The 54066-nt window shown below is 60.7% G+C and carries 59 protein-coding genes, 1 tRNA gene and 1 riboswitch (1 of these 61 only partly in view); of the genes, 26 read left to right on the top strand and 34 right to left on the bottom strand.

The genetic code is table 11. From position 1 onward, the window contains the following. Positions 1–217: 217 nt before the first annotated feature. From ACIOMR_RS01990 to ACIOMR_RS02000, 3 genes are read left to right on the top strand one after another with little or no spacing between them, the layout of a single operon-like run. Entirely contained in the window at positions 218–1411 is a 1194-nt protein-coding gene (locus ACIOMR_RS01990) for a CaiB/BaiF CoA transferase family protein (RefSeq protein WP_401191921.1), read from the top strand. Further along, complete coding sequence (locus ACIOMR_RS01995; RefSeq protein ID WP_401191923.1) at positions 1408–2346, top strand: hydroxymethylglutaryl-CoA lyase; 939 nt, start codon at positions 1408–1410, stop codon at positions 2344–2346. The genes ACIOMR_RS01990 and ACIOMR_RS01995 overlap by 4 nt, the downstream gene beginning before the upstream one ends. 59 nt (positions 2347–2405) lie before the next feature. Continuing rightward, positions 2406–3737, top strand: coding sequence for an MFS transporter (locus tag ACIOMR_RS02000; protein ID WP_177050449.1), 1332 nt, complete (start codon positions 2406–2408; stop codon positions 3735–3737). On the opposite strand, the gene ACIOMR_RS02005 is transcribed toward ACIOMR_RS02000, so the two are convergent. After that, positions 3738–4226, bottom strand: coding sequence for a DMT family transporter (locus tag ACIOMR_RS02005; RefSeq protein ID WP_003212086.1), 489 nt, complete (start codon positions 4224–4226; stop codon positions 3738–3740). A 77-nt stretch (positions 4227–4303) separates the two neighbouring features. Between ACIOMR_RS02005 and ACIOMR_RS02010 the strand changes: the two genes are divergently transcribed. Then, the gene (locus ACIOMR_RS02010; RefSeq protein ID WP_374707361.1) at positions 4304–5212 is read left to right on the top strand and encodes a LysR family transcriptional regulator; all 909 of its coding nucleotides are present in this window, start codon (positions 4304–4306) and stop codon (positions 5210–5212) included. 6 nt (positions 5213–5218) lie between these two features. Here ACIOMR_RS02010 and ACIOMR_RS02015 read toward each other — a convergent pair whose 3' ends face one another. Both ACIOMR_RS02015 and ACIOMR_RS02020 read right to left on the bottom strand, forming a co-directional pair. Continuing rightward, positions 5219–5503, bottom strand: coding sequence for a type II toxin-antitoxin system RelE/ParE family toxin (locus tag ACIOMR_RS02015; RefSeq protein ID WP_008437803.1), 285 nt, complete (start codon positions 5501–5503; stop codon positions 5219–5221). Further along, positions 5493–5732: a CopG family ribbon-helix-helix protein gene (locus ACIOMR_RS02020; RefSeq protein WP_008437804.1), complete on the bottom strand. Its 240-nt coding sequence runs from the start codon at positions 5730–5732 to the stop codon at positions 5493–5495. The genes ACIOMR_RS02015 and ACIOMR_RS02020 overlap by 11 nt, the downstream gene beginning before the upstream one ends. Before the next feature lie 209 nt (positions 5733–5941). Here ACIOMR_RS02020 and ACIOMR_RS02025 point away from each other — a divergent pair, with 209 nt between their 5' ends. After that, complete coding sequence (locus ACIOMR_RS02025) at positions 5942–6469, top strand: DUF4142 domain-containing protein (protein WP_003212082.1); 528 nt, start codon at positions 5942–5944, stop codon at positions 6467–6469. Between the two features lie 55 nt (positions 6470–6524). On the opposite strand, the gene ACIOMR_RS02030 is transcribed toward ACIOMR_RS02025, so the two are convergent. The 6 genes from ACIOMR_RS02030 to ACIOMR_RS02055 form a co-directional block, all read right to left on the bottom strand. Beyond that, the gene (locus ACIOMR_RS02030) at positions 6525–6950 is read right to left on the bottom strand and encodes a low affinity iron permease family protein (RefSeq protein ID WP_003212079.1); all 426 of its coding nucleotides are present in this window, start codon (positions 6948–6950) and stop codon (positions 6525–6527) included. A gap of 110 nt (positions 6951–7060) precedes the next feature. After that, positions 7061–7543 carry a methylated-DNA--[protein]-cysteine S-methyltransferase gene (locus ACIOMR_RS02035; protein ID WP_003212078.1) on the bottom strand — a complete coding sequence of 161 codons (483 nt, stop codon included), beginning with the start codon at positions 7541–7543 and terminating at the stop codon, positions 7061–7063. Between the two features lie 89 nt (positions 7544–7632). Continuing rightward, positions 7633–7965 (bottom strand): hypothetical protein, encoded by a 333-nt coding sequence (locus ACIOMR_RS02040; protein ID WP_401191930.1) that lies wholly within the window; start codon positions 7963–7965, stop codon positions 7633–7635. Positions 7966–7987: 22 nt separating this feature from the next. Further along, positions 7988–8398, bottom strand: a complete 411-nt coding sequence (locus ACIOMR_RS02045; RefSeq protein WP_003212074.1) for a type II toxin-antitoxin system HicB family antitoxin — start codon at positions 8396–8398, stop codon at positions 7988–7990. A 23-nt stretch (positions 8399–8421) separates the two neighbouring features. Next, positions 8422–8604 carry a type II toxin-antitoxin system HicA family toxin gene (locus ACIOMR_RS02050; RefSeq protein ID WP_159962176.1) on the bottom strand — a complete coding sequence of 61 codons (183 nt, stop codon included), beginning with the start codon at positions 8602–8604 and terminating at the stop codon, positions 8422–8424. Between the two features lie 171 nt (positions 8605–8775). Continuing rightward, a complete protein-coding gene (locus ACIOMR_RS02055) occupies positions 8776–9684 on the bottom strand; it encodes a LysR family transcriptional regulator (protein ID WP_087692622.1) in 909 nt (302 codons plus the stop codon). A gap of 95 nt (positions 9685–9779) precedes the next feature. On the opposite strand from ACIOMR_RS02055, the gene ACIOMR_RS02060 reads away from it, so the two are divergent. Continuing rightward, entirely contained in the window at positions 9780–10943 is a 1164-nt protein-coding gene (locus tag ACIOMR_RS02060) for an MFS transporter (RefSeq protein ID WP_102368280.1), read from the top strand. Next, positions 10940–12130: an MFS transporter gene (locus ACIOMR_RS02065; protein WP_401191935.1), complete on the top strand. Its 1191-nt coding sequence runs from the start codon at positions 10940–10942 to the stop codon at positions 12128–12130. Before ACIOMR_RS02060 ends, ACIOMR_RS02065 begins: the two co-directional genes overlap by 4 nt. Here the strand turns inward: ACIOMR_RS02065 and ACIOMR_RS02070 are convergent. The 3 genes from ACIOMR_RS02070 to ACIOMR_RS02080 all read right to left on the bottom strand — a co-directional run bounded on the left by ACIOMR_RS02070 (position 12123) and on the right by ACIOMR_RS02080 (position 13701). Further along, positions 12123–12431, bottom strand: coding sequence for an addiction module antidote protein (locus ACIOMR_RS02070; RefSeq protein ID WP_003212064.1), 309 nt, complete (start codon positions 12429–12431; stop codon positions 12123–12125). The two genes, ACIOMR_RS02065 and ACIOMR_RS02070, sit on opposite strands and share 8 nt — an antisense overlap. Positions 12432–12433: 2 nt before the next feature. Next, entirely contained in the window at positions 12434–12727 is a 294-nt protein-coding gene (locus ACIOMR_RS02075; protein ID WP_063032679.1) for a type II toxin-antitoxin system RelE/ParE family toxin, read from the bottom strand. A gap of 161 nt (positions 12728–12888) precedes the next feature. Then, the gene (locus tag ACIOMR_RS02080; RefSeq protein ID WP_008437810.1) at positions 12889–13701 is read right to left on the bottom strand and encodes a helix-turn-helix transcriptional regulator; all 813 of its coding nucleotides are present in this window, start codon (positions 13699–13701) and stop codon (positions 12889–12891) included. 95 nt (positions 13702–13796) lie between these two features. Between ACIOMR_RS02080 and ACIOMR_RS02085 the strand changes: the two genes are divergently transcribed. The 6 genes from ACIOMR_RS02085 to ACIOMR_RS02110 all read left to right on the top strand — a co-directional run bounded on the left by ACIOMR_RS02085 (position 13797) and on the right by ACIOMR_RS02110 (position 19942). Next, entirely contained in the window at positions 13797–14693 is an 897-nt protein-coding gene (locus tag ACIOMR_RS02085; RefSeq protein ID WP_401191939.1) for an SDR family oxidoreductase, read from the top strand. 317 nt (positions 14694–15010) lie between these two features. Next, positions 15011–15250 (top strand): DUF6124 family protein, encoded by a 240-nt coding sequence (locus ACIOMR_RS02090; protein ID WP_003212057.1) that lies wholly within the window; start codon positions 15011–15013, stop codon positions 15248–15250. A gap of 169 nt (positions 15251–15419) precedes the next feature. After that, entirely contained in the window at positions 15420–16226 is an 807-nt protein-coding gene (locus ACIOMR_RS02095; RefSeq protein ID WP_401192200.1) for a polysaccharide lyase family 7 protein, read from the top strand. A 222-nt stretch (positions 16227–16448) separates the two neighbouring features. Further along, positions 16449–17222, top strand: coding sequence for a 2OG-Fe dioxygenase family protein (locus ACIOMR_RS02100; RefSeq protein WP_177123089.1), 774 nt, complete (start codon positions 16449–16451; stop codon positions 17220–17222). Beyond that, positions 17219–18142: a lysine exporter LysO family protein gene (locus ACIOMR_RS02105; RefSeq protein WP_043225584.1), complete on the top strand. Its 924-nt coding sequence runs from the start codon at positions 17219–17221 to the stop codon at positions 18140–18142. The genes ACIOMR_RS02100 and ACIOMR_RS02105 overlap by 4 nt, the downstream gene beginning before the upstream one ends. Positions 18143–18166: 24 nt before the next feature. Further along, entirely contained in the window at positions 18167–19942 is a 1776-nt protein-coding gene (locus ACIOMR_RS02110; protein WP_401191942.1) for an amidohydrolase, read from the top strand. A 115-nt stretch (positions 19943–20057) separates the two neighbouring features. On the opposite strand, the gene ACIOMR_RS02115 is transcribed toward ACIOMR_RS02110, so the two are convergent. The 10 genes from ACIOMR_RS02115 to ACIOMR_RS02160 all read right to left on the bottom strand — a co-directional run bounded on the left by ACIOMR_RS02115 (position 20058) and on the right by ACIOMR_RS02160 (position 30404). Beyond that, positions 20058–20131: transfer RNA gene (locus ACIOMR_RS02115), tRNA-Gly, on the bottom strand. Positions 20132–20268: 137 nt separating this feature from the next. Further along, on the bottom strand, positions 20269–21153 hold the full coding sequence (locus ACIOMR_RS02120) for an alpha/beta fold hydrolase (protein WP_401191945.1): 885 nt from the start codon (positions 21151–21153) through the stop codon (positions 20269–20271). 305 nt (positions 21154–21458) lie between these two features. Next, positions 21459–22151 carry a pseudouridine synthase gene (locus ACIOMR_RS02125; RefSeq protein WP_177066742.1) on the bottom strand — a complete coding sequence of 231 codons (693 nt, stop codon included), beginning with the start codon at positions 22149–22151 and terminating at the stop codon, positions 21459–21461. Next, complete coding sequence (locus ACIOMR_RS02130) at positions 22151–22363, bottom strand: cysteine-rich CWC family protein (RefSeq protein ID WP_003212042.1); 213 nt, start codon at positions 22361–22363, stop codon at positions 22151–22153. Before ACIOMR_RS02130 ends, ACIOMR_RS02125 begins: the two co-directional genes overlap by 1 nt. A 73-nt stretch (positions 22364–22436) precedes the next feature. Then, positions 22437–26078 carry an urea carboxylase gene (gene uca, locus ACIOMR_RS02135; protein ID WP_401191948.1) on the bottom strand — a complete coding sequence of 1214 codons (3642 nt, stop codon included), beginning with the start codon at positions 26076–26078 and terminating at the stop codon, positions 22437–22439. A gap of 305 nt (positions 26079–26383) precedes the next feature. Continuing rightward, a complete protein-coding gene (locus tag ACIOMR_RS02140; protein ID WP_003212037.1) occupies positions 26384–27016 on the bottom strand; it encodes an urea amidolyase associated protein UAAP2 in 633 nt (210 codons plus the stop codon). Between the two features lie 9 nt (positions 27017–27025). Continuing rightward, the gene (locus ACIOMR_RS02145) at positions 27026–27751 is read right to left on the bottom strand and encodes an urea amidolyase associated protein UAAP1 (protein ID WP_003212035.1); all 726 of its coding nucleotides are present in this window, start codon (positions 27749–27751) and stop codon (positions 27026–27028) included. Beyond that, positions 27748–28512 carry an ABC transporter ATP-binding protein gene (locus ACIOMR_RS02150; protein ID WP_003212032.1) on the bottom strand — a complete coding sequence of 255 codons (765 nt, stop codon included), beginning with the start codon at positions 28510–28512 and terminating at the stop codon, positions 27748–27750. Before ACIOMR_RS02150 ends, ACIOMR_RS02145 begins: the two co-directional genes overlap by 4 nt. Then, positions 28509–29324, bottom strand: a complete 816-nt coding sequence (locus ACIOMR_RS02155; RefSeq protein ID WP_003212030.1) for an ABC transporter permease — start codon at positions 29322–29324, stop codon at positions 28509–28511. The genes ACIOMR_RS02150 and ACIOMR_RS02155 overlap by 4 nt, the downstream gene beginning before the upstream one ends. A gap of 12 nt (positions 29325–29336) precedes the next feature. Then, a complete protein-coding gene (locus ACIOMR_RS02160) occupies positions 29337–30404 on the bottom strand; it encodes a putative urea ABC transporter substrate-binding protein (RefSeq protein WP_003212027.1) in 1068 nt (355 codons plus the stop codon). 61 nt (positions 30405–30465) lie between these two features. Further along, positions 30466–30566: riboswitch (guanidine-I (ykkC/yxkD leader) on the bottom strand. Between the two features lie 302 nt (positions 30567–30868). Here ACIOMR_RS02160 and ACIOMR_RS02165 point away from each other — a divergent pair. Next, complete coding sequence (locus ACIOMR_RS02165; protein WP_003212026.1) at positions 30869–31225, top strand: hypothetical protein; 357 nt, start codon at positions 30869–30871, stop codon at positions 31223–31225. A gap of 160 nt (positions 31226–31385) precedes the next feature. Next, the gene (locus ACIOMR_RS02170; RefSeq protein WP_401191955.1) at positions 31386–31835 is read left to right on the top strand and encodes a DUF3757 domain-containing protein; all 450 of its coding nucleotides are present in this window, start codon (positions 31386–31388) and stop codon (positions 31833–31835) included. Here the strand turns inward: ACIOMR_RS02170 and ACIOMR_RS02175 are convergent. Further along, a complete protein-coding gene (locus tag ACIOMR_RS02175; protein WP_102368292.1) occupies positions 31829–32941 on the bottom strand; it encodes an enoyl-CoA hydratase/isomerase family protein in 1113 nt (370 codons plus the stop codon). The two genes, ACIOMR_RS02170 and ACIOMR_RS02175, sit on opposite strands and share 7 nt — an antisense overlap. 135 nt (positions 32942–33076) lie before the next feature. Between ACIOMR_RS02175 and ung the strand changes: the two genes are divergently transcribed. Beyond that, on the top strand, positions 33077–33769 hold the full coding sequence (gene ung / locus ACIOMR_RS02180) for a uracil-DNA glycosylase (protein ID WP_003212020.1): 693 nt from the start codon (positions 33077–33079) through the stop codon (positions 33767–33769). A 68-nt stretch (positions 33770–33837) separates the two neighbouring features. Here the strand turns inward: ung and ACIOMR_RS02185 are convergent, their stop codons facing one another. From ACIOMR_RS02185 to ACIOMR_RS02205, 5 genes are all read right to left on the bottom strand, one after another. Beyond that, positions 33838–34875 carry an AbrB family transcriptional regulator gene (locus ACIOMR_RS02185; RefSeq protein ID WP_003212018.1) on the bottom strand — a complete coding sequence of 346 codons (1038 nt, stop codon included), beginning with the start codon at positions 34873–34875 and terminating at the stop codon, positions 33838–33840. Then, complete coding sequence (locus ACIOMR_RS02190; RefSeq protein WP_003212016.1) at positions 34868–36382, bottom strand: tripartite tricarboxylate transporter permease; 1515 nt, start codon at positions 36380–36382, stop codon at positions 34868–34870. Before ACIOMR_RS02190 ends, ACIOMR_RS02185 begins: the two co-directional genes overlap by 8 nt. Before the next feature lies 1 nt (position 36383). Then, positions 36384–36842, bottom strand: coding sequence for a tripartite tricarboxylate transporter TctB family protein (locus ACIOMR_RS02195; RefSeq protein WP_008437838.1), 459 nt, complete (start codon positions 36840–36842; stop codon positions 36384–36386). Between the two features lie 130 nt (positions 36843–36972). Beyond that, positions 36973–37959, bottom strand: coding sequence for a tripartite tricarboxylate transporter substrate binding protein (locus ACIOMR_RS02200; protein ID WP_166742143.1), 987 nt, complete (start codon positions 37957–37959; stop codon positions 36973–36975). A gap of 28 nt (positions 37960–37987) precedes the next feature. Further along, positions 37988–39268, bottom strand: a complete 1281-nt coding sequence (locus ACIOMR_RS02205; protein WP_008437839.1) for an OprD family porin — start codon at positions 39266–39268, stop codon at positions 37988–37990. Positions 39269–39504: 236 nt separating this feature from the next. Between ACIOMR_RS02205 and ACIOMR_RS02210 the strand changes: the two genes are divergently transcribed. Beyond that, entirely contained in the window at positions 39505–40176 is a 672-nt protein-coding gene (locus tag ACIOMR_RS02210; protein WP_003212008.1) for a response regulator, read from the top strand. Continuing rightward, a complete protein-coding gene (locus tag ACIOMR_RS02215) occupies positions 40169–41554 on the top strand; it encodes a sensor histidine kinase (RefSeq protein WP_003212006.1) in 1386 nt (461 codons plus the stop codon). The genes ACIOMR_RS02210 and ACIOMR_RS02215 overlap by 8 nt, the downstream gene beginning before the upstream one ends. On the opposite strand, the gene ACIOMR_RS02220 is transcribed toward ACIOMR_RS02215, so the two are convergent. Both ACIOMR_RS02220 and ACIOMR_RS02225 read right to left on the bottom strand, forming a co-directional pair. After that, complete coding sequence (locus tag ACIOMR_RS02220) at positions 41555–42376, bottom strand: HDOD domain-containing protein (protein ID WP_003212004.1); 822 nt, start codon at positions 42374–42376, stop codon at positions 41555–41557. Between the two features lie 36 nt (positions 42377–42412). Then, positions 42413–43354 carry a folate-binding protein YgfZ gene (locus ACIOMR_RS02225; RefSeq protein WP_177040324.1) on the bottom strand — a complete coding sequence of 314 codons (942 nt, stop codon included), beginning with the start codon at positions 43352–43354 and terminating at the stop codon, positions 42413–42415. A 139-nt stretch (positions 43355–43493) separates the two neighbouring features. Between ACIOMR_RS02225 and ACIOMR_RS02230 the strand changes: the two genes are divergently transcribed. Together ACIOMR_RS02230 and ACIOMR_RS02235 are read left to right on the top strand one after the other, a co-directional pair. Then, positions 43494–43748, top strand: coding sequence for a succinate dehydrogenase assembly factor 2 (locus tag ACIOMR_RS02230; RefSeq protein WP_003212000.1), 255 nt, complete (start codon positions 43494–43496; stop codon positions 43746–43748). Beyond that, the gene (locus tag ACIOMR_RS02235) at positions 43732–44184 is read left to right on the top strand and encodes a protein YgfX (RefSeq protein ID WP_102604221.1); all 453 of its coding nucleotides are present in this window, start codon (positions 43732–43734) and stop codon (positions 44182–44184) included. The genes ACIOMR_RS02230 and ACIOMR_RS02235 overlap by 17 nt, the downstream gene beginning before the upstream one ends. On the opposite strand, the gene nadB is transcribed toward ACIOMR_RS02235, so the two are convergent. Beyond that, the gene (gene nadB / locus ACIOMR_RS02240; protein WP_003211997.1) at positions 44153–45769 is read right to left on the bottom strand and encodes an L-aspartate oxidase; all 1617 of its coding nucleotides are present in this window, start codon (positions 45767–45769) and stop codon (positions 44153–44155) included. The two genes, ACIOMR_RS02235 and nadB, sit on opposite strands and share 32 nt — an antisense overlap. A 467-nt stretch (positions 45770–46236) precedes the next feature. On the opposite strand from nadB, the gene rpoE reads away from it, so the two are divergent. The 4 genes from rpoE (at position 46237) to ACIOMR_RS02260 (ending at position 50093) form a co-directional block, all read left to right on the top strand. Next, positions 46237–46818, top strand: a complete 582-nt coding sequence (gene rpoE, locus ACIOMR_RS02245; RefSeq protein ID WP_003172477.1) for an RNA polymerase sigma factor RpoE — start codon at positions 46237–46239, stop codon at positions 46816–46818. A 31-nt stretch (positions 46819–46849) separates the two neighbouring features. Continuing rightward, complete coding sequence (locus ACIOMR_RS02250) at positions 46850–47437, top strand: sigma-E factor negative regulatory protein (protein ID WP_003172479.1); 588 nt, start codon at positions 46850–46852, stop codon at positions 47435–47437. A gap of 16 nt (positions 47438–47453) precedes the next feature. Next, a complete protein-coding gene (locus tag ACIOMR_RS02255) occupies positions 47454–48410 on the top strand; it encodes a MucB/RseB C-terminal domain-containing protein (RefSeq protein ID WP_003211995.1) in 957 nt (318 codons plus the stop codon). A 243-nt stretch (positions 48411–48653) separates the two neighbouring features. Then, positions 48654–50093 carry a DegQ family serine endoprotease gene (locus tag ACIOMR_RS02260; protein WP_003211993.1) on the top strand — a complete coding sequence of 480 codons (1440 nt, stop codon included), beginning with the start codon at positions 48654–48656 and terminating at the stop codon, positions 50091–50093. 67 nt (positions 50094–50160) lie between these two features. Here ACIOMR_RS02260 and ACIOMR_RS02265 read toward each other — a convergent pair whose 3' ends face one another. Then, the gene (locus tag ACIOMR_RS02265; protein ID WP_003211991.1) at positions 50161–51594 is read right to left on the bottom strand and encodes a M48 family metalloprotease; all 1434 of its coding nucleotides are present in this window, start codon (positions 51592–51594) and stop codon (positions 50161–50163) included. A gap of 95 nt (positions 51595–51689) precedes the next feature. Here ACIOMR_RS02265 and ACIOMR_RS02270 point away from each other — a divergent pair, with 95 nt between their 5' ends. Both ACIOMR_RS02270 and ACIOMR_RS02275 read left to right on the top strand, forming a co-directional pair. Then, positions 51690–51929: a sulfurtransferase TusA family protein gene (locus ACIOMR_RS02270; RefSeq protein ID WP_003211989.1), complete on the top strand. Its 240-nt coding sequence runs from the start codon at positions 51690–51692 to the stop codon at positions 51927–51929. A 40-nt stretch (positions 51930–51969) separates the two neighbouring features. Beyond that, complete coding sequence (locus tag ACIOMR_RS02275; RefSeq protein WP_003211986.1) at positions 51970–53040, top strand: AI-2E family transporter; 1071 nt, start codon at positions 51970–51972, stop codon at positions 53038–53040. Between the two features lie 132 nt (positions 53041–53172). Here the strand turns inward: ACIOMR_RS02275 and ACIOMR_RS02280 are convergent, their stop codons facing one another. Continuing rightward, positions 53173–53646, bottom strand: coding sequence for a peroxiredoxin (locus ACIOMR_RS02280; protein ID WP_003211984.1), 474 nt, complete (start codon positions 53644–53646; stop codon positions 53173–53175). 10 nt (positions 53647–53656) lie between these two features. After that, positions 53657–54066 carry the 3' portion of a glycine cleavage system protein R gene (locus ACIOMR_RS02285; protein ID WP_003172487.1) on the bottom strand. Its footprint extends 151 nt past the window's final position, so only the last 410 of its 561 coding nucleotides appear in the window; the start codon falls outside the window, past its right edge; the stop codon is at positions 53657–53659.

A 54066-nucleotide genomic window follows, 5' to 3' on the forward strand; every position in this document is an offset into this window, starting at 1 on the left:
GTGGGGGGGGGTGGTCTTGGCCCCGGGGGGGGGCCCCCCCCCCCCCAAAACCGGGGGGCCCCCCCCCCCCCCCCGGGGCCCCCCCCCCCCCCCCCACAACCAGTCCTTACTCAAGCGTTCGCATTTGGCGAACGCTCGTTGCCAACTGACGGTTGGATTTCTACTGCCTGCGTCCTCTAGCCTTGGCCCCACATTCCAAGAACAAGAGGTACACCCCATGACGGCTCCCCTGAGCGGTATCAAGGTGATCGAGATCGGCACCCTGATTGCCGCGCCCTTCGCCGCCCGACTGATGGCCGAGTTTGGCGCCGAGGTGATCAAGATCGAAGCCATGGGGCAGGGCGATCCGCTTCGCAAATGGCGAAAGCTGCACGAAGGCACGTCGCTGTGGTGGTACCTGCAATCGCGTAACAAGAAGTCCCTGGCCCTGGACCTCAAGTCGGCAGAAGGCCTGGACCTGGTCAAGCAATTGCTGGGCGATGCCGACGTGCTGATCGAAAACCTGCGCCCCGGCGGCCTGGAAAAACTCGGCCTGGGCTGGGACGTGCTGCACGCCCTCAACCCCAAGCTGACCCTGGTGCGCATCTCCGGCTACGGCCAGACCGGCCCTTACCGCGACCGCCCGGGCTTCGGTGCCATCGGCGAGGCCATGGGCGGGATTCGCTACACCACTGGCAACCCGGATTCACCACCGGCGCGGGTCGGCGTGAGCCTCGGTGATTCCCTGGCGTCGCTGCACGGTGTGATCGGCGCGCTGATGTCGCTGCTGCGGGTCAAGACCGGCCAGGGCGACGGCCAGATTGTCGACGTGTCCCTGGCCGAAAGCGTGTTTAACCTGATGGAAAGCCTGGTGCCGGAATACGACATGCTCGGCCATGTGCGCGAACGCAGCGGCGGCGCCTTGCCCGGCATCGCACCGTCCAACACCTACCTGACCGCCGATGGCGCCTATGTGGTGATCGCCGGCAACAGCGACCCGATCTACAAGCGCCTGATGCTCGCCATCGGCCGCGCCGACCTGGCCGAAGCGCCGGAGTTTGCCCACAACGATGGCCGCGCTGCCAAGAGCGGCCTGCTGGACGCCGCCATCACCCACTGGACCAGCAGCCTGCCCATCGACCAGGTGCTCAGTGCCCTGGAAGCCGCCGAAGTACCGGCGGGGCGCATCTATTCAGTGGCCGATATCGTCGCCGATCCGCACTACCAGGCCCGCGACATGCTGCTCAGCGCCGACCTGCCCGGCGGCCTCACGGTGAAGATGCCCGGTATCGTGCCCAAACTGTCGGAAACCCCCGGCGCGGTGAATTGGCAGGGCCCGAGCCTGGGCCAGCACACTGATTCAATCCTCGGCGACCTGGGCCTGAGCGGGGCCGATATTCATCGCCTGAAAACCTCGGGAGTGGTGCAATGAAAAGCTATTCCGATGCCTTGATCGTGCAGGAAGTCTCGCCTCGGGACGGCCTGCAAATCGAGCCGACCTGGGTCGAGACGGTCGACAAGATCGCGTTGATTGACCAACTGTCCCTGGCGGGTTTTTCCCGGATCGAAGCCGGTTCGTTTGTTTCACCCAAGGCCATTCCTGCATTGCGCGATGGTGAGCAGGTGTTCCAAGGCATCACCCGCCGCCCCGGGATTATCTACGTGGCGTTGATCCCCAATCTCAAGGGCGCCCAGCGCGCCGTCGAGTCCCGGGCCGATGAGTTGAACCTGGTGATGTCCGCCAGCCAGACCCACAACCTGGCGAATATGCGCATGCGCTGCGAGACCTCGTTGGCGGCGTTCGGAGACATCGTGAGTTTTGCTGCCGATTATCCGGTGCGCCTCAACGGCAGCATCGCTACCACTTTTGGTTGCCCGTTCGAGGGCAAGATCGATGAGGACCGCGTGCTGCAATTGGTCGACGCCTACCGCGAGCTGGGCATCCAGGGCATCAGCCTGGCCGACACCACCGGCATGGCCAATCCGCGTCAGGTCGAGCGCCTGGTCAAGCGTGTGCTCGAATGTGTTCCGGCGAGCGACCTGACCCTGCATTTCCACAACACCCGCGGCCTGGGTTTGTGCAATGTGCTGGCCGCCTACGAGGCCGGTGCGCGGCGGTTTGATGCGGCATTGGGCGGCCTCGGCGGTTGCCCGTTTGCGCCCGGCGCGTCGGGCAATATCTGCACTGAAGACCTGGTCAACCTGTGTGATGAAGTCGGGATCCACACCGGCATCGACCTGCCGCACCTGCTGAAAATGTCGCGGCAACTGCCGGCCTTGCTGGGCCATGAGTTGCCGGGCCAGGTGGCCAAGGCCGGGCGCAATTGCGACCTGCATCCGCCACCGGCCTACATCGCCACCTTGTAAGCCGTAACCAGACAACAAAAACAATCGGACGCCTGCGAGCAGTCCGCTGGAGAGAATCGATGAGCCTTAATACGTTGGAGGCCGGCGTGCGCCCGGCCGCTGAACACGATGCCGAAAAAGCCCTGGTCAGCAAGGTCGCCTGGCGCCTGATGCCGCTGATCATGGTCTGCTACCTGTTCGCGTTTTTTGACCGCATCAACATCAGCTTCGCCAAGTTCCAGCTACAGGCCGACCTGAGCCTGAGTGACACTGCCTATGGTCTCGGCGCCGGGCTGTTTGTGGTGGGCTATGTGATCTTTGAAGTGCCGAGCAACATGATGCTGTACAAGGTCGGCGCCCGCCGCTGGATCGCTCGCATCATGATGTCGTGGGGGCTGGCGACGGCCGCTATGGTGTTCGTCACGGCCGAATGGCAGTTCTACGGCCTGCGTTTCATCATCGGTGCGATGGAGGCCGGGTTTGCCCCGGGCGTGCTGTATTACCTGACGTTGTGGTTCCCGCAGCACTACCGTGGGCGCATCACCTCGATGCTGTTCCTGGCGTCGGCGTTTGCCGGGCTGGTGGGCGCGCCGTTCTCCGGGCTGGTGCTGGAACACCTCGACGGTGTGCTGCAAATGCGCGGCTGGCACTGGTTGTTCTTGCTCGGTGGCTTGCCCTGTGTGGGCCTGGGGTTCCTGGTGCTCAAGCTGCTCAAGGACCGTATCGAGGATGCCCACTGGCTGACCTCGGCGGAGAAGACGTTGCTGGCCAGCCGCATTGCCGTGCATGAACCCCACAAGAGCGGCGGCTCATTGCTGGCAGCATTGCGTATCCCAGGCTTCCTGATGCTGGGTTTTATCTACTTCCTGATCCAGGTGGCGTCCTACGGGTTGAACTTCTGGGCGCCGCAACTGATCCGCAGCGCCGGCACCCAGAGCCCGGTGATGATCGGCTTGCTGACGGCGATTCCCTACGTCTGCGGCGCCATTAGCATGGTGGTGATCGGACGCTTGTCCGACGCCACCGGCGAACGTCGCAAGTTCGTCAGCGGCCTGGTGGCGCTGGGGGCGGTGGGGTTCTTCTGTGCCGGGATCTTTGCCGATCACACCACGTTCCTGATCGTCGCCCTGAGCTTGCTGGGCGCGGGGATCATCGCTTCGATCCCGACGTTCTGGACGCTGCCGCCGAAGTTGTTGGCCGGTGCCGGCGCGGGCGCTGCTGGCGGGATCGCGGTGATCAACACGTTGGGCCAGTTCGGCGGCATCGTCAGCCCGGTGATGGTCGGCCGGATCAAGGACCTCACCGGCAGCACCACGCCGGCGCTGTATGTCATCGGCGTGTGTGCGTTGCTGGCGGCGGCGCTGTTGCTGTGGGGCTTGCCTCAGAAGCTGCGCACCCTCGACAAGCGCTGATCAGCCGGCGGTCACCAGCGAGCGGGTGGGTGCGGCACTGAATTGAATCAGGGCCACACCGCCAATCAACATCAGCGCCCCGATCAACCGGGGCGCGGTCAATTGGCGTTCCACCAGCCCGAACAAGCCGAAGTGGTCCAGCATCAACGAGGCGACGATTTGCCCGGCCATCGCCAGGGCGATAAACCCCGAGGCGCCGAGCTTGGGCATCAGGATCAACGCCAGCGAAATGAAGCACACGCCGAACGCGCCGCCGCTCCACATCCACAGCGGCGCCTTGGTGATAAAACCCAGGTTGGGCAGCGGCAGGCGCAGGGCCAGGATCACCGGCAGCAGCACGATGATGCTCACCAGCAGCGAGGCCAGGGTGGCCCACAGCGGATGCCCCAGGCCGCGTCCCAGGTTGGCGTTTATCGCGCTTTGAAACGGCACCACTGCCCCGGCAAACGCGGCCAACAGCAACAAACCTACCCAATGCAACGTCGTCATGATCAATCTCCCAGAGGTTTTGCTGGACTCTAGGCTATTCGTCGCGCAAATTTAAATTCCAAGTTCTTATGCAGAACATGCAGCTGATGAATGATCTACGACGCATCGACCTTAACCTGCTGGTGATCCTTGATGCCTTGCTCAGCGAGCAACACGTGACCCGTGCCGCCGAGCGCCTGCACCTGAGCCAGCCGGCGGTGAGCCACGCGCTGGCGCGGTTGCGGGACTTGCTCGGAGACGCGTTGCTGGTGCGCCAGGGCAGCTCGCTGGTGCCCACTGCTCGTGCTCTGGAACTGGCCATGCCGCTGGCGGAAGCGCTGGCCCAGGTACAGGCGCTGCTGGAGCCCAATCGTTTTGATCCGGCGTCGGCCAAGCGCACCTTCCGGGTCGCCATGTCGGACTACAGTGCGGCGATTTTCTTGCCGGGGCTGGTGCGCACCTTGCGCCGGGAAGCGCCGGGGATTGATTTGCAGATTATCCAGGCCAGTCGCGAAGGCATGCTTGACGGTGTGCTCAATGGCGATATCGACCTGGCGGCCGGGGTGTTTCCCGACATGCCTGCCGAGCTGCGCAGCACGCCGCTGTTTGAAGAGCATTACGTGTGCCTGGTGGACCGCGACAGCCTGCCGGCAAGCGGTGTACTCGACCTGCCCACCTATCTGGCGCGGCCCCACGTATTGCTGGAAATGCGTGGCAGCGGCACCCCGGAAATCGAACGGGCGCTGACGGCGATTCGTGAGCGCCGGCACGTGTCTATCAGCTTGCCTCATTGGGGTGTTGCGCCGCAGTTGATCCAGGGCACGGACCTGATTCTTACCGTGTCGTCTCGCGGGCTGCTGAACATTGATCACGAACAGTTGTTGGCGGTGCCGCCGCCGTTTCACATTCCGTCGTTTGCGTTTGTGCTGGCGTGGCATTCGCGGCGGGGTGGGGACGCGGCGTTGCAGTGGTTGAATGGGCAGGTGCAGGTTGTGATACAGGGTTGATCGGCGTTACCAACTGTTCGGTGGTTGGCGCCGTGTGTGAAATATTCGAAGAACCTGTAACCGTCCCTCGCGAATACGATATGGCACGAGATAGGGCCAGCGTGGCATCACCCACTCACGTGTACCAGGAACGCGTCCTTCTCGACCCATCGCCGGAAACTCAGCAACATGCTCAAGCCCCGTCCGGATGGCCTGAACAAACTCATAAGCCGCTTTGGGGTTTTCCTGGGCGATGAAAGCTGCTTCATCATCAAGATTTTTGAGTGCTGCCTTCAGCCACTCAACGCGCATTGGCACGCCATTTGTTTGCCACTGCGTCTACTTCGGCGGCAGTTGCAAAGTCACCCGCATCGGCTTCTTTCAACGCCTTTTGAATTTCCTCGATTTGCCATGCTTCACGCGTCAGGTATTCGCGTAACGCATCGACGGCGAGGAACGATTTGCTGCGCCCGGTGGCCTTGGCAAGGCTGGCGAGTGTTTCGGAGATGTCTTCAGGTAGACGTAATGACATGACCGACATAAGTGCCTCGATGTAGTGATGTGTAATACAACATACTACATTGTCACCGTTGCATCGTTGTGTCCCGTTCGTCAGGACTGCTCCTCAGTAAGACCTGACGACCGTTCGTCGCACTAACAAGTTTTTTCTAAACCTTTACCGCCCTGAAAATTCAGATTCAGAGCGGGGCTCGTTTCCCTGCACCTGTTTATTACCTGGAGGAACCCATCATGAGCCGCATGGCTATCCGGTTACGCACCGCCAGTTTCGCGATGCTGCTGGGCCTCGGCGCCAGCAATGCTTTCGCCCAGTCGCCTGCCGATTTCATCGAGCAGGCTTCGGCCAAGGGCATGGCCGATATCGAGACCAGCCGCATGGCACACGCCAAGACTTCGTCCCAGGAGATCAAGGACTACACCATCGAAGTCATCAATGAACGCACCCTGGCCAATCAGCACCTGGCGGCCATCGCCAAGAAGCTCGACTTGCCGGTGGCCCCACGGGACAAGATTGTCGACAAGGCCGAATCGCTGATGCCCGAGCTCAAGGACGGCGACTCCTTTGACGCCGCCTACACCGCCCAGCAGATCAAGGCCAACGAAGACGCGATCGCCTTGTTCAAGCAGGAGGGCGCCGAGTCCGATATCCCGGAAATAAAGGCTTTGGTGGATGAGACCTTGCCCAAGTTGGAAGAGCGCCTGGAGAAAGCCCGGGCGCTGGCGTCGACGTACGGTAAGGGTCACCAGGGCGACGGTTGATTGCCTTGAGTACCCCATGAAAAACGGTGGCTGGAGTGATCCAGCCGCCGTTTTTTTATGCCTGGTTCAGGTCCGTCTTGGACCGGCCATTGTCATCCGTTGTTTCGGTAACCAGCGTCGTCACAGTGATGGTTTCACTGTCGCCGATGGTCTTGTATTCCTTGCGCAGTTTCTCCAGTTCCTTGCGGTCCAGGCCGTCCAGGCTCAATACGGCGTTTTGTGCATCTTTGGTGGCGCGCAGCAACTCGTCAATCTTGATATGCAAAATATCGTTGTCGCGGTTTTGCGTGTTCTGGATCAGGAACACCATCAGGAAGGTGATGATGGTGGTGGAGGTGTTGATGATCAACTGCCATGTGTCGTTGTAGTGGAAATAGGGCCCGCTCAGACTCCACAGGAGGATCAATCCCACCGCCGCGTAGAACGTGCGGGCGCTGCCTGCCCAGCGGGACAGGGATTGTGAGATGGCGGAGAATTTCATGACCGTTTTCCTATAAGGGTGGGTGATGAAAATACTGACCGCAGGCGCGCTCTGAAATTTCTTTTTACAATTGAGGATCTGAACAAAGTTGTACGTTTTCCTGCTGGGGGTCAGCCGTGATCCTCCAGCGCCAGCAGATACTGCTTGGCCTCAAGCCCGCCGGCGAACCCGGTCAAGCCACCCGACGCACCAATCACCCGATGGCACGGCGCAACAATCGAAATCGGATTGCGCCCGTTGGCGGCGCCGACGGCACGCACGGCCTTGGGGTTGCCTATCTGCGCAGCGATCTGGCTGTAGCTGCGGGTCTCTCCGAACGGGATGGTCAACAGCGCCTGCCAGACTTTCTTCTGGAAGTCGGTGCCGGCGAAGTCCAGTTCCAGCTCGAAACGATTGCGGGCACCGGCGAAGTACTCCTTCAACTGTCGCTCGGTCTCCAGCAGTACCGGGCTGTTGCTGGCTTCTTGCAGGGCACCCAGGCGAACGCGATTGGGCCGCTCTTTTTCCCAGAGGATGGCGGTGAGTTTTCCGTCACGGGCCACGAGGGTCAGTTGGCCGACGGGGGAAGGCATGTATTTGTATTCGTAGGACATGGTCGGGCTCCTTGAGTGGGTATGGCTCTACTGTAGATGGGCCGGCCCAGGGTGGAACTACGTTTCTTGCGGTCGAATTCGCGAACGACTTAGAAGTTCCAGTAAACCCAATCGGCGTAATACGGATACCAATAAAACCACGAGAACCAGTACAGCGCCTTGAGTACCGATGCCGTGCCAATGACAAAAAATGAAGCGATGTTGAGCAGCATGATGATCACGGCAAATAGGGTTACACGCCGACTGGCGTGCAGTTGGGCAAACCGGGCGCCATAAACGGAGGCCGTGATGGACGCCAGCACCAACACGAGTCCCAGCGCAAAGGGCAGCCTGAGGAACGAGAGCAGCAGAGGAGCGATCAGCACCCAGCCCAGTACCTTGCGCAGTACGGGGCTGGGCGTGCGGTGTGAGGGAGGGAGCATTGCGCGGTTCCTTGAAGTGCTGTTACCGGTCCTGTTGCAATACCTTGAGGGCAGCAGACGCAAGAAAGCCCGAACGGCTTTTTTCTTCCGGATGATGCAGGACGTATTCGTCAATGCGGTTCAGCAGGTAGCCGGGCAACGTGATATTGAGTTTCTGTGCCTTGCCCAGGTACTTGGTCACATCAATATCCACCACCGCCCACGTGCAGCCGGCATATTGCGGGTTGGCGGCATGGAGGGTGACTTTCTGTGCTGTAGGAATGGGCGCACCGTCTTCTGCGAGGATCTCGAAGTGGCCTTCGATCGCTTCGCGGGCCATGGCCATGGCGTCGTCCAGATCATCTCCAGCTGAGAAGCAACCGGGAATGTCCGGGACTTCCACACCCCAGGCATGATCCTCGTCACCGGTTGAAATTGCGATTGGGTACAGCATGTTTGTTGTCCTCCACGAACGTGTTAGCTGAGCAGAGCTTGTTTCAAAATGCTCTTTGCGGTCTTGTCCAGCAGGTCCTTTTTAGGATGGGGAATCGTCACGAGCCCCGGCTTTGTCGGGTGCTTGAAATGATGATGGCTGCCTCTGACTCGCACCAGATACCAGCCATCCGCAACGATGTGACCTATCAAATATCGGCTGTCCACAGCACCTCCTTGTGGTGTGTGTTGGTGGAGACTATAACCACTGAAAATAAATTATCAACACTCTACCTACCAGCGGTCGATGACCGGTGTTTCTGTAGGGCGCGTATGTAGTGTATGAGCGCATGGGGACGGTGCCCGACGGAGGTATTGCGAGGTTTTTCGAGAGAACAATCAGGCTTTCTGACGAGCCTGCAGCAACTCATCAATTACCGTGAGAAATGCCGTGACCATCAAGCTGCTTGCGCCGCTGCGCGTAAGAACGAGCAGCCGTGCATACGCTTCCGCGTCCACCAACGGCCGATACGTCACGCCCTTGTTCATCAAACTCTGCGTACATTCCGGCACCAGCGCCACACCTTGTCCCGCCGCCACCAGTGCAATGATCGAGGTAATTTGCCGTCCCGACGGCCCGGCCCTTAGTGGCAAACCTTTGTGCCGATAAAGCTGCTCAATGGACTGGTTAAGCCCCGAGCCATAATCGGCTGGGAACAGAATCAACGGGTACCCACTCAACTGCGCCAGGCTGACCTCGGCCTGGTTGGCCAACGGGCTGTCGCTGGACACCGCCGCCACCAGCCGCTCCTCACCCAACGACAACGCTTGCACCTCAGTCTGACCGTCCTGGGGCAGTAACCGGCTCAGGCCGATATCCAGGCGGCCATCAGCCACCTGTGCGCCCAGGCTGCCGGAGGCGCATTCCACCAGCGTCAGTTGCACATCGGGAAAGCGTTGGGCGAAGGCTTGAATCGCTTGGCTGAACAAGTCCGACAGGGCTATCGAGCTGACGTAACCCAGCGCCAGTTGCCCGGCGGCACCCGCCGCCAGTTTGCCCGCGATGACTTCAGCGAGGTCGACCTGCTCCAGCACCGCCCGTGCGTAGGGCAGGAACGCGCGCCCCTGGGGAGTGAGCGAAACCGTGCGACTGGTGCGGTCGAACAGGCGAAATCCCAGCTCAGTCTCCAGCGCGGAAATCTGCCGGGTCAACGGCGGCTGGGCCAGGTGCAGGCGAATGGCCGCTCGGCCGAAGTGCAATTCTTCGGCGACGGTCAGAAAGTAACGCAGCTTGCGTAGGTCGAGCATCCTGGCCCCAGGGTATTGATCGGTTCGAAATCGGTATTGGTCTCGGGTGTGCGGGTCATTCTATAAAGGCCTCAGATAATAAAACGAGAGGTTTCATGAAACCGCGCCTGCATTGTGCCCGTCTTGCCCTGTTCCTGTGTGGCTGCGCGGCGTTTCTCAACCTCTACGCCACCCAGAGCATTTTGCAGACCCTTGCCGCCAACTTTGAAGTGAGCGCCAGGGCGGCCGGTTGGAGCATTACCGTCACCACCTTGGCGGTAGCGCTGACCGCGCCCTTTGTCAGCCGCCTGACCGGGCGTTTTGAGCAACGCACGGTGATCTCGGCGGCCTCGCTGTTGCTGGCGTTGCCGGCTTTGATGACTGCCTATGCCAGCAGCTTTGCCGAACTGCTGGTGTGGCGCTTTATCGAAGGCATGCTGATCCCCGTGGTGTTCGCCACCAGCGTGGCCTACATCGGTGATCGCTGGCGCGGCGGCACCGTCACCGAAGTCACCAGCCTCTACGTGGCCGGCACCGTGCTCGGCGGGTTTGCCGGGCGCTTCGTCACCGGCGTGATGACCGAGTACGTCGGCTGGCGCGAAGCCTTTGAACTGTTGGCAGTGTTGAGCCTGATGGTGGGCGGATTTATCCAGTTCCTGCTGCCGGGCAATCCGCCCCGAGTCGCACGACCTTCAACCACCTGGGCCGACGTGCTCGGCACGCCGTTGCTGGCAGCCTACGCCGTAGGATTTTGCGTGCTGTTCTCCCAAGTGGCGACGTTTACCTACGCTGGCCTTTACCTCAGCCAGGCCCCGTTCGACCTTGGCCCGGCGGCGCTGGGCACGATCTACATGGTGTTCCTGCTGGCCCTGGTGGTCATTCCCGTTGCCGGGCGCCTGAGCAAATCCCGCCCGCAATCCGAACTGCTGACGGCGGCTGCGGTGCTTGGCGTTTGTGGCTCGGGCCTGACCTTGCTGCCATCCCTGTGGTGCATCGTGCTGGGCCTGGCCCTCAGCTCCACGGGCGTGTTCCTCGCCCAGGCCGCGGCCAGCGCCTTTACCACTGCCACCGCCCGCCACAACAAGGCCGGCGCCGTGGGCCTGTACCTCACCTGCTATTACCTGGGCGGCAGCTTCGGCGCCATCGTCCCGGCGCTGATCTGGGGGCGTTGGGGTTGGGTGGGGTGTGTGGCGCTGATCATCGGTTTCCAGCTACTGTCGTTGCTGATCGCCCTGGCGGGCTGGAAGCCCCTCCAACCTGAACTGAGCAAGACCTCATGAACGATGCCGTTGCCCTGCCGGTACCCGAGACTTCCGCCCGTCGCCGCTCGTTGATCGCCGGCTGCAGCGCCCACGCGATTCACGATGGCCTGACCGATGTGATCTACGTGCTGCTGCCGATCTGGCAAGCGCAGTTCGGCATGACCTACGCCCAGGTCGGCCTGCTGCGCGGTGCCTATTCCGGGATGATGGCGGTGTTTCAGCTGATGGCCAGTCGCGCCGCCAAACGCTGGGGACGCACGCCGATGCTGGTGGGCGGCACGGCGCTTGCCGGTGTTGCCTATCTGTTGGTGGGGCAGGCGACCGGGTTGGGCATGTTGTTGCTGGCGCTGCTGTTGGGCGGGCTGGGGGCGAGTACCCAGCATCCGCTGGCTTCTTCGATGATCACCGACACCTACGAGAACGGTGGTGGGGTCAAGGAAGCGCTGTCTCAATACAACTTCTCCGGAGACATTGGCAAAACCCTGGTTCCCGGGCTGGTCGGCCTGTTGCTGACCGTCATCAGCTGGCGCGCGAGCGTCACGCTTCTTGGAATGCTGGGATTGGCCGCGGCGGGGTTGCTGTGGTGGCTGATCCCAACGCAGGCAGCGGCGCCCACTTCCGGGAAAACCGCCAGGACACTGGTAGGAAGCGGCTCCGTCAGCGGCCTGCGTGCGCTGATCGTCACGGGCACACTCGACAGTGCCGTGCGCATGGGCTTTCTCACGTTTCTGCCCTTTCTTCTGCAAGCTAAAGGCGCCGGCACTGCGGGCATCGGTCTCGCGCTGACCATGCTGTTTATCGGCGGCGCCTTCGGCAAATTGCTCTGCGGCTACCTCGGCGCACGCATCGGCATGATGAAAACCGTGTGGCTGACGGAGAGCAGCACGGCGGTGTTGATCGTTGCGGCGGTGTACCTGCCGTTGAGCGGGTTGATGGTGATGTTGCCGGTGTTGGGGCTGGCATTGAATGGCACGTCGTCGGTGCTTTACGGCGCGGTCCCGGACCTGGCCGGCGCGGGTAAACGCGAGCAGGCGTTTGCCGTGTTCTACACCGGCACCATCGGCGGTGGCGCGTTGGCGCCGGTTCTGTTTGGCGGGCTGGGGGACTTGATGGGCGTGCCGGTGGCGGTGATGGTGCTGGCCGGGATGTTGTTGCTGACGTTGCCGTTGGCGTGGGTGGTGCAGCGGGGCTGCTCACTCAAATAATCGAATGATTGGCGACATGCCCCGGCTGTGCTTGCAGATCGATACCCAGTGCGTGAAGCACCTTGAGTACCGTTTCGAAGCGGGGCTTTGCTCCAGGGGCAAATGCCTTGTACAGACTCTCACGGCCCATGCCGGTATCGGTCGCGACCCGCGCCATCCCGCGAGCTTTGGCCACGTACCCGACGGCCCTGAGGAACTCCTCGTTATCGCCGTCGGCCAGAACTTGAGAAAGGTATTCGCTGATGGCTTCATCACTGTCGAGCAGTGCCGCCATATCAAATGTCGTCAGTGTTTGGCTCATGATCAAACTTCCTTTGCCAGTTTTTTTGCTCGCCGGATGTCGGCGTCTTGTGAGGATTTGTCGCCACCGGCCAGCAAGACGATGACGGTTCTTCCTCGCTGCGTGAAATACACTCGATAACCCAGACCGATATCTACGCGCATTTCCGAGACACCATTGCCTACCGTCTTTATATCGCCCAGATTGCCAGCAGATGCGCGATCGATGCGCCGGGCGATGGCGATTTTTGCGCGTAAATCACGTATTGCTGAATGCCAGGTAATGAAGGTCTGCGTTTGCTGGACTAGATAGTTCACGGATTTTCACTGTATCCATATGGATACTTGCTGGCAATAGGCATGAGCACGTGCGCGCGGCGCGGTTAGGCGCAGGAGAATGATGTGAGTAAGGCTAAGGATTCAAATGGTCTCTTGTTGCGAGCGATTGCAGTGTCGAAGTCTCTTGCAGTTGCTGGCGCCTAATCCATCAAGGATGCGATCCGCTGCGCATCCTCCGGCGTCGCCGGGTTGTACACCACCATATTCAGATCCTTGCGCCCATCGACCGCAAACACCGAATACTCAAATTCGATCGGCCCCAACACCGAATGGCGTATCCGCTTGATGCGATCACCATGGGCGCCCTGAACATCGTTTTCGCTCCACATCGCCTTAAATTCAGGGCTGCGTCGACACAGTTCATCCACCAGCGGCTGCACCTGCTCCGCCGCGCCTGAGCGCGCCGTATCAATCCTGAAAGCCCCCAACACAAACCGCGCCACGCTTTCCCAGTCGTATTGGGCCGCGCGGGAATTGGGATCAAGGAACATGAACCGCAGGATATTTCGCTGTTCCGGCGCCTGGGATCCGTAGTCCATCAACATCACCGTCGCCGCCTGGTTCCAGGCCACCACGTCCCAGGTCGCCGTACGCAGGATCGCGGCGCTGGGGTTCAAGGCATCCAGTACCCGTTGCAGGCGTGGCGTCACCGTTTCGTTTTGCTGATAGCGCACTTCGGGTGGGCGTCCGAAGGCCAGCAGGAACAGATGCTCGCGTTCGATATCGGTCAACATCAGCGCATGGGCAATCCGCTCCAGCACTTCCACCGACGGCGCGCCGCCACGGCCCTGTTCGAGCCAGGTGTACCAGGTAGGGCTGATGTTCGCGCGTTGGGCCACCTCTTCGCGGCGCAAACCTGGCGTACGCCGTCGTGCCGATGAGAAGCCGAATGCCGCCGGATCAAGCCGGGTACGTCGGTCTTTCAGATAGCTGCCCAACTGGTTTGCGCTCATAGCCTGTTAGCCTCTATACCCTGATAACTTCACTACTTTACCCGTATAGGGCAAGCGCACAGATTAGTCTCTGAATACACACGGAGATACGGTTCATGCGCATATTTATAACGGGTGCCAGCGGATTTATCGGGTCGGCTGTCGTCAAGGAACTGATCTCGGCGGGCCATCAGGTGCTGGGGTTGTGCCGCTCGGATGACAAGGTGGCAGCGCTGGAGGCCGCCGGGGCTCAGGTACATCGTGGGTCGCTTGAGGACCTGGGAAGCCTCAAGTCTGGTGTTGCCCAGGCGGATGGCGTGATTCACCTGGCGTTCAATCACGACTTCTCGAAATTCGTCGCGAACTGCGAGGACGACCGCCGGGTTATCCAGGCGCTGGGAGAGGCACTTGCCGGGTCGGATCGACCGCTGATCATTACCTCCGGTGTCGGAATTGCGAGCACCGTGCCGGGGCAGTTGGCGACGGAGGATGGTGCGGTGGTTACCTCAGCGCAAATTCCTCGTGCAGCGTCGGAAGAAGCGGCTAACGCTGTAGCCGCGACGGGGGTGAATGTGTCGGTGATGCGTTTGCCTCAAGTACACGACACCGTCAGGCAGGGGCTGGTTAGCCCGGTGATCGAGTTGTATCGCGAGAAGGGCGTTTGCGCTTACATCGCCGACGGGAAAAACCGTTGGCCGGCGGCACATATTCTGGATGTGGCTCGGCTCTACAGGCTGGCGATTGAAAAGGCCGAGCCGGGCACGAGGTATCACGCGGTGGCGGAGGAGGGTGTGTCGCAAAGGGAGATTGCCGAGGTGTTGGGGACTCGGCTAGGGTTGCCGGTTAAATCCATTTCGGCGCAAGAGGCTCAGGGGTTTTTTGGTTGGTTGGCAAGGTTTACCGCTCACGATATGCCTGCATCCAGTGCGATCACGCGCAAGAAGTTGGGATGGGAACCGGTGGGGCCGGGGTTGCTTGCGGATCTTGCGCAGTTGGAGGGAACTGAAGGCTGAAGCGCGGATTGGCCTGAATATTTGAACCTTGCTCCATTGCCTACACAACCATCAGAATCGTCCCGGTTGTACGCCTTGGGCAACCTCTTTAAGGTTCGTCAGCCGCTGCCCATCAGCGGTCGGGTTTAGTAGCCCGGTGAAGTTTTGGCGTACGGCTGTTCTATCGGTCAGGCATCTTATTGCCTGTGCCTAATGGTAGCTGTGCGCAGGGCGTCTTCGGTCGCGCCGGTTCTGAAACTTCCCGGTCTACTAACCTGCGTACAGCTGCCACCCTATCTCCGTAGTACTGGGTGGTGGTCCTTCTTGAGGATCAACAGATGTGTACTGACTCGTATAACTCACCCGTAAGAATCTTCAGCGTACGTCCCGAAATCGGCACCGATGCATTGCTCGCCAACGCTTACGAAACCATTGCCGGCGCTGGCGCAATGACCAACGAATTTGCCGATAACCTGCCAGATAAGCATCGCAGTCTGGCCTTGGCGATTCAGCAAATGATTGAACTGGGGCTTTTACTGGTAGAAGCCGTGCAGGACCGAGTGGATCGGGTTTCTTGATTCTGTAAAAGGCTTTCCCTTCCAGGCCGCACATACCAAGGGAAGGGCAGCCCTCCAATATTTTTTTCTCTTTCGGCAGTAAGGCGCATTACATTGATTCGACACCCGCAACAGCTATCGGATCTGCTGGCGTTGGAGTTGGGGCTTTGACGAATAATTGGTGACGGTGATGCACGCATTTAAAGTGTTTGGCGCTAGAGTTATCGCGGTGTCGGTAGTGGCCATCGGAGCGATTTTTAACGGTGGAAATGCCTTTGCCCTGGATGCCACAAAACCCCCAGGCGACAACCTGTCCAACCTGAGCCGTGCCTACGTGCTTCAGGATTTCAATGCGCAAGGTCAGGCAGAAGAAATCGCGATCGGCGAAAATCTTCAGAACGCCTATTTCTACACAAACTGTTATCGCACATCGGGATGCCATCAAGGCGTGCCTGAAGGAGCGCTGGTATTCAACACACCCTCGGGTCTTGACGCGACGCCCAACAGTCACTACCCCCGTGTTGAGCTGCGGGCAAAAAGAGAGTTCACCGCAGGTGGGGTGTTTGATAATACCCAGTCCGGCGAGCTTTATGTGGTGCAAAATCCAAGCACAAAATCGATCATTTTTGCCCAGATACATGGCGACAAGGCGGGAGGTTCGGAGCTGCTGAAGCTTCGCTGGGAAGGTGGCTCGATCATCGCCGGGACCAAAACGCGCTATGGGCAGAAGGAGCAACGGACAGTATTGCTGAAGGGGCTCGAGCTTAACGACAAGCTGAATTACAAGATTGAGGTCAAGGGCTCCGAGGGTGGCATGGTGCTGCTGGTTTCGGCTGCGGCGAATGGCAGGCAGGCCAGCCGGGAATTCGATATTTCGCCATCGGGTTGGCAGGGCATCAATCTGTATTTCAAGGCCGGGAATTACAACCAGACCGCTGAGCAGGACGGCCGGGCAGCTATTGTTGCGTACACCTCCCTGGATGTGGGTTACCAGTAGCAGTGTGCGCCGGTTCAGAGACTCCCCGGCCCAGCAACCTGCGTACAGTTTCACCCTATCTGCGTAGTACTGCGTTAGTAATGCCGAGTAAAAAGATTCGTTCCCCCTCTCCCCATTAGCGTCCGACGTCGTTGTAAGACACTTCTCGTTGTTCGCGCCTCCATTGAAGTTCTCCACGGTGATTGCCTATGTTTGATGGCATCAAACCAAGGAGGAATGACCATGCCTCGAAGTGCCTTAGCAGAAGATGGATATCTGCATTACATGCCTCGTGTGAGCCAGACTCATTGCGTCGAAGAGCTCGCAGAATTACGTCGAGAGTTTGAACAGTTGGAGCCGGATGAGTACGCCCCGCCTGGAGTAAACAGGTTTCGACGGTATGGCAACGGAGTCATTCTTCCCTGGCAAGACACGCATGAAGGCCACTGGTTGCCAATCGTCAAAGATGGGGCAGGCCACGGACGCGCAGGTTACGACCAAGGCGGTAACAATCCGGATCACGCAAATATTCGCTACTTTCACGCGTTGAGTGATGCGGTAAAAAACAATCGCGTACTACTCGACCTGATCGATGAAGATTTTTCCCTGACGTTCTGGCAGCATCCTGGCCAGCCCCTTCCTATCTATTTTGGGGTGCATTTTGTAAAACTCACGTCCGCGAGTTCGGATCAGCCAGGTATAAGCTCACCGAACTTTTTTCACCAGGATGGAGAGCCCTTCACGTTTGCGCACTTGATCTACCGTTCTTCGAACATGACGGGTGGCATCAATTTTATTGGGCATCCGGAAATTCGAAACATGCTGTTTGAGGACGCGCGGGCAAGTCAGATTTTGGCGGAGTTTACCCTTTCACAGCCTCTCGATAGTTTTGTCGTTCATGATCCGAAGGTTTCGCATTACATAAGCCCGATCAAGAAACTTGACGACGCCTCTCCCGGAGTCTGTGAGCGTTGTATTGTTTTGGTTGATTTCTCGCCAACCATTCAGAGGATATGACGGTGCAGGCGTTGAGCTCGATATTACCCATCTTGATTGCGTTGGGAATAGGCTATCTATCGAGCAAACTCTTGCTCCCGGATAAAGTTGTTGCCCGATTGGTCAGTCTGATCAGCCCTTTGGTTTGGGGGCTACTTTTTCTGATAGGCACTGAGTTCGGCGAAGTGGTTTCTTCGCTGGATGCGGTTGGGTATGTGCTCAAGACATCTTCGCTTGTCGCGGTCGCAACAACAGTGGTGCCTTGCATGCTGCTGCTGGGCTTGGCGGCTTTGAGAGGGGCTGGACGAGAACCAGGCAGGGTTGCCAGTTTCGATATGCATGGCGCTGCTGCTCCTCTGAAAGAGTGCTTTATTGCGCTGCTGATGGTGGCCTTGGGCGTGTTGTTCACATATGCAGAATCAACCGTTGCAAGCTTGTGGCTTCCACCCAGCAACGTGATGTTAATGGTACTGATCTTCTTGGTGGGACTCGACTTGTCGAGCATCAAGTTAGGTCGTGACTGGATCTCATGGGGCGTTCTATGCGTTCCGATTGCCGTGGTCATTGGCTCAATATTGGGAGCCTATGCGGTTCATTTCATCACTGGCGAAGATATCCGTTTGCTCCTGGCACTCTCGACGGGATTTGGATGGTTCACGCTATCCAGCGTCCTGGTCGGAGGGCTGTCCGGAGAAGTTCATGGCGCTACGGCATTGCTCGCAGACCTGGGGCGCGAACTGATCGCGATCGCTTTACTGTACCTGGTCGGTGGCTTCCACCCAAAGGTCGGTATTGCCGCCGCTGGGGCAACCGCTCTGGACTCGACGTTACCGATCGTGCGCCAAACCTGCCACTGCGACACGCTGCCTACCGCTCTCATGAGTGGTTTGATTCTGACGGTGTTAGCGCCCTTTTTTATAACCTTCTTTCTGACCGCATGACGTGACCTCTTACTGGAGGAAATCATGACTCCACGATTTTCAGGAGAAAAACCGAGTCTGCAACCATCAGCATTTAAAAGTCTCACGCTCGGCCCGATGCTTGCCGCGTTTGAACAGCTGCTGATGTGTATCAAAACTCAGCCCAAGGCGTTGATCCCGGTGGCTATGTTCCTGTCGCTGACGGGGCCTGTCCGGGCGGAGCCAACGATTATGGAAAATGTGCGTGGTTATACCGTGAGTGGAGGCGGTCTGATGCGTTTTGATGCGTTGGCCTTTGATGCGTCGGGCAAAGTGATTTGCGTCGGTATGGCGGCCGATCTTGCTGGCAAGCATGCATTGGCGACGCGCATCGATGGTAAGGGTGCGTCCCTCTTGCCTGGGTTGACCGATGCGCACGGCCATATCAAATGGCTTGGAGAGTCCCTTCGAAGCATTGCTTTACGGGGCTCTCCAACACTGGTTGATACGCAGGAAAGGCTTCGGGTATTCGCTGCAGCGCGCCCCGGCGCCCGTTGGCTGACTGGCTCAGGCTGGAACCACGTTACCTGGAAGTTGGGGCGTTTTCCGACGGCTGCCGAAATTGATAAGGTCGTTGTCGATCGACCAGTGTGGCTAATTCGGGTGGATGCCCATGCCGGATGGGCTAATACCAAGGCGATGCAACTGGCGGGTATTACTAAGGACACGCCTGATCCGAAAGGCGGACGTATCGAACGGGATGCAGAAGGTAACCCGACAGGTGTATTTATCGACGCCGCTATGGGGCTGGTCGCGGATATTATTCCGCTGCCTGACGAGCAGGAGCGAGAGGTCGCGTTGCATGCTGCATTGGAGCATCTCAATGCACAAGGACTGACATCTGTGCACGATGCAGGTGCTGATAGGCAGATGATCAAGACGATGCGCGGTTTTGCCGATCGCGGCCGGCTTCCGTTACGTGTCTACTCGATGATCAACGGTGCGGGGGATGATTTCGCGGTGTTGTCCCAGGACGGCCCTTTGATCGGCTATGGCGATGATCGTCTTACCATTCGTAGCGTCAAGCTTTATGCCGATGGCGCTTTGGGAAGCCGTGGTGCGGCGCTGTTTGAGCCATACACCGACGACCCAACCAACAAGGGGCTGCTTTTTGAAAGCCGGCAGGAGATGAAGCACAAGATTGAGTCGGTACTGAAAGCCGGCTTTCAAGCTAATGTGCATGGCATCGGTGATGCTGCCATCAAGCAGGTCATGGATAGCTTTGAACAGACCTACGCCACAGTCGGTGGGCGCGCCTTGCGTAACAGGATCGAGCATGCGCAGGTGGTTGATGTGGAGCAGATACCGCGCTTTATCGATCTAGGGCTGATTGCATCGATGCAGCCTACACATGCTACCAGCGACATGAATATGGCTGAGGACAGGGTGGGTGTCGAACGGATCAAGGGGGCTTATGCCTGGCGCACTCTGCTTAACCAGGGAACGAAAATTGCGGCAGGGTCAGACTTCCCAGTCGAATCTGCCAATCCGTTCTACGGCATACATGCTGCCGTGACTCGCTCGGATCATGAGGGCAACCCCTTGGCTGGATGGCACCCTGAGCAGGCCATGACCCTCTTCGAGGCTTTCCGTGCGTTTACGCTGGATGCAGCTTATGCAGCCCATCAAGAAGCTACCCAAGGCAGCATTGAGCCCGGAAAGTGGGCCGATTTTATCCTGGTTGATCAGGACATTTTTGCCGTCAGCCCGGCAGACATCTGGAGGACACGCGTCCTGCAGACTTGGGTTGGCGGGAAGAAGGTCTATCAGGCGATTGAATGAGCCCGGTTCGACCGTTTAATTTCCAAATCCCACCCATAAAAAAACCGGACACCAAGGACCGGTTTTTTTACACATCCCCCGTCAAAACCAGCCTGACGCAGGAGCAAAATCTGAGTGGAGCGGGTAGAGGGAATCGAACCCTCATCTAAAGCTTGGGAAGCTTTCGTTCTACCACTAAACTATACCCGCTCAGAGCGGCTGACTTTGTACCAGATGTGCTCGCGGATTTGAAGTTTTTCTTCGAAAATTCTGTGTTTTACGTGCCAACGGTCGATCGTGGGCAGGCGGCCCCCCTGGGAAATCCGGCCCGCCCACAACCCCACCGCTCATACGGCAAACGCATGCTGTGGCTGTGACGCGTGGTACCGCAACCGGTTTGGCTGCTGCTCCGGTCTCAAAAAGCCCATCAACGCCTCCCGGCTATCCCGGCACGCGGCCTTGTGTTCCATATCCAGAAAGTGCCCGGTCGCCTGAATCGTGCCGAAGCTGCTTTTCGCAATATGTTGCCCAAACAGCTTGGCATCCTGGGCACTGGTGTACTCGTCCCATTCGCCGTTCAAGAACAACACCGGTATATCAATCTGCTTAGCGGCCTTGAGGTAGCACAGCCGGTCGCTGTTGAGCACGTGGCTGATGTGAAAGTGCATCTGCCCATACTCGTGCTCGGCCAGGCTGCTCACGTGTTTGTGATTGAAGCGTTTGAACAGCGACGGCAGGTGTTTGCCGATGGTGCTGTTGACCAGGTGGCCCACGCGGTCGCGGTCGAGGTTGCCGAGGTAGTCGACACCGCGCTCCAGGTAGTCGCGCATCGGGGCGTTGATCACCGGGGAGAACGAGCTGATCACGGCCTTTTCCACACGGCGCGGGCGATGGGCGAGGGCGACGAGGGTCGCGGCGCCGCCCCAGGAAAAGGACAGTACGTGTTCGGCGGCGAAGTGGTCGATGAGTTCCAGAAGGATCTGGCCCTCGACTTCTTTCGTCAGCATATGCTCGTGGCGGTTGTGGATTTTGGAGCGGCCAGCGTAGGGCTGGTCATACAAAACCACGTTGAACGTCGGGTGCAGGCTTTTCACGGTCTGGGCGAAAGACGCAGTGGTGGCCATTGAGCCGTTGACCAGGATGATGGTCTTGGCTGCTGCGTCCGCGCGATAGAACTCCGTGTAAACCCGATACTGACCCTGTATATCCAGCACAGCGATTTCTGGCCTCATGTCGTAAGACTCCTGGCAAGCGGGTAATGCGCGCAGATCACTCTGCACGAGCTTTGTGACAGGTAGGCATACGCCTGGAAGTGAGGGCCCATGTCGATCCGGTACTGGCTGGCCGACGGGTGTTGTTATGGCGGGCAATTTGCCGTGAGAGGCCCGCAGGTCAAGCGTGCGGACGGGCAAAGTGTTTCTTGTAGGTAGGGGTGACTCGCCAGTCAGATTGCGGCTGGCTGGGTTGATTCAAGCATCAGGGATGCCAGTTCGCCAGTCGATGGCGTGGGTTTTTGCCATCATCGGCTGAACGGTCATCAGACCTGTTGGATTTCAGCCTCTGTAAGCGCCCGGTAATGGCCTGGCGCAAGGGCTGCGTCCAACTCCAGCGGTCCCATGCGTTCGCGGTGCAGGCGTATCACTTTGTTGTCGAAGTGCCCGAACATGCGCTTCACCTGGTGATAACGCCCTTCAATGATGCTCAGGCGCGCCGTTCTGGGGCCCAATAGTTCCAGTTCCGCCGGTTGGGTGGTGAGGTCTTCAAAGGCGAAGTACAGGCCGGCGGCGAAAGTGGCCGTGTATTGCGGGCCGATGTCCTGCTCGGTCTCGACGTAGTACACCTTGGGCAACTTGGTTTGCGGCTGGGTCAGGCGGCGCGACCACTGGCCGTCGTTGGTAATCAGCATCAGGCCGGTGGTGTTGAAATCCAGACGACCGGCGATGTGCAGCTCGTGCTTGTCCGGTTCATCCAGCAGGTCGAGCACCGTGGGGTGTTGCGGGTCGGACGTGGCGCTGACGCAGCCCTGGGGTTTGTGCAGCATGAAGTAACGCGCGGGTTTGCCGGCTTGCAGCACTTCGCCATCCAGCAACACACGGCTGAACTCGCTTACCGGGTGGTGCGGATCGCTGATGGCCTGGCCGTCGACGCTGATCCGCCGCTCCACCAGCAACAGGCGAACCTGTTTACGGTTGAAACGGGGCAGGTTGCTGAGGAAACGATCTACGCGCATTACGACCGCTCGTTGCCGCGCAGTTGTTCGTCCACCTGGGCACAACGCGGGCACAGGCAGGCTTTATTGCGCAGTTCCGCCGGCAAGGCTTCGAGCACTGCGGGGTCGATGCTGACGGAATAGCACCAGCACGCCTGGTCGGCAGTGCGCGGGTCGGCCAGGGCGCAATCGTTGCGGGCGCCGCAGGCGGGGCAGAGGGTTGGCGTGGTCATCGGTCGGTTCAGGCTGTATCGGACAAAGTCCCGGTGAAACCCGGTGTGCCTTGCACGATACAGCCCCGCCGCGTTATTGCAAATCACGCTCCAGCACCACCACCCGTTGGCCTGCACCGATGCCGCTGCCGGGCTGCACCGGAATTTCCCGCACGGTGCCGGCGAACGGTGCGACTACCGGGATTTCCATTTTCATCGACTCCAGGATCACCAGCACATCTCCCGCCGCCACGCGTTCGCCAGCGCTGACCTGCACTTGCCAGAGATTGCCGGCGATGTGGCTGTCGATGCTGTATTCGTTGGCCTGCAAGGGCGTGTCTGCGCCCTGTGGTGCGGCGAGTTCCTCGCTGTCGAAATGCGCCTGGCCGCTGGCGATCCAGCGTTCGCGTTCGGCGTTGAACGCGCGCTGCTGTTGCCCGCGAAACGCGCCGATGCTTTCGGCTTCCTGCGCGAGAAAGGCCTGGTAATCCGTCAGGTTCAACTGGCTGTGTTCGATGTTCAGTTCAAACCGCCCAAGGGGGAAATCCCGGCGAATCTGCACCAGCTCATCGGCGCTCACCGGGTAAAAGCGGATCTGGTCGAAGAAGCGCAGCAACCAGGGTTTGCCATCGAACGCGGCCACTTCCCGGTAGCGGTTCCACATCTGCAAGGTACGCCCGACGAACTGATAACCGCCGGGGCCTTCCATGCCGTAGACGCACAGGTAGGCGCCACCGATGCCCACGGAGTTTTCGGCGGTCCAGGTGCGTGCCGGGTTGTACTTGGTGGTGACCAGGCGGTGACGCGGGTCCAGCGGCGTGGCCACGGGCGCGCCGAGGTAGACGTCGCCCAGGCCCATCACCAGGTAGCTGGCATCGAACACGGTGTGGCGCACTTCGTCGAGGTTGGCCAGGTCGTTGATGCGGCGGATGAACTCCAGGTTGCTCGGGCACCACGGGGCATCCTTGCGCACGGTGGTCATGTATTTTTCGATCGCCAGTTGGCAGGCCGGGTCGTCCCAGGACAGTGGCAGGTGGACGATGCGCGACGGCACTTGCAGGTTTTGGCTGGCGCAGACGGCGTGCCATTCGGCGGTGATCAGCGCCAGGAGGTCGGCGAGGGTAAGTTGTTCGGGCTGGTAGTGGATTTGCAGGGAGCGGATGCCGGGTGTCAGGTCGATGACGCCGTGCAGGGCTTGTGCTTCGAGGGCTTGCATCAGGGCGTGGGCGCGAAAGCGCAACACCAGGTCGAGTTCCGGGGCGCCGATTTCCAGGAGCAGGTGGGTGTCGCCGGCGAGGCGGGCGACGAGGCGGGTGTCGGCCTGGCCGATGTCCAGAACAACAGGCGACCTGATCATTCCCACGCTCTGCGTGGGAATGCATCCTGTGACGCTCTGCGTCATTGCGTCGACAGCGGGACGCGGAGCGTCCCAGGCGGCATTCCCACGCAGAGCGTGGGAACGATCCCAGTTCAAGGCGAGGTCTCGGGCGGTCTTGATGTCGACGGGGGTGAAGCAGATTTTGTCACCCGCCTTGAGCTGGCCCAACTGCCACAAGTCCGCCTCGATCACCGTCACCGGGCATACAAACCCACCCAGGCTCGGGCCATCGGGGCCGAGGATCACCGGCATGTCCCCGGTAAAATCCACCGCACCGATCGCATAGGGATTGTCGTGAATATTCGACGGATGCAACCCCGCCTCACCGCCATCCGTACGCGCCCACAGAGGCTTCGGCCCGATCAACCTCACACCCGTGCGGCTGGAGTTGAAATGCACTTCCCACTGGGTGGCAAAGAACGTCTCGATGTACTCGGGCTTGAAGTATTCCGGCGCGCCGTGGGGGCCGTAGATCACCCGCAGTGTTCGCACCTCGCCAAGCGGTTCAGGCACTAGCGTATTGCCGCAACTGAGATCCTCCAACGGCAGTAAGTGCAACACATCACCCGCCCGCAACGCCCGCCCGCCATGCCCACCAAACTGGCCAAGGGTGAAGGTACTTTTGCTTCCCAGATAATCCGGAACCTGCAGCCCGCCGCGCACGCAAAGGTAGCTGCGAGCACCGGCCCCGGCGATGGTGCCCAGGCTCAAGGTTGCGCCCGCCGGGATCAGCAACGCGGTGTTCATCGGTACCGCTTCATGATTCAAGCGCAGCACAATGTCTGCACCCGTCACCGCCACCACCGCCGCACAATTGAAGCGCAGCAACGGCCCGCTCATGGTGATTTCCAGTGCAGCGGTGCCCTCGGCATTGCCCAGCAGGCGATTGCCCAGGCGCAGCGCGCGACTGTCCATCGGCCCCGACGGCGGCACGCCTACGGCCCAGTAACCGAGGCGCCCCGGATAGTCCTGCACACTGGTTTGCGTGCCGGCGCTGAGCACTTCAAACGTGTTGGCGTGGTACACCAAATCTTCAAGGCAGCGCGTCCACGGATGGCCACTGGCGAACGGTGTAGCGAGCAGAATCTGGCGCAGATAATCGCGGTTGGTTTCCACGCCGTACAGTTGGCTGTTGCTCAGGGCTTGATGCAAATCCAGGCGTGCCTGTTCGCGGGTGGGCGCCCAGGTGATGAGCTTGGCGATCATCGGGTCGAAGTAGGGCGGAATCTCGCAACCGGCCTCCACCCACGTGTCGATGCGCAGGCCTTCTGCGACCGGGAAGTCCACATACGTCAAAAGCCCCGGGCTTGGCTGAAACTCCCGGCCCGGATCTTCGGCGTACAGGCGTGCCTGAATCGCGTGGCCGTGAGGCTTCAGTTGCAGTTCCCGCAATGGCGGCATTTCCCCGGCGGCCAATTGCACCATCCAGCGCACCAGGTCCACGCCCCACACTTGCTCGGTGACGCCATGTTCCACCTGCAACCGGGTGTTCACTTCCAGAAAATAGAAGCGGCCATCGGCGCTATCAAAGATAAATTCCACGGTGCCGGCGCTGCGGTAATTCACTGCCTTGGCCAGGGTGATGGCGGCACGGCACAGCTCATCCGCCATGCCGTCGGGCAGGTTCGGCGCCGGGGTTTCTTCAAGCACTTTCTGGTTGCGCCGCTGCACCGAACAGTCGCGCACGCCGAGGGCGATCACCTCGCCGCAGCCGTCACCAAATACCTGCACTTCCAGGTGCCGGGCGTGCTGGATGTACTTCTCGATAAACACACCGGCATCGCTGAAATTGTTCTGGCCCAGGCGTTTCACCGCCTCGAAACAGTCGCGCAATTCATCGGCGCTGTGGCACACGCGCATGCCGATCCCGCCACCACCGGCGGTGCTTTTAAGCATGATCGGATAGCCCACGGTTTCCCCGGCCAGTAGTGCGGCGTCGAGGCTGTTGAGCAGCTCGGTGCCTTCGAGCAGCGGGATGTTGTGCTGCCTGGCCAACGCGCGCGCGGTGTGCTTGAGGCCGAATACCCGCAGCTGTTCCGGCGTCGGGCCGACGAAGGCGATGCCTGCTGTTTCGCAGGCTTCGGCGAAGGCGGCGTTTTCCGATAGAAAGCCATAGCCGGGATGAATCGCGGTGGCGCCACACGCCTTGGCCGTGGCGAGGATTTTCTCCACCGACAAATAGGTGCCGGCCGCCGCGCCTTCGCCCAGGCTGTAGGCCTCATCCGCTTGCTGGATATGCAGGCTCGCGGCATCGGCTTCGGAATACACCGCCACGCCCTTGACCGAAAGCTCACGCAAGGTGCGCAGGATGCGGTAGGCGATGGCGCCACGGTTGGCGATCAACAGTTTTTCGAACATGGCAAAACCCCGCAGGCCGATGAGTACTCGGCCTTGTCCTGGGATGCGGGCCGTCCCGCAAATGTGGATGGCGCTGCGGTCGTCCGCAGCGCAAATTTCAACACCAATGGAGATCAACTGTGGGAGCCGGGCTTGCCCGCGATGGCGGAGGATCAGTCACCCCATATGTTGGCTGATCCACCGCTATCGCAGGCAAGCCAGCTCCTACAGGTCATCTTCCACAGTTGATCTTCAGCGTTTTCGCAGGCACTGCCCGGCGCGGGCCTGGCACAGGGCGAACAACCACTGGCGCAACCGCTTGATCTTCAGTTCCATACCAGTAACTCCGCAGGGGTTGGGTTGTAGCCGTTGCACGGGTTGTTCAGTTGCGGGCAGTTGGAGATCAGTACGATCACGTCCATCTCGGCCCGCAGGTCGACGTACTTGCCGGGGGCGGAAATCCCGTCCTCGAAGGTCAACCCGCCATCGGCGGTCACCGGCACGTTCATGAAGAAATTGATGTTCGGCCCGATGTCGCTTTTACCCAGCCGGCCATCGTGGGCGCAGGCCCGCAGGTAGTTGTCGCGGCAGCTGTGCATGTAGCGTTTTTCCAGGGCGTAGCGCACGGTGTTGCTCTCTTGGGCGCAGGCGCCGCCAAGGGTGTCGTGGCGTCCGCAGGTGTCGTCGACGATGGTCAGCATCGGCTGGCCGAGGTTGGAATACAGCACGCTGCCGGTGCTCAGGTACACGCTGTTTTGCCGACGCAGGGTGCGCTGCACGTCGTAGCGTTCCCTGGGGTTTTTCAGGCTGTAGAACAGCGTGTCGACCGCCTGGTTGCCCTCAAGGTCGAGGATGCGCAGGGTCTGGCCGGCCTTGACTTCCATCAGCCAGGGTTCGCCGGCGGGAATGGTCGCGCGGTACACGGCCGCGTCCGGTTGTTTGGCGAGTGCGATAGACATGGCAGGTCCTCAGGCGAACAGACGGTCGGTGTTGATAAAGCCGCGCTCGTTTTCCGGGCGCGAGGTACGGCAGTGTTCGGCGACGCTTGGGTCGGCGTTCATCCAGCTGAGTTTCAGCGGCTGCGGCGCGTACTCGGGGTTGGGGTCCATGGGATGTTGCAGCGCGGTGAGCACCACCAGTGTGTCCATCGGTGCGTAGAGTTCGATGTAGTCGCCGGCCTTGGAGTGACCGGGGACAAAGTGCAGGCTGCCAGCTTCATCTACCGTGACTTTGCTGAACAGGTTGAGGGTCATCAGCAGGTCGGACAGCCCCAGGCCCCACTTGCCCAGTTCCACCAGCAGGTTGTCGGTGCCGTTGCGGTAGAAGCCGTTGCGCAGCTCTTGATAGCGGCCTTTGCCGTATTTTTCCGCGACCTCGGAGGCGCATGACACGCCGCCGATACTGTCACTCCAGCCGCAGGTGTCGGCGGTGATGGCAGCCAGCACGCGGCCCATGTCCGAGTACAGGCAATGGCCGTTGGTGAGCTTGGCGGTGTGTTGGCATTTGAGGCTGTCGGGCAGGTTCAGGCGCTCGGTTTTTTCATTGGCATTGAGCAGGGTCAGGCTGACGTTGGCGCCGCCGCGAATGTCGGTGAGGCGCAGCAGTTGGCCGCGCTTGAGTACAAAGGAACGGTGGCCGCCGCCGGGGAGCATTTCCTCGGCGAAGGGTGGGAACAATTGAGTTGAGTCGGTCATTTGGAAGTGGCTCCAAGTTCGGCGGCGATCGCCTTGCGGCGCTCGCTGTTCAAAGGGATGTCGTAGGTGATGCGGGCGCCGTATGCGCCGGGGGCGTGTGGGTCGAGGCGCACCTTGTCGAACACCAGCAAGCGGGTGCCGAGGCTGAAGCCTTCGCTGAGGTCGTGGGTGACCATGAACACCGTCAGCCTGGTTTCGCGCCACAGCTCCAGCAACAGCAGGTGCATGTCTTTGCGAATGCCCGGGTCGAGGGCGCCGAAGGGTTCGTCCAGCAGCAACACGCGGGGCTTCATGATCAGCGCCTGGGCGATGGCCAGCCGCTGCTGCATACCGCCGGAAAGCTGCGCCGGGTACTTGTCCAGGGCATGGCCCAAACCGACTTTATGCAGCAGCGCTGCGGCCTGTTCCCGGGCCTGTTTTTTCGCGCTGCCGAACAGGCGGCCGAGCAACGCTGAACGCGGCAACTCAAGGCCCAGCGCAACGTTGTCCAGCACCGTCAGATGCGGGAACACCGAGTAGCGCTGGAACACCACGCCACGGCTGGCATCGGGTTCGGCGGCGAGCGGTTTACCGTCCAGCAGGATCTCGCCATGGCTGGCGGTTTCCTGCCCCAGCAGCAGGCGCAGGAAGGTCGATTTGCCGCAACCGGAGGTGCCGACCAGGGTGCAGAATTCGCCTTCGGCCACGTGCAGGTTCAGGCGCTCCAATACCACCTGGTCGCCATAGCGCTGCCACACATTGTTGACGCTGATAAAACTCATGCCCGCGCTCCTTCGTACCAGGGGAACGCGCGCCGCGTCAGGGCCTTGAGGCCCCAGTCCATCAGCCAGGCCAGCAGGGTGATCCACACCACGTAGGGCAGGATCACGTCCATCGCCAGGTAGCGGCGCACCAGGAAGATCCGGTAACCCAAACCGTCGGTGGAGGCGATGGCTTCGGCTGCAATCAGGAACAGCCACGCCGAGCCGAGCATCAGGCGCAGGGAGATCAGCAGGCGCGGCAGCAATTGCGGCAGCACCACCCGCAGCATCAGGGTCCAGGTGGAGGCGCCGAGGGTCTGCGCCTTCACCAGCAACTCCACGGGAATTTCCCGTGCCCGCTGTTCCAGGTCCCGCGCCAGGGCCGGGGTGATACCGATCACGATCAGCATCACTTTCGATAATTCCCCCAGCCCGAACACGATGAACAGGATCGGCAGGATCGCCAGCGGCGGCACCATCGACAGCACCGTCAGCAAGGGGGACAACGGTGCGCCAAACAGCGGCAAGGTGCCGGCTGCAATGCCCAGGCACAGGCCGGCGAGGGCGCTGATGCCCAGGCCGATCGCCAGGCGGCGCAGGCTTGAGGCGCTGTCTTGCCACAGCACGTATTCACCGGTGCGAGTGTCGGCGCTGAAGGCCAGGCGTTTCACTGCGTCGCCCATTTGTGCGGCGCTGGGCAGCAGCTTGTCGTTGGGGTTGTCTGCCAGGCGCTCGGCCGAGCCCACGAAGTAGGCGAACAGCAGCAGGGCGAAGGGCAGCAGCACCAACAGCAGGCGACTGGAGCGTTCCGGGTGACGGTTGATCAGGCGCATGGCCGCGTCCTCTTACAGCGTGCCGTCGGCGGCCATCTGTACGTAGCTGGGGTCGAAATGCAGCTTGAGGTTGGCGGTGTCGCCGCGGGTCACGCCATTGGCGAAGCTCATGCCCACGGCGTTGGTGTCCTTGGCACCTTCACCCAGCAGGCCGTGTTTAAACGAGAACTCGGCGACTTTGCCCATGGTGGCGGGCAACTGCGCGCTGGTGGCGAAGGCCAGGGCTTCCTTGGGCGTGGCGAACAGCTTGGTGGTGTCCAGTTGCGACTGGAAGCCCTTGAGGTCGGTGCCGGAGGCCTTGGCCATGTGCTCCAGGGCGTCGGTGCTGGCGGCGTTTTTCGCGTTCATCAACGCCACCACTTCAAACCAGGCGCCGGTCAACGCTTTGCCCAGCTTGGGGTTGTCCTTGAGGGTCTGGGTGTTGACCACCATCATGTCCATGATTTCGCCGGGCACTTTGCTGGAGTCGAACACTTCGGTGACACCGGGCTTGGCCTTGATCTCCGAGAGCATCGGGTTCCAGGTGGTGACGGCCTTGACCTGGTCGGTGTTGAAGGCGGCGGCGATGTCGGCGTCGGAGGTGTTGACCACTTTCAGGTCTTTTTCGCTGAGGTTGGCCGACTCCAGGGCGCGGGCCAGCAGGTAGTGGGACACGGAAAGTTCCACCAGGTTGACGTTCATGCCCTTGAGGTCGGCGACGGTCTTGCCTTCACCTTTGATGACCACGCCATCGTTGCCATTGGAGAAGTCGCTGACCACCAGCGCGGTGCTGTCCACGCCGCCGGCTGCGGGAATGGTCAGGGCGTCCATGTTGGTCATGGTGCAGCCGTCGAACTGGCCGGCGGTGTACTGGTTGATGGATTCGACGTAGTCATTGAGCTGCACCATGTCGATCTTGATGCCGTACTTCTTGGCCCACTTGTCGAGGATGCCTTGGCTGCCGGCGTATTCCCACGGCATCCAGCCGGCATAGATCGTCCAGCACACGCTGAAATGGTCTTTGGGGGCGGCTTGGGCGGAAAAACTCACCACGGCGGCGAAGGCGGCGGCGAGCAGGGCGGGTAAACGTATCGAGGGCATGGATGCTTCTCCAGTTGATCAAGGGCGAGCAGGAGCAACGCGGCACCGTGAACGGTGGCTTGTCTCCCGGGCTTTTATCCCGCCGTGTAACCTCAACTGGAGGTCGCCGACTCTCGGACCAGCCACTCGCCTTAGCGAGCCGGAACCCTAGTCAGCCATTGCAAATTGTGGTGCCGCGAACCTGTGATGACTCCTGCACTGGAGAGGTAAAGCGAGAGTCGTGCCAAGTGGCACGGGTGCAGTAATGGCGCGGGTTGGCGCGAGGAGGGGGGCGCAACGTGCGGTGAATATGCGTCGTGGTGGTGCGGGATTGCACTGCAATGAGGCGACCGGCAGATGTATCAATCTATGTCTAAATCGCACCAGATTCCGTTTTTGATGTCAGATATTTCGTCAGGCAGTGAAAGCTGTTTGCCGCCCCCCAGCGTCGCTGGGTGTGCTCTTCCGCGGTCCAGGAGGCCGCCATGTATCGTCGACTGCTTCTCATCGCTTTGCTCGGCTTGACCCTTTCTGCGTGCGCGCCTTATTACGGTGGCGGCCAGGCCTACTACGGTTCCGAGGTCTACACGGCGCCCGCGCCGGCGTATTACTACGGCGGCGGCCCGTATTACCATTACCGCCAGGGTTACTACCCGCCACCGCAGCGTTATTACCCGTCGCCGCGTTATTACCAGCCGGCGCCGCGCTATTATCCTGCGGGGCCGCGCGCGGGTTATCGGCCTTACCCAAACCAGGGTTGGGGCAACAGTCACTGGGGTAATGGTGGCGGACATGGCCAGGGTGGTGGTCAGGGTGGAGGCCGTGGCGGCGGTCATCGCTGATAGGAATAATTGGAAAAACGGCGCTCAGGCGCCGTTTTTGTTTACCGTTGGTCGGCACTGTCATATTTGACAGCTATCCTGTGGGTTACGCCTGTAGTTAATTGGGAGCAGTCGCCTGTTTGGCGTATCGCTTCCAGCATCGACTGATGGAACCCATGACATGAACGTCAGCCCGCTCTACCTGTTATTTTTTGCTTTTCTTGGCGTCAGTACGTTGGCAGCAGCGCAATCCTGTCCTTACCCGAGTGCTGTACGCTACGTTGACGGTCACTTTCAGGGAACTGACAGAGACTCGCCATGGATAAGCCAGGCAATGAGCGGCGGGGAATTCGTGGAAACCTTTGTCGGCGCGCTTTTTACTCCTAGCGAGCAGGACGAGCGCAAGCATGGCTATCTGGAAAAGTGCATTTATAAAACCCTGAGGGGTAAGACAGTCACCCTGAGGTACGGCACGGCTCAAGCCGGAGGGGCGATGTCGCTGGCAGATACCACGCATTGGGTACCGGGCACCGATGCTTTCGGGCAACAGGTTTTCCAGTGCGACGACCACCAACCCGATAATTGTGCCTTCACGTTCGAGGGCAAAAAAGCGCCGGCGGGCGCTCAATAGTCAGACAGGTCCGCCAGCGGATGCCGCCCTTCCCAGACCTTGTGGAAGTGCGCCTGCACCACGGCCTCGGGGATCAAGTTGATGTCCGGCCAGTGCCAGTGTGGCTGCTGGTCCTTGTCGATCAACCGCGCCCGCACACCTTCGCTGAATTCCGGGTGACGGCAGCAGTTCAGGCTCAAGGTGTATTCCATCTGGAACACTTGGGCCAGGGACAGGTGCCGCGCGCGCTGGATCTGTTCCCACACCAGGTGCGCGGTCAGCGGGCAGCCTTCGTTCAGGGTCTTGCCTGCGCGGCGGAGCAGCGGGTCGGTGTGATCGCGTAACTGGCTCAAGGCTCGCCACGCACAGCGCACATCCCCCACGTCCAGCCACTCGTCGATCTGCCCACGGCGCGGCAGCCATTGGGCTTCGGGCAACTGGCCGGCGGCTTCCTGGGCCAGGGCCTTGAGCAGGCTGTTGAGCTGCATGTCGGTCTGTTCCTGCCAGTTCAGTTGCAGCAGGCCTTCAAGCAGTTCGTCTTGTTGTTCATCCAGCAGGAAGCGGTCGGCCAGGCCCAGGTCCAGGGCGTCGCGGCCATTCATATGGGCGCCGGTCAGGCCGAGGAACAACCCCAACTTGCCGGGCAGGCGAGACAGGAACCAACTGGCGCCCACGTCCGGGTACAGGCCGATGCTGATTTCCGGCATGGCCAGGCGGCTGCTTGGCGTGACGATGCGCACGGCGGCGCTTTGCAGCAAGCCCATGCCACCGCCCAGCACATAGCCGTGGCCCCAGCAGATCAGCGGTTTGGGGTAGGTGTGCAGGCGGTAGTCGAGGCGGTATTCCGCGGCGAAAAATTGCGCGGCCAGCGCCGGTACTTCGCCGGGATGTTCACGGCAGGCCTGGGCCAGGCTGCGGACTTCGCCACCGGCGCAAAAGGCCTTGGGGCCATTGCCGCGCAGCAGCACGCAGACGATTTGCGGGTCTTTGGCCCAGGCGTCCAGGCGTTCGCTCAGGGCCAGGATCATCGGCAACGACAAGGCATTGAGGGATTTTTCCGCGTCCAGGCTGGCGATGCCAACGCGGGCGCCGCCGGTGCCAATCAGCTCTTCGAAGTGCAGGTTCATCATGACCTCAATCGAGAAAGTGAAGGTTCAGTATGATCGCTTCGCAGGAAAGTGCGGTATCTGCGTCAGATCAATTGACAAGCAAGGTCGGCTTTCCTAGGGTTCGCCTCATTCTTTTGACTAGACAGCGTAACCATGACCACCGACGACCGTATCAAACTCGAACCCAGCTGGAAACACGCCCTGCGTGACGAGTTCGACCAGCCGTACATGGCCCAGTTGCGGGAATTCCTGCGCCAGGAGCACGCGGCAGGCAAGGAGATCTACCCACCCGGCCCGATGATCTTCAACGCACTCAACTCAACGCCCCTGGACAAGGTCAAGGTGGTGATCCTCGGCCAGGACCCGTATCACGGCCCGGGCCAGGCCCACGGCTTGTGCTTCTCGGTGCAACCGGGCGTGCCGGCACCGCCGTCGCTGGTCAATATCTACAAAGAACTCAAGCGTGACCTGAACATCGACATTCCCAACCACGGCTACCTGCAAAGCTGGGCCGACCAGGGCGTGCTGATGATCAACACCACCATGACCGTGGAGCGCGCGAATGCCAACGCCCATGCGGGCAAGGGCTGGCAGTTCTTTACCGATCGGATTATTGAAGTGGTGAGCGAGCATCAGCCGCACCTGGTGTTCTTGCTGTGGGGCGCCCATGCGCAGGGCAAGCAGAAGCTGATCGACGCCACCAAGCACCTGGTGCTGACGTCGGTGCATCCGTCGCCGTTGTCGGCCTATAGAGGGTTTATTGGCTGCGGGCATTTCAGCCGCACCAACAAGTTTCTTGAGCAGAATGGCGAGACGCCGATCGAGTGGCGATTGCCGCCGGTTTGACATAGCTCCAATGTAGGAGCTGTCTCGCTAAAGCTCGACAGCTCCTACAATTGAATGCCTCTTAGGCTTCAGATTTTGTCTGGCTGCCGGTTCCAGTGCCGAAACAACGGCTCCGCCAGAAACAGCACAAACAACAAACGCATCACCTGCATCGCCGTCACCAATGGCACCGACAATTGCAGGGTTTCCGCCGTCAGGCTCATTTCCGCAATTCCGCCTGGCATCATGCCCAGTGTCAGCGAACGCAGGTCCAGATGTGTGAGTGCACTCAAGCCCACAGCCGCCAGCGTCGCAATCAACATGGTCAACGCCGTTCCGATCAACGTACGTCCCATGAACAACGGCGCGCGCCGGAAGAACTGCCGGTTGAAGTGGCAGCCCAGGCCGCTGCCGATCAGCCACTGGCCGATCTGGCTGCCTCCGTCGGGCAGCCCGATGTGCAAGTCCCAGGTAATGCTGGCGGCGGCACTGACCAGCAGCGGCCCGAACAGCCAGGGGTTTGGCTGACGCAAGCGTTGCCAGCCCCAGGCCACCAGTGCACCGACGGGAAACAGCAGCGCCAGCCAGGTCCAATCCACCGTCGCCGGATGAAACTGCGGGGCACCTTCCCCCAGCAAATACTTGAACGCCGCCGGCACACAGAGCACCACCACCAATACCCGCAAACTCTGGCCCGCCGCGACGCGGCTGAGCACTGCGCCATTGCGTGCGCCGAGGTTGACCATCTCCCCCGACCCACCCGGCATGCTCGAGAAAAACGCCGTGGCACGGTCTTCACCGCTGCGGCGCATCAACCACACACCCACGATGCTGGAGAGGCTGGTGACCAGCGCGCCGAAGAAGATCAGGCCGAAGTGGCTCATCACCTGCTCGATCACCACCGGGGTGAAGTGCAGGCCGATGCCGATGCCCACCACCCATTGGCCGCATTTGCGGCCGCCGGGAATTTCCGCGAGCTGCCAGGGTGTCAGGCAGCGCACCAGGATGATCGCCAGCAACGAGCCGACCATGTACGGCAGTGGCCAGCCGATCTGGCTGGCGAGATACCCGCCCAGCAGACCGACCAGCGGTGTTGCCCACCAGTTTCTGAACGTGGCCTCAGACATCGGCCACGGCACGACGCTGCAGGGAACGCTTGCGCCAGATGCGCAGGAGCGGGAACAACAGCATCAAGGCCGTCAGTACCCACACGCCGAAGGTGATCGGGCTCGACCAGAGGATCTGCAATTCGCCGTTGGAAATCGACAGCGCACGACGCAGGTTCTGCTCCATCAACCCGCCGAGGATAAAGCCCAGCAGCACCGGCGAGAGCGGGAAATCCAGCTTGCGCAGGATGTAGCCGAAGATGCCGATGCCGACCATCAGGAACAGGTCGAAGGTGGTGGCGTGAACCGCGTACACACCGATCGCAGTGATGATGGCGATCACCGGCACCAGTGCCCAGTTCGGCACGGCAAGGATGCGGGTGAAGATGCGGATCATCGGGATGTTGAGGATCACCAGCATGATGTTGGCGATAAACAACGAGGCGATCAGGCCCCAGACGATGTCCGGTTGCTGTTGGAACAGCAGCGGGCCGGGGGTGATGTTGTACAGCGACAGGGCGCCGATCATCACCGCCGTGGTGCCCGAGCCGGGTACGCCGAGGGTCAGCATCGGCACCAGGGCGCCGCAGGCGGAAGCGCCGATCGCGGTTTCCGGAGCCGCCAGGCCGCGCATGTCGCCCTGACCGAATTTACCGCTGGCACCGGCCAGGCGTTTTTCGGTCATGTAGGCCACGGCCGAGGCCAGTGTGGCACCCGCGCCCGGCAATACGCCCATGATGAAACCCAGCAGGCCGCAGCGAATATTCACGACGAATACCGCGGAAGCTTCCTTCAGGTTGAACATCATGCGTCCGGTGGCTTTCACGGCTTCCTGGCCACGGTGGGTTTTTTCCAGCAGCAACAGGATCTCGCTGATGGAGAACAGGCCCAATACAAGCACCACGAACTGGATGCCGTCGGTCAGGTGGATGTTATCGCCGGTGAAGCGGTACACACCGCTGTTGGCATCGATACCCACTGCTGACAGAAACAGGCCGATCAAGGCCGCGACAAAGGTCTTCAGCGGCTTGTCACCGGCCATGCCGCCCAGGCAGACGATGGCAAACACCATCAGTACGAAATATTCCGCCGGGCCGAAGGCAATCGCCCATTTGGCCAGCAGCGGGGCGAACAGCACCATGCCGCAGGTGGCGATAAACGCACCGATGAACGAACTCCACGCCGACAGCGACAACGCCACGCCCGCCAGGCCTTTGCGAGCCATCGGGTAGCCGTCGAGGGTGGTCATCACGGTGGAAGCTTCACCCGGGATGTTCAACAGGATCGAGCTGATGCGCCCGCCGTATTCGCAGCCCAGGTACACGGCCGCCAACAGGATCAAGGCCGACTCAGGCGGCAGCCCCAGGGCAAATGCGATGGGGATCAACAGCGCTACGCCGTTGATCGGCCCAAGGCCCGGCAACAGGCCGACCACGGTGCCGATCAAGGTGCCGCACAGTGCGGTGATCAGGTTGTAAGGGGTCAGTGCAACGCCGAAGCCCTGGCCCAAATAGCTGAACGTATCCATATCAGTTCTCCAGAACTTCAAGCAGGCCGAGCGGCAGCGGTACATCCATGGCCTTGTCGAACAGCAGGTAAAGACCGATGCTCATCAAGGTCACGATCACCACGCTGGGCATCCAGCGGCCGCCATACAGGCGCGCCATCGGAATGCCGATCAGCATGCTGCTGAGGATGAAACCCAAGGGTTCGAAGGTGCCGGCAAACACCAGCAGCAACCCGACGCAGATGCCGATCTTGATCAGGGTCTGGCGGTCCAGCGCGGGCTCTTCTTCTGTGTGCTTGGTGGGCTGTGGACGAAACAGCATGTAGATCAGGCCCAGGCCCATCAGCCCGAGCATCAGCAGCGGGTAGGCCCGAGGCCCTACCGGCTCGTAGGAAAACGACGCCTGATATGGCCAGGCCATCAGTGCGAGGCCGGCACAGACCAGCAACATCACTGAGGCGAAAATGCGTTGTAAGAGCATGGGAAACTCCTTGGAGACTCTTGTAGGCGCGAGCTTGCTCACGAAGAACGCCAGGACGTCGCGTTTATACAGGCAGCACGCGTCATCGTTGAAGTTTTTCGCGAGCAAGCCCGCTCCCACAGAGGGGCGATTACTGGATCAGGCCGAACTCTTTGGCCAGCACTTTGTAGTCAGCCACCTGTTTCTTCACGTAGGTGTCCAGCTCCGGGCCGGTCATGGCGAACGGGAACAGCTCGCGCTGGTCACGCAGCTTGGCGAACTCTTCGGAAGCCAGCAGTTTGTCGAAGGCGTCTTTCCACCAGGCATAGTCTTCGTCGCTGACTTTTGGCCCGAGGTAGAAGCCACGCACCACCGGCCAGACGATGTCGTAGCCTTGTTCCTTGGCGGTCGGGATGTTCTTCATTTCCGGCTCGTCCAGGCGTTCGTCGGAGAACACCGCCAGCAGGCGCATGTCACCACTGAGGATGTGCGGCATGGAGTCGGAGATGTCGGTACTGCCTACCTGGATATGGCCGCCGAGCAGGGCGGTGGCGATCTCGCCGCCGCCTTCCAGTGCCACGTAACGCAGGTCACGCGGGTTGATGCCGGCGGCCTTGGCGATCAGGGCGGTTTGCATCCAGTCCTGGCTGCCGACGGTGCCGCCGGAACCGATGACCACGCTGCCCGGATCTTTCTTCAGGGCCTTGACCAGATCGTCGAGGTTTTTGTAGGGCGAATCGTTTTTCACCGCGATGGCACCGTAGCTGGTGCCGACGGCCGCGAGCCAGCGCACGGCGCTTTCATCGAAGCGGCCAAATTTGCCCTGGGCCAGGTTCAACAGCGAGCCGCTGGACCACGCCACCAGCGTGCCGGCGTCGGCCGGACGCTGCGCCACGACGGCGTTGTAGGCCACCGCGCCCACGCCGCCGGGCATGTAGGTCACGCGCATCGGCTTGCTCAGCAGTTTCTCGTTGACCAGCGCGCTCTGCGCCAGTTTGCAGGTCAGGTCGAAACCACCGCCGGGGGACGCCGGGGCGATGCATTCCGGGCGCTTGGGCTCGGCGGCCAGCAGTTGGCTGGCGAACAGCATGCAGCTGGCCGTCAGGGCAAATTTACGCAGTGAAAGGGTCATGTTCATCTCCATCATTGTTGTTATGAGGTTGCTGTTACCAGAGTGCGACGCTGTAGCTCACCAGCAGGCGCACTTCATCCGCATCACGGGCCGAATAGTTGGAACGGTAGGTGGCATTGCGCAGACGCACGGCCACGTCCTTGAACGTGCCGCTTTGCACCACGTAGCGGATCTCACTGTTGCGTTCCCACTCCTTGCCGGTCTCGCCGTTCTTGAGCTTGATGTTGTCACCCGACAGGTAACGGCTCATGAAACTCAGGCCGGGAATCCCCAGCTTGGCGAAGTCGTAGTCGTAGCGGGCCTGCCAGGAGCGTTCTTCGGCGCCGGCAAAGTCGTTGATCTGCACGAAGTTGACAAGGTAAGGATCGCTACCGTCCACGTAGGGAAAGGCGCTGTCGCCGGACATGTGCTGGTAACCGGCGCTGAGCTTATGGCCATTGAGGGCATAGCTGAAGAGGCCGTTGAGGGAGGTGTTGTCGATCTTGCCGCCGCGCGCCGCACCGGTGTCGTCACTGACGGCCAGGCGCAGGTCGGCGCCGAAGGTGCCGGGGCCCATCGGGCGCGAGGCCACGAGGCCGAGGAAATGCTGGCGGTACACGTCGTCGAGTTGGGCGAAGTGGTAGCTGCCGGTGATCTTGTCGGCGAACTTGTAGTCCACGCCGCCGAAGTCGAAATGCTTGCCGGTGGCGCCGCTGAGGAAGCGGCTGTTCTTGTTGTTGAGGCCGATGTCTTCGTAGTTGGTGTCGTCGCGGTCCTTGGCCTTGTTCAGGCGGCCGCCGGTGAACACCAGGTTCTTGAATTCCCTGGAACTGAGCAGGCCGCCTTCAAACGTCTGCGGCAGGATGCGCCCGTCGTTGGGCTTGAGGATCGGCAATTCGGGGATCAGCGCGCCGATCTTCAGCTCGGTGGCGGAGATCTTCACTTTGCCGGTCAGGCCGAGTTTGGAATATTCGTTGGCGGCGCGGCCGTCGTCGTGGGTCGGCAACAGCCCGGTGCCGGTGCGGTCGGGGCTGGAGTCGAGCTTGACCCCGAGCATGCCCAGCGCATCCACGCCGAAGCCGACGGTACCGTCGGTATAGCCCGACTGCAGGTTGAGCATGAAGCCCTGGGCCCACTCGTCGCGCTTGGATTGCTGTGCGCTGGTGCCGTCGCGAAAGTCGCGGTTGAAGTACATGTTGCGGGTTTCGAGGGTGGCGGTGCTGTCCTCGAAAAAGGCGGCCTGGCCTGCGGGCGAAAAGCCGGCGAGGGCGGCGGCACTGGCAAGGGCGGTCTGGGTGATACGAGAAGAACGAGCAGGCGGCTGTGTGCGCAGCATCGTGGGTGTACTCCGTTATTGTTCTTATTTTGGCGAAAACGCTTCGAGGCGTTTTTCGGGCGCTATGGGTGAAATAGCTCGGCAGGCGAAACCCACCGTGGCTGGATGCTAAAGGGCGAAGCTTTCACTAACCTTTCAGTCGCCTTTCAATGTTTTCGGGCTTCACAGCGCAGGCCGCGCCTGTAAACTCCCCGGCAAAGCGTGGCGCCGACCACCCCCGAACGAGGTAAAAACCCATGCGTGTCCTTCTGGTCGAAGACCATTTGCAGCTAGCCGAAAGTGTCGCCCAGGCGCTCAAGAGCACGGGTTTGACCGTCGACGTGTTGCACGACGGAGTGGCGGCGGACCTGGCCTTGAGCAGCGAGGAATACGCGGTGGCGATTCTCGATGTGGGCCTGCCGCGCATGGACGGTTTTGAAGTATTGGCGCGCCTGCGGGCCCGTGGAAAAAATCTGCCGGTGTTGATGTTGACCGCACGCAGCGATGTGAAGGACCGCGTGCATGGCCTCAACCTGGGCGCGGATGACTACCTGGCCAAGCCGTTCGAACTGACGGAGCTGGAAGCCCGGGTCAAGGCGCTGCTGCGCCGTAGCGTGCTGGGCGGTGAGCGGCAACAGGCGTGTGGCGTGCTGATTTACGACCTGGATACGCGGCGCTTCACCCTGGGTGGTGAACTGCTGACCCTGACCTCCCGCGAGCAGGCGGTGCTTGAGGCGCTGATCGCGCGCCCGGGCCGGGTCATGAGCAAGGAGCAACTGGCTTCCCAGGTGTTTGGCCTGGATGAAGAGGCCAGCCCCGATGCCATCGAAATCTACGTGCACCGCCTGCGCAAGAAACTCGATGGCCAGCCTGTGGCCATCGTCACCTTCCGTGGCCTGGGGTACCTGCTGGAAGCCCGCGATGCATAAGCCCAGCAGCCTGCGCTGGCGCCTGCTGTGGAACCTGGCGCTGTTGCTGGTGGTGTTGATGATTGCCAGCGGCTTGAGCGCTTACTGGAATGGGCGCGAGGCGGCGGACACGGCTTACGACCGCACGCTGTTGGCCTCGGCGCGGACCATTGCGGCCGGCCTGTCCCACCGCGACGGCACCCTGAGTGCCGATGTGCCCTACGTCGCCCTGGATACGTTCGCCTACGACAGCGCCGGGCGAATCTACTACCAGGTCAACGATATTCACCAGAAGCTGATTTCCGGCTACGAAAACCTGCCGGGCCCGCCGCCGGGTACTCCACGCACCGATGACTATCCGGCGCTGGCGCGCTTTTATAACGCCAGGTATCAAGGCCAGAACGTGAGAGTGGTCAGCCTGCTCAAGGCAGTCTCCGAACCGAACATGAACGGCATGGCGGAAATCCGCGTGGCCGAAACCGACGAAGCGCGGGTGGCGATGGCGCGCAGCCTGATGGCCGATACCTTGCTGCGCCTGGGGATGCTGGCCATCGGTGCATTGTTGTTGGTGTTCTTTGCCGTGAGTGCGGCGCTGCGGCCGTTGGAGCGCTTGCGCACGGCCGTGGAAGAGCGTCAGCCCGATGACCTGCGGCCATTGCCGCTGGTGGAGGTGCAGCATGAATTGGGCCCGCTGGTACATGCGCTCAACCATTTCACCGAACGCCTGCGCGGGCAGTTCGAGCGCCAGGCACAGTTTATTGCCGATGCCGCCCATGAGCTGCGCACTCCTTTGGCAGCGCTCAAGGCACGCTTGGAGCTTGGCCTGCGTGCCGAAGACCCGGCTACCTGGCGCACCACCCTGGAAACCGCAGCCCAGGGCACTGATCGCCTGACTCACCTGGCCAATCAATTGCTCTCGCTGGCGCGCATCGAAAACGGCGCCCGGGCGATTGCCGAAGGCGGGGCCCAGTTGCTGGACCTGAGCCAGTTGGCTCGCGAGCTGGGCATGGCCATGGCGCCGCTGGCCCATGCGCGTGGCGTGGCCCTGGCGCTGGAGGCGGATGAACCGGTGTGGCTGCGGGGCGAGCCCACCTTGTTGAACGAGTTGTTGAGCAACCTGGTGGACAACGCCCTGGCCCACACGCCGCCTGGCGGCAACGTAATCCTGCGGGTCACGGCGCCGGCGGTACTTGAGGTGGAAGATGACGGCCCGGGCATCCCGCTGGATGAGCGGGACCGAGTGTTCGAGCGCTTCTATCGGCGCAGCCAGCAGGGCTTGGGGGCGGGCTTGGGGTTGGCGATTGTTGGCGAGATCTGCCGGGCACATCTGGCGCAGATCAGCTTGCATGACGGAGAGTTGGCGGGGTTGAAAGTGCGGGTGAGTTTTATCGCGGGGTAATCAGTAGAACATCGACCGTGCTTCATCCAGCTCGGCGCGCAAGGTGTCGCTGTAGGGGTCGAGTCGCAGCTTCTTGATCGCAGGTACCGTCAATATCGGCACGCTGGCCAGCGGGTGGTCAGTGTCGCGGTGGCAATACAACACGGCGACCTGCACCAGGTCGATATAGTCCAGGCGCTCGGAGTCGCGCTCAAGGTTCATGTACTGCGCCGGCAGGTTCACCAGCATTTCCGGGAAGTCCCAGCGCCGCAGCAGCTTGTCCCCCAGCAACGGGTGGATGCTTTCAATCACGTGATCGAGGCTGACCGGATCGGACAGCAGCTCATAGTGATCTTCGGCGAAGGTCAGGATCGGCAGCACGCCAATCTGGTGCACCAGCCCACCCAGCGCCGCCTGGTCAGGCTTCAACTGGCTGTGGTTGCGGCACAACGCATAGCTCACGCCGGCCACTTCCAGGCTGCGCCGCCAGACATCGCGCATCTTCTGTTCGACCACCTCGGAACGGGCGTGGAAGATCTGTTCCATCACCAGGCCGATCGCCAGGTTGCTGCTGTAGTTGGTGCCCAGGCGGGTGATGGCGGTGTGCAGGTCGGTGACTTCCTGGGTCGCGCGCAACAGCGGGCTGTTGACCACTTTGATCAGCCGTGCCGACAAGGCAGTGTCACGGCCGATCACTTTGCTCAGGTGGCTGATGCTGATGTCCGGGTCTTCGGCGGCCTGGCGAATGTTCAGGGCCACTTCCGGCAGCGTTGGCAGAACCAGGTCATCGTTATCGATGGCCACAACCAACGCCTGTTGGACTTTTTCCGCCAGCTTGTTCATTCAAGATCTCTAGGGTGTAGCAAAAAGGTACGACGATCAGCGCTGGATCTCGCGATCACGGTCCAGCTGGTAGGGCAGGTCGAGCAGCTGAAGGCCCGGGCCTTCCAGCGTGCCTACATGCACATCGCCACTCTCTGCTGCTTCGGCTTGCAGCACCGCTAGAAGTTCAATCGCCTGATCGGCACGGGCGGCAAGCACCACCTCGCCGATGGCGCTGTTGTGATTCGGGGAAAACAGTGGGGTGCCGGGCTCAGGCAGCTCGCCGGCATTCAGGCTAAGGCGATACAGGCGACGCTTGAGTTTGCCCAAATACTGCATGCGCGCGACGATTTCCTGGCCGGTGTAGCAGCCTTTCTTGAAGCTGACGCCGCCGACGGCTTGCAGGTTGAGCATCTGCGGGATGAACAGTTCGCGGGTCTGGGGCATGACCTGGCCGATACCGGCACGGATCTGGCCCAGCAGCCATTGGTTCAGTTCACCTTCGTTCAATTGTGCGGCGAGTTGGCCGTGCAGGGTTTGAGCTTGGGCGGCGGGGGCCCAGAGTTCGGCACGGCCCGGCGATACGCGGATGGCGATCAGGTCGTCGCTGCGCACCACGCTGTCGGTCTCGGCGGGTAGTTGGAGGCCGAGGCCGGCCAGTACCTGATCGGCATCCGACACACCGAAACGCGCCCAGGCAGCGCTTTCGTCGGTGAGTTTGGATTTGGAGAACACGGCGTACTTTTTCAGGTCCGCCAGTTGTGGCTCCAGCAGTTCGGTGGCCATGGCCAGCAGCACGCCATCGCCTTGCAGCAGGATGCGGAAGCTCGACTGCATGCGCCCTTTCTGGGTGCAGCGCGCGCCCAGGCTGGCCTGGGTGTCACTCAGGTAGTTAAGGTTGCAGGTCAGTTGTCCCTGGAGGAACTTGGCAGCGTCGGAACCGCGGACGGCGAGAACGCCTTCGTGGGACAGGGGGCAGAAAAAAGCAGAGTCAGCCATGGGTCATCGCAGGTTAAAAAGTCATGAGTGCATCATAGAGGGGCGCCCGGCAAATGGATAGTTTCCGTATGGCCGACCAAAGCCGACTGTTCCAGGCAGCTTCGGCCTGTATACTTGCGCTCTATTTGAGGAGCGCTCCATGGTCGAAGATGTAGAACTCAATCGCCTCTACTGGCACAGCCGCCGCGGCATGCTTGAACTGGACGTGTTGCTGGTACCGTTCGTCAGGGAGGTCTATCCGCACCTCAACGACGTCGACCGCGACTGCTACCGCAAGCTGCTGGAATGCGAGGATCAGGACATGTTCGGCTGGTTCATGGAACGCGCCGAATCGGAAGACCCGGAGCTGCAGCGCATGGTTCGAATGATTCTGGATCGTGTCCAGCCCAAGTAATACGTTCGAATGCCGCTGGCACGCCTCCGGGCAGTTGCTGGCGGCTTATCTTTTCGCCCAGGCGTTCGCACTGGGTGCGCTGTGGTTTCTCGATGTGTCCCGGTGGTTCGGAGCCTTTGGCGCCTTGTTGTGCCTGGCCCATGCCGGTTGGGTATTGCCGCGTCATATCCTGCTGACTCACCGTTCGTCGATCCGTGGCCTGCGCCGCGACGAGGATGGCTGGCAGTTGTGGAGCGCCGCGCGTGGCTGGCACAGCGTGCAACTGCGCCCCGACAGCCTGGCGTTGCCGTTGGCCGTGGTGCTGCGCTTTCGGGTGCAGGGTGACTGGCGGGTGCGTTCGATCTGCGTGCCACGGGATTCGCAGGCTACCGATGTGCATCGGCGCCTGCGGGTGCGCTTGAAGTTCAGCCGCCGTAGGTGGTTGGCACCAGAATAGTGTCGCGCGCTTCGGGCAGCATTTGCGGGTAGTCGAGGGTGTAATGCAATCCCCGGCTTTCCTTGCGCTCCATGGCCGAGCGGATCATCAGTTCCGCCACCTGGGCCAGGTTGCGCAGCTCGATCAGGTCGCGGCTGACTTTATAGTTGCTGTAGAACTCGTCGATCTCATCCAGCAACAGTCGAACCCGGTGCTGCGCCCGCGCCAGGCGCTTGTTGGTGCGCACGATGCCCACGTAGTCCCACATGAAGCGCCGCAACTCGTCCCAGTTGTGGGCGATGATCACGTCTTCGTCCGAATCGGTCACCTGGCTGGCGTCCCAGCGGGGCAGGGCGGCCGGCACCGGGATGCGCGGCAGCTGTTCAAGGATGTCGGCGGCGGCGGAGCGGGCGTACACGAAACACTCCAGCAACGAATTGCTGGCCATGCGGTTGGCGCCGTGCAGGCCGGTGAAGCTGGTTTCGCCAATGGCGTACAGGCCGGGCACGTCGGTGCGGCCGTTCTGGTCGACCATCACGCCGCCGCAGGTGTAGTGCGCCGCCGGGACGACCGGGATCGGGCCCTTGGTGATGTCGATATTGAACGCCAGGCAGCGCTCGTAGACCGTCGGGAAATGGGTCTTGATGAAGGCTTCGGGCTTGTGGCTGATGTCCAGGTAGACGCAGTCGATGCCCAAGCGCTTCATTTCATGGTCGATGGCCCGGGCGACGATGTCCCGCGGGGCCAGTTCTGCTCGTGGGTCGAAGCGCTGCATGAAACGTTCGCCGTTGGGCAGCTTCAGGTGTGCGCCTTCGCCGCGCAGGGCTTCGGTGATCAGGAAGCTCTTGGCCTGCGGGTGATACAGGCAAGTGGGGTGGAACTGGTTGAATTCCAGGTTCGCCACCCGGCAGCCCGAACGCCAGGCCATGGCAATGCCGTCACCGCAGGCGCCGTCGGGGTTGCTGGTATAGAGGTAGACCTTCGCTGCGCCGCCCGAGGCGAGAATGGTGAAGCGCGCGCCGTAGGTGTCGACTTCGCCGCTGGCCCGGTTGAGCACGTACGCGCCGAGGCAGCGTTCGCCCGGCAGGCCAAGGCGCTTTTCGGTGATCAGGTCGACGGCGACCCGCTGTTCCAGCAGTTCGATGTTGGGGCGTTGCCGGGCCTGGGCGAGCAGGGTCTTGAAGATCGCGGCGCCGGTGGCGTCGGCGGCATGGATGATCCGCCGATGGCTGTGGCCGCCTTCGCGGGTCAGGTGGAACTCGAAGCCGCCGTCGTCGGTGCCGGAATGTTCGTCGCGGGTGAAGGGCACGCCCTGGTCGATCAGCCACTGGATGGCTTCGCGGCTATGCTCGACGGTGAAGCGCACCGCTTCTTCATTGCACAGGCCGCCGCCGGCATTCAGGGTGTCTTCGACGTGGGATTGCACGGTGTCGGTGTCATCGAGCACCGCGGCGACACCGCCCTGGGCCCAGAACGTCGAGCCATTGGCGAGGTCGCCCTTGCTCAGTACGGCTATGCGCAGGTGGCCCGGCAGGGTCAGTGCAAGGCTCAAGCCCGCGGCGCCGCTGCCAATCACCAGGACATCGTGTTGAAACTGTTGGCTCATTTGAAGGATTCCGCAAAAAGCGATCCGTAGGGGGCGCAAACAGGACGCCTGGATCGGCGAATCAAAGGGTGACACGGCCCACTAGTATATAGAGGGGGGGAGCGGCACAATAGCCGGGCATTCGTGGCATTGTGAGACTACGGGCAACGAACTGCACGGCTTTCATGAAACGGACAGCGATTGGGATGGGAACTTTTTGCATAGGCCCCGACTCAATAGCAGGATGCCCGAAAGCTGGGAACACGCTGGATTTGCTGAGCCGCGTCTGTGTCAGGCGCGTCAGGAAACTGGCGACAGATTATTCGCGCAGCCGGCATTGCCCGCGCTGCGTTTTTCGTGTGTGCCAAATCAGTGCGCGCCGGAAACTTGCTTGGAGGGGGAGAACTTTTGCGAAAAGTCCGAGTCTATGTTTGCAAGCCTGATCGATTAGTTATGCAAGCCTCCTTCAAGTACAACGAGGAGTGTTCATGCTAACCCAGGAAGAGGATCAGCAGCTGGTCGAGCGCGTTCAACGCGGCGACAAGCGGGCATTTGATCTGCTAGTGCTGAAATACCAGCACAAAATTCTCGGGTTGATCGTGCGGTTTGTGCACGACACCCATGAAGCGCAGGACGTTGCACAGGAAGCCTTTATCAAGGCGTACCGTGCACTCGGTAATTTCCGCGGTGACAGTGCGTTTTACACGTGGCTGTATCGCATCGCCATTAACACGGCGAAGAACTATCTGGTTTCTCGCGGTCGCCGCCCGCCGGATAGTGATGTTAGTTCGGAAGATGCTGAATTTTATGATGGTGATCACGGCCTCAAGGATCTCGAGTCGCCGGAGCGTGCATTGCTGCGCGACGAGATCGAAGGAACCGTCCATCGCACTATTCAACAACTGCCAGAAGATTTGCGTACGGCGTTAACTTTACGTGAATTCGATGGTCTGAGTTACGAAGACATTGCGAGCGTCATGCAATGTCCGGTGGGTACCGTACGCTCCCGGATCTTCCGGGCTCGGGAAGCCATCGATAAAGCCCTGCAGCCGTTGTTGCAGGAAAACTGAGACAGCGGCGACAGCCAAGAGAGGAACCGCCATGAGTCGTGATGCCCTGCAGGAATCGCTGTCCGCAGTGATGGATAACGAAGCGGATGAACTGGAACTTCGTCGAGTGCTTAATGCATTTGATGATGCCGAAACCCGTGATACCTGGTCTCGTTACCAAGTCGCTCGGGCTGTGATGCACAAGGATCTTCTAATCCCTCGTCTGGATATTGCTGCGGCCGTTTCTGCTGCACTGGCTGATGAAGCCGTTCCGGCAAAAGCTGCTCGCGGTCCTTGGCGTAGCCTGGGCCGTCTGGCAGTCGCTGCTTCGGTGACCGTCGCTGTATTGGCAGGTGTTCGCCTGTACAACCAGGACGAAATCGCCGGTGCCGAACTGGCCCAGCAGACCCAGCAACCGGTCATGGCCGGCCCGCAGGTCAAGGGGCCAGCCGTACTGGCCGGCTACAAGGAAAGCTCCGATACTACCGGGCCTATGGCCAACGGTGTACTTCAAGGGCAATCCGGCTGGCAGGATCAGCGTCTTCCAGGCTACCTGCGCCAACACGCACAGGAATCGGCCTTGAAAGGCACTGAAAGCGCTCTGCCTTACGCTCGCGCTGCAAGCCTGGAAAACCGCTAGTCCGCCAAGGAGCTTTATGCGCGCCATACCGCTCCTTGCGCTTTTGCTCAGTGGCTGGTTTGCAGTCCCCGCCCATGCCGATGAAGCCCAAGACTGGCTGACGCGTCTTGGGCGGGCGGAGCAGCAGCAAAGCTTTCAGGGCACCTTCATCTACGAGCGTAACGGTAGTTTTTCTACCCATGACATCTGGCATCGTGTCCAGAATGGTCAGGTCCGTGAGCGGCTTTTGCAGCTCGATGGTTCTGCCCAGGAAGTCCTGCGCGTCGATGGCCGTACCCAATGCGTGAGCGGCACGCTGGTTGCCGGGCTTGGGGGCTCCCCCAATACCTCTGCGCGTACCCTTGATCCGCAAAAACTCAAAGCGTTCTACGATCTTGCCGTCATCGGCAAATCGCGCGTGGCCGGTCGGAATGCGGTGATCGTCTCCGTGACCCCCCGCGATCAATACCGTTATGGTTTTGAGCTGCATCTGGATCGTGAAACTGCGCTGCCATTGAAGTCATTGTTGCTTAACGACCAGGGCCAGTTGCTGGAGCGTTTCCAGTTCACCCAGCTCAATACATCGGTGCCTGACGATCGTGATTTGCAGCCCAGTGGCGAATGCACGCCGGTGGCGGTGACCAACGCCAAGGCCCCGGAGGTCGAGATCCCTCAGGATTGGCGCCTCGACTGGTTGCCACCGGGCTTTCAGCTGGTCAACAGCAGTGCCCATAAAGACTCCCACACCAAGGTAACCGTCAGCAGTCTGATGTATGACGATGGTCTGGCGCGTTTTTCGGTATTCCTGGAGCCGCTTAACGGTGCGACCGTAAACGAGACCCGCACCCAGTTGGGCCCGACAGTCGCCGTTTCACGGCGGTTGAATACCCTGGAAGGCGAGGTGATGGTGACCGTCGTCGGCGAGATCCCGATTGGCACCGCCGAGCGAATTGCGCTGTCACTACGCAGTGGCACCGTGCCTGCCAAGCCTTGAGTTGTTAATCCTATGTTCATCCTGATATTTCAATGTTGCGCAGGAGATAGTCGATGCCTGCCTCTGCCGAGAGCATGAAATGTCTGGATCATTTTTTTCACTTGCTAATATCCCCTATGTTTTTTATAGGTCAGGGCTTAACGGCCCTGGCCTTGTTTTGTTCGCGGAACAAAAATGTCGGTCGCAGTTTTCGGCGTTTATTGAACCCTGTCGCTCAACCCTGCTCGTCGTAACGGGAGCTGTATGTCGATACCACGTTTGAAGTCTTACCTATCCATAGTCGCCACGGTGCTGGTGCTGGGTCAGGCGGTTACCGCGCAAGCGGCCGAGCTGCCTGACTTCACCCAACTGGTGGAGCAGGCGTCGCCTGCCGTGGTGAACATCAGTACTACGCAGAAGCTGCCGGATCGTAAGGTCTCCAACCAGCAGATGCCCGACCTGGAAGGCCTGCCGCCGATGCTGCGGGAGTTCTTCGAACGCGGCATGCCCCAGCCGCGCACGCCGCGTGGCGGTGGTGGCGGCCAGCGTGAGGCCCAGTCCCTGGGCTCGGGCTTCATCATCTCGCCTGACGGCTACATCCTCACCAACAACCACGTGATTGCCGACGCCGACGAGATCCTGGTGCGCCTGGCGGACCGCAGTGAGCTGAAAGCCAAGCTGGTGGGCACCGACCCACGTTCCGACGTTGCCCTGCTGAAAATCGAAGGCAAGGACCTGCCGGTGCTGAAACTGGGCAAATCCCAGGACCTGAAAGCCGGCCAATGGGTCGTCGCCATCGGTTCGCCGTTTGGTTTTGACCATACTGTGACCCAGGGTATCGTCAGCGCCATCGGTCGCAGCCTGCCGAACGAAAACTACGTGCCGTTCATCCAGACCGACGTGCCGATCAACCCGGGCAACTCCGGCGGTCCGTTGTTCAACCTGGCGGGTGAAGTCGTTGGCATCAACTCGCAGATCTACACCCGCTCCGGTGGTTTCATGGGCGTTTCGTTCGCGATTCCGATCGACGTGGCCATGGACGTTTCGAACCAGCTGAAAACCGGTGGCAAAGTCAGCCGCGGCTGGCTGGGCGTGGTGATCCAGGAAGTGAACAAGGATCTTGCTGAATCCTTCGGTCTCGACAAGCCGGCCGGTGCCCTGGTCGCGCAGATCCAGGACGATGGCCCTGCTGCCAAAGGTGGCCTGCAAGTCGGTGACGTGATCCTGAGCATGAACGGCCAGCCGATCGTCATGTCTGCGGACTTGCCACACCTGGTGGGCGCGCTCAAGGCCGGCAGCAAGGCCAAGCTGGAAGTGATTCGTGACGGCAAGCGCCAGAACGTCGAACTGACCGTCGGTGCTATCCCGGAAGAAGGCGCGGCGCTGGATGCGCTGGGCAACAGCAAGCCAGGTGCCGAGCGCAGCAGCAATCGCCTGGGCATTGCTGTAGTCGAGTTGACCGACGAACAGAAAAAGAGCTTCGACCTCAAGAGCGGTGTAGTGATCAAGGAAGTCCAGGACGGTCCTGCCTCCCTGATCGGCCTGCAACCAGGTGATGTCATCACCCACCTGAACAACCAGGCTATCAACTCCACCAAAGAGTTCACCGACATCGCCAAGGCGCTGCCGAAGAACCGTTCGGTGTCGATGCGCGTCCTGCGTCAGGGGCGTGCCAGCTTCATTACCTTCAAACTGGCCGAGTAATCCGCTAGTCCAATAAAAAGCCCCGCTCTCGATGTTCGAGAGCGGGGCTTTTTTGTGGCTGAAAGGTTTAGCCCATCATGTCTTTGACCATGCGTTCCTGGTCGATCAGTTCACGCTGGCGTGCGTCGATACGTGACGAAAGCGGGAAGTTGCTGCCGGCGCGACGCTTGGCGAAATCCAATTGCTGGATGGCCTGCTTGAAATCTCCCACCAGCGCGAAGTACTCGGCGCGGGCCTGGTGCAGGCCGATGATATTGCCCGACAAGCCACGGGTTTCCGCAACCTGGTACCAGACGTCCGGATCGTCCGGGCGAGACTTCAACAATCCTTCCAGGGCTTTTTCCGCGTCAGCGTTGCGGTTCTGCTTGAGCAGCAGATCCACACGAACCTGGTTCAGCGGATAGTTGCCTGGATATTGCGTCAACATTCGGTCCGTACGCTGCTGGGCATCCGGCAGGCGATTGTTGGTCATGTCCAGCTCGATCTGCGCCAGGTTGTAGGTGATGTCGTTGGGCGCCTTGGCCAGCAGCGGCTTGAGGTTTTCCCGGGCCAGGTTGAACTGGGCACCCTTGATCTGAGCGATGGCGAGGCCATAACGCGCGATATCGTTCTTCGGATTTTCATCCAGCTGGGCCTGGAAACGTTTGGCGGCCAGCCCCGGGGTGTCTTCGTAATACAGTTGCACTCGAGCACGGATCAGTTGATAGCGCAGGCTGTCCTCAATGCCACCCAGCTTGGCTTGCTCCGCACGGTTGCGGGTGTCGGCGATCCGCGATTCGGTTACCGGGTGAGTCAGCAGGAATTCAGGCGGCTTGGCATCGAAACGGTACTGGCGCATCAAGCGCTCGAACATGGTTGGCATGGACCGTGGGTCGTAGCCGGCTTTCTCCAGGTTGAGAATGCCGATGCGGTCAGCCTCTTGCTCGTTTTGCCGGGAAAAGCGCCGTTGCTCCTGGATCGCGGCGGCCTGGCTGCCGGCGATCGCGGCAATGCCCGCATCGCCTGCGCCAGCGGCGGCAGCGATGATGCCGCCGAGCAGCGCAGCCATCATCGGGATCTGCATGCGCTGCTGTGCTTCCACGCCTCGTGCGAAGTGACGTTGGGACAAGTGAGCCAATTCGTGGGCCAGTACCGAGGCATATTCGCCTTCGGTCTGGGCGTTGAGGAACAGGCCGCCGTTGACCCCGACGATACCGCCCGGTGCGGCAAAGGCGTTCAACTGCGGGCTGTTGATCAGAATGAATTCCAGGCGCCGGTCATTGACCTGGCTGGTTTCCACCAGCTTATAAACGCTGGATTCGACGTAATCCTTGAGCTGCGGGTCGTTGAGTTGCGAGACCTGGCCACGCAGGTAGGCCAGCCATGCCCGACCCAGATCGTATTCCTGTTTTGGCGAGACAATGGCAGAACTGGCGTCGCCAAGTGACGGCAGGTCGTCGGCGAAGCCTGGAGAGGCAAGCAGGCAAGCCAGCGTCAGCAGGGTAGGGCGCAAAAAAGTCATGCACAAAGCCTTTCGACAAAGAGCTTACTGTAGCCGGACACTGAGCTTCGGACCAGATATTCTAAGCGCCCTCGACGCCCACCCGGAGTTAGACCATGACCGACGCTGTAGCCTTCGATGCCGAACTGGATGCCAGTGGCCTTAACTGCCCGCTGCCCTTGCTCAAGGCCAAGCTGGAGCTCAATCGGCTGGCCAGCGGCGCGGTGCTCAAGGTGATCGCCACGGACGCTGGCTCCCAGCGGGACTTTCGTACGTTTGCCAAGCTGGCCGGCCACACCCTGCTGCATGAAGAAGACGAAGCGGGCGTCTATCGTTACTGGTTGCGCAAGGCCTGAATCGCTTGAATATGCTGTCCTTATCGCCTGAGGTTTATTGATGTTCAAAGTGTTACGTGACTGGATTCAGCGCTACTTCTCCGACGAAGAAGCCGTGGTGCTGGCCGTCCTGCTGTTTCTTGCCTTTACGGCCGTGCTCACTTTGGGCGGCATGCTGGCGCCGGTACTGGCGGGGATGGTGCTGGCATACCTGATGCAAGGCCTGGTCTCCATCCTGGAGCGTCTGCGCTTGCCGGGTGGGGCAGCGGTGGGTCTGGTGTTTGCCTTGTTCATGGGGCTGTTGCTGGTATTTATCGTGATCGTGGTGCCTTTGCTGTGGCACCAGTTGATCACCTTGTTCAACGAGCTACCGGGCATGCTCGCCAAGTGGCAGTCATTGCTGCTGCTGTTGCCTGAGCGCTATCCGCACCTGGTGTCGGACGAGCAGGTCCTGCAGGCCATTGAGGTGGCTCGCGGCGAAATCGGAAAGTTCGGACAATGGGCGCTGACCTTTTCCCTTTCGAGCTTGCCGCTGCTGGTCAACATCATGATCTACCTGGTACTGGTGCCGATCCTGGTGTTTTTCTTCCTCAAGGACCGCGAGATGATCGGTCGCTGGGTGCGTGGCTATCTGCCCCGTGAGCGTGCGCTGATTACCCGCGTCGCCGAGGAAATGAACCGGCAGATTGCCAACTACATCCGCGGCAAGGTTATCGAGATTTTTATCTGCGGTGGCGTCACTTACATCGGTTTTGTCGCGCTGGGGCTTAACTACGCTGCCCTGTTGGCGCTGCTGGTGGGTGTTTCAGTGGTGGTGCCATACGTTGGCGCGGTGGTGGTGACGGTGCCGGTGATGTTGATCGCGCTGTTCCAGTGGGGCTGGAGTGATCAATTCATCTACCTGATGGCGGTGTACGGCATCATCCAGGTGTTGGACGGCAACGTGCTGGTGCCGCTGCTGTTCTCCGAAGCGGTGAACCTGCATCCGGTGGCGATCATCTGTGCGGTATTGTTGTTTGGCGGGTTGTGGGGCTTCTGGGGGGTGTTCTTTGCGATTCCCCTGGCGACGCTGTTCAAGGCGGTGCTGGATGCCTGGCCTCGGCAGGAGCCGGTGGTGGCGCCGTTACTCTGATATTTGTGGTGCCGGTGCAGGCCTCATCGCGGGCAAGCCCGGCTCCCACATTGACTGAGTTGTCCTGTCGAACAATGATCACAGGTGGGAGCTGGCTTGGCTGCGATAGCTATTTCAAAGCCAGCAGGTGAATCAAGCCTGGTTCAGCGCCTGTGCCGCTTCGAGCACTGCATCCACATGGCCTGGCACTTTCACACCGCGCCATTCCTGGCGCAGTACGCCATTCTTGTCGATCAGGAAGGTGCTGCGATCAACACCCAGGTATTCCTTGCCATACAGCTTCTTCAGCTTGATCACATCAAACAGCTGGCAAACCGCTTCGTCCTTGTCGCTGATCAGCTCAAAGGGGAATTCCTGCTTTGCCTTGAAGTTCTCGTGGGACTTCACGCTGTCCCGGGACACGCCAAACACCTCGGTGTTGGCCGCCTTGAACGCAGCATGCTGGTCACGGAAGCCCTGGCCTTCAGTGGTGCAGCCCGGGGTGCTGTCTTTCGGGTAGAAGTAGATCACCACTTGCTTGCCCTTGAGCCCGGCGAGGCTGAAGGTTTGCCCGCTGGTGGCCTGGGCTTCGAAGTCGGCTACCGGTTGGTCGATCACTACAGACATGAAGACTTCCTTACATAGGGTTCTGTGGGCGCCAAGGCTCGATCAGTGCGTCGAGGTTCAGGGCATCGGCGAAATCCAGGAACTGGTCGCGCAGCCAACTGATCTGCACGCCGGCCGGCAAGGTCACGGTAAAGGTGGCGTTGAGCATGGTGCCGCCGGTCTGCGGAGCCTGATAGGTGTCGCAGGTCAGGTTTTCCAGCTCGACGTTGTGGTCGATAAAGAACTGGCACAGCTCGTTGACGATGTCCGAGCGGTAGGCCGAACTGACATAGGCCACGTAGGGCAGGGCCTGTGGACGGTTCTCCAGAGCGGCGCTGCGCACCACGTTGACCGTGAAGTCATGCTTCTTCGCCAAACCCGGTAAACCGGTTTCAAGGCGGGCCAGGGCATCCCAGGTCCCGGAAATCTGCAGGACCAGCG

Source organism: Pseudomonas sp. NPDC087814 (assembly GCF_044742865.1).
Classification (GTDB): Bacteria; Pseudomonadota; Gammaproteobacteria; order Pseudomonadales; family Pseudomonadaceae; genus Aquipseudomonas.

Coding starts and splice junctions, on each gene's coding strand:
- ACIOMR_RS01990 (WP_401191921.1), top strand. CDS start 218: ATGACGGCTCCCCTGAGCGGTATCAAGGTGATCGAGATCGGCACCCTG.
- ACIOMR_RS01995 (WP_401191923.1), top strand. CDS start 1,408: ATGAAAAGCTATTCCGATGCCTTGATCGTGCAGGAAGTCTCGCCTCGG.
- ACIOMR_RS02000 (WP_177050449.1), top strand. CDS start 2,406: ATGAGCCTTAATACGTTGGAGGCCGGCGTGCGCCCGGCCGCTGAACAC.
- ACIOMR_RS02005 (WP_003212086.1), bottom strand. CDS start 4,226: ATGACGACGTTGCATTGGGTAGGTTTGTTGCTGTTGGCCGCGTTTGCC.
- ACIOMR_RS02010 (WP_374707361.1), top strand. CDS start 4,304: ATGCAGCTGATGAATGATCTACGACGCATCGACCTTAACCTGCTGGTG.
- ACIOMR_RS02015 (WP_008437803.1), bottom strand. CDS start 5,503: ATGCGCGTTGAGTGGCTGAAGGCAGCACTCAAAAATCTTGATGATGAA.
- ACIOMR_RS02020 (WP_008437804.1), bottom strand. CDS start 5,732: ATGTCGGTCATGTCATTACGTCTACCTGAAGACATCTCCGAAACACTC.
- ACIOMR_RS02025 (WP_003212082.1), top strand. CDS start 5,942: ATGAGCCGCATGGCTATCCGGTTACGCACCGCCAGTTTCGCGATGCTG.
- ACIOMR_RS02030 (WP_003212079.1), bottom strand. CDS start 6,950: ATGAAATTCTCCGCCATCTCACAATCCCTGTCCCGCTGGGCAGGCAGC.
- ACIOMR_RS02035 (WP_003212078.1), bottom strand. CDS start 7,543: ATGTCCTACGAATACAAATACATGCCTTCCCCCGTCGGCCAACTGACC.
- ACIOMR_RS02040 (WP_401191930.1), bottom strand. CDS start 7,965: ATGCTCCCTCCCTCACACCGCACGCCCAGCCCCGTACTGCGCAAGGTA.
- ACIOMR_RS02045 (WP_003212074.1), bottom strand. CDS start 8,398: ATGCTGTACCCAATCGCAATTTCAACCGGTGACGAGGATCATGCCTGG.
- ACIOMR_RS02055 (WP_087692622.1), bottom strand. CDS start 9,684: ATGCTCGACCTACGCAAGCTGCGTTACTTTCTGACCGTCGCCGAAGAA.
- ACIOMR_RS02060 (WP_102368280.1), top strand. CDS start 9,780: ATGAAACCGCGCCTGCATTGTGCCCGTCTTGCCCTGTTCCTGTGTGGC.
- ACIOMR_RS02065 (WP_401191935.1), top strand. CDS start 10,940: ATGAACGATGCCGTTGCCCTGCCGGTACCCGAGACTTCCGCCCGTCGC.
- ACIOMR_RS02070 (WP_003212064.1), bottom strand. CDS start 12,431: ATGAGCCAAACACTGACGACATTTGATATGGCGGCACTGCTCGACAGT.
- ACIOMR_RS02080 (WP_008437810.1), bottom strand. CDS start 13,701: ATGAGCGCAAACCAGTTGGGCAGCTATCTGAAAGACCGACGTACCCGG.
- ACIOMR_RS02085 (WP_401191939.1), top strand. CDS start 13,797: ATGCGCATATTTATAACGGGTGCCAGCGGATTTATCGGGTCGGCTGTC.
- ACIOMR_RS02090 (WP_003212057.1), top strand. CDS start 15,011: ATGTGTACTGACTCGTATAACTCACCCGTAAGAATCTTCAGCGTACGT.
- ACIOMR_RS02095 (WP_401192200.1), top strand. CDS start 15,420: ATGCACGCATTTAAAGTGTTTGGCGCTAGAGTTATCGCGGTGTCGGTA.
- ACIOMR_RS02100 (WP_177123089.1), top strand. CDS start 16,449: ATGCCTCGAAGTGCCTTAGCAGAAGATGGATATCTGCATTACATGCCT.
- ACIOMR_RS02105 (WP_043225584.1), top strand. CDS start 17,219: ATGACGGTGCAGGCGTTGAGCTCGATATTACCCATCTTGATTGCGTTG.
- ACIOMR_RS02110 (WP_401191942.1), top strand. CDS start 18,167: ATGACTCCACGATTTTCAGGAGAAAAACCGAGTCTGCAACCATCAGCA.
- ACIOMR_RS02120 (WP_401191945.1), bottom strand. CDS start 21,153: ATGAGGCCAGAAATCGCTGTGCTGGATATACAGGGTCAGTATCGGGTT.
- ACIOMR_RS02125 (WP_177066742.1), bottom strand. CDS start 22,151: ATGCGCGTAGATCGTTTCCTCAGCAACCTGCCCCGTTTCAACCGTAAA.
- ACIOMR_RS02130 (WP_003212042.1), bottom strand. CDS start 22,363: ATGACCACGCCAACCCTCTGCCCCGCCTGCGGCGCCCGCAACGATTGC.
- uca (WP_401191948.1), bottom strand. CDS start 26,078: ATGTTCGAAAAACTGTTGATCGCCAACCGTGGCGCCATCGCCTACCGC.
- ACIOMR_RS02140 (WP_003212037.1), bottom strand. CDS start 27,016: ATGTCTATCGCACTCGCCAAACAACCGGACGCGGCCGTGTACCGCGCG.
- ACIOMR_RS02145 (WP_003212035.1), bottom strand. CDS start 27,751: ATGACCGACTCAACTCAATTGTTCCCACCCTTCGCCGAGGAAATGCTC.
- ACIOMR_RS02150 (WP_003212032.1), bottom strand. CDS start 28,512: ATGAGTTTTATCAGCGTCAACAATGTGTGGCAGCGCTATGGCGACCAG.
- ACIOMR_RS02155 (WP_003212030.1), bottom strand. CDS start 29,324: ATGCGCCTGATCAACCGTCACCCGGAACGCTCCAGTCGCCTGCTGTTG.
- ACIOMR_RS02160 (WP_003212027.1), bottom strand. CDS start 30,404: ATGCCCTCGATACGTTTACCCGCCCTGCTCGCCGCCGCCTTCGCCGCC.
- ACIOMR_RS02165 (WP_003212026.1), top strand. CDS start 30,869: ATGTATCGTCGACTGCTTCTCATCGCTTTGCTCGGCTTGACCCTTTCT.
- ACIOMR_RS02170 (WP_401191955.1), top strand. CDS start 31,386: ATGAACGTCAGCCCGCTCTACCTGTTATTTTTTGCTTTTCTTGGCGTC.
- ACIOMR_RS02175 (WP_102368292.1), bottom strand. CDS start 32,941: ATGAACCTGCACTTCGAAGAGCTGATTGGCACCGGCGGCGCCCGCGTT.
- ung (WP_003212020.1), top strand. CDS start 33,077: ATGACCACCGACGACCGTATCAAACTCGAACCCAGCTGGAAACACGCC.
- ACIOMR_RS02185 (WP_003212018.1), bottom strand. CDS start 34,875: ATGTCTGAGGCCACGTTCAGAAACTGGTGGGCAACACCGCTGGTCGGT.
- ACIOMR_RS02190 (WP_003212016.1), bottom strand. CDS start 36,382: ATGGATACGTTCAGCTATTTGGGCCAGGGCTTCGGCGTTGCACTGACC.
- ACIOMR_RS02195 (WP_008437838.1), bottom strand. CDS start 36,842: ATGCTCTTACAACGCATTTTCGCCTCAGTGATGTTGCTGGTCTGTGCC.
- ACIOMR_RS02200 (WP_166742143.1), bottom strand. CDS start 37,959: ATGAACATGACCCTTTCACTGCGTAAATTTGCCCTGACGGCCAGCTGC.
- ACIOMR_RS02205 (WP_008437839.1), bottom strand. CDS start 39,268: ATGCTGCGCACACAGCCGCCTGCTCGTTCTTCTCGTATCACCCAGACC.
- ACIOMR_RS02210 (WP_003212008.1), top strand. CDS start 39,505: ATGCGTGTCCTTCTGGTCGAAGACCATTTGCAGCTAGCCGAAAGTGTC.
- ACIOMR_RS02215 (WP_003212006.1), top strand. CDS start 40,169: ATGCATAAGCCCAGCAGCCTGCGCTGGCGCCTGCTGTGGAACCTGGCG.
- ACIOMR_RS02220 (WP_003212004.1), bottom strand. CDS start 42,376: ATGAACAAGCTGGCGGAAAAAGTCCAACAGGCGTTGGTTGTGGCCATC.
- ACIOMR_RS02225 (WP_177040324.1), bottom strand. CDS start 43,354: ATGGCTGACTCTGCTTTTTTCTGCCCCCTGTCCCACGAAGGCGTTCTC.
- ACIOMR_RS02230 (WP_003212000.1), top strand. CDS start 43,494: ATGGTCGAAGATGTAGAACTCAATCGCCTCTACTGGCACAGCCGCCGC.
- nadB (WP_003211997.1), bottom strand. CDS start 45,769: ATGAGCCAACAGTTTCAACACGATGTCCTGGTGATTGGCAGCGGCGCC.
- rpoE (WP_003172477.1), top strand. CDS start 46,237: ATGCTAACCCAGGAAGAGGATCAGCAGCTGGTCGAGCGCGTTCAACGC.
- ACIOMR_RS02250 (WP_003172479.1), top strand. CDS start 46,850: ATGAGTCGTGATGCCCTGCAGGAATCGCTGTCCGCAGTGATGGATAAC.
- ACIOMR_RS02255 (WP_003211995.1), top strand. CDS start 47,454: ATGCGCGCCATACCGCTCCTTGCGCTTTTGCTCAGTGGCTGGTTTGCA.
- ACIOMR_RS02260 (WP_003211993.1), top strand. CDS start 48,654: ATGTCGATACCACGTTTGAAGTCTTACCTATCCATAGTCGCCACGGTG.
- ACIOMR_RS02265 (WP_003211991.1), bottom strand. CDS start 51,594: ATGACTTTTTTGCGCCCTACCCTGCTGACGCTGGCTTGCCTGCTTGCC.
- ACIOMR_RS02270 (WP_003211989.1), top strand. CDS start 51,690: ATGACCGACGCTGTAGCCTTCGATGCCGAACTGGATGCCAGTGGCCTT.
- ACIOMR_RS02275 (WP_003211986.1), top strand. CDS start 51,970: ATGTTCAAAGTGTTACGTGACTGGATTCAGCGCTACTTCTCCGACGAA.
- ACIOMR_RS02280 (WP_003211984.1), bottom strand. CDS start 53,646: ATGTCTGTAGTGATCGACCAACCGGTAGCCGACTTCGAAGCCCAGGCC.